This is a genomic window from Psychrobacter sp. NG27, assembly GCF_016106655.1.
Lineage (GTDB): Bacteria > Pseudomonadota > Gammaproteobacteria > Pseudomonadales > Moraxellaceae > Psychrobacter.
Genome location: NZ_JADGIN010000002.1, coordinates 346,028 through 403,698, shown reverse-complemented (window position 1 = coordinate 403,698; position 57,671 = coordinate 346,028). Strand labels below are relative to the sequence as shown.

General features: G+C 45.1%; 53 protein-coding genes and 3 tRNA genes (1 of these 56 cut by a window edge). 31 read left to right on the top strand and 25 right to left on the bottom strand.

Annotation, left to right across the window (positions count from 1 at the left end; translation table 11 throughout):
- Positions 1-129: 129 nt before the first annotated feature.
- The 5 genes from IP485_RS05180 to IP485_RS05160 all read right to left on the bottom strand — a co-directional run bounded on the left by IP485_RS05180 (position 130) and on the right by IP485_RS05160 (position 3,796).
- Positions 130-205, bottom strand: a tRNA-His gene (locus tag IP485_RS05180).
- A 41-nt stretch (positions 206-246) separates the two neighbouring features.
- Positions 247-323 (bottom strand) — tRNA-Arg (locus IP485_RS05175).
- Positions 324-430: 107 nt separating this feature from the next.
- Positions 431-507: transfer RNA gene (locus tag IP485_RS05170), tRNA-Pro, on the bottom strand.
- A 231-nt stretch (positions 508-738) separates the two neighbouring features.
- On the bottom strand, positions 739-2,280 hold the full coding sequence (locus IP485_RS05165; protein ID WP_320159115.1) for a 5-methylcytosine restriction system specificity protein McrC: 1,542 nt from the start codon (positions 2,278-2,280) through the stop codon (positions 739-741).
- A gap of 13 nt (positions 2,281-2,293) precedes the next feature.
- Positions 2,294-3,796: an McrB family protein gene (locus IP485_RS05160; RefSeq protein WP_198326308.1), complete on the bottom strand. Its 1,503-nt coding sequence runs from the start codon at positions 3,794-3,796 to the stop codon at positions 2,294-2,296.
- 262 nt (positions 3,797-4,058) lie between these two features.
- Between IP485_RS05160 and IP485_RS05155 the strand changes: the two genes are divergently transcribed.
- The gene (locus IP485_RS05155) at positions 4,059-4,841 is read left to right on the top strand and encodes a DUF4442 domain-containing protein (RefSeq protein ID WP_198326307.1); all 783 of its coding nucleotides are present in this window, start codon (positions 4,059-4,061) and stop codon (positions 4,839-4,841) included.
- Between the two features lie 142 nt (positions 4,842-4,983).
- Positions 4,984-5,448 (top strand): RidA family protein, encoded by a 465-nt coding sequence (locus tag IP485_RS05150; RefSeq protein WP_198326306.1) that lies wholly within the window; start codon positions 4,984-4,986, stop codon positions 5,446-5,448.
- Positions 5,449-5,494: 46 nt separating this feature from the next.
- Here IP485_RS05150 and gspE read toward each other — a convergent pair whose 3' ends face one another.
- The gene (gene gspE / locus IP485_RS05145) at positions 5,495-7,045 is read right to left on the bottom strand and encodes a type II secretion system ATPase GspE (protein WP_198326305.1); all 1,551 of its coding nucleotides are present in this window, start codon (positions 7,043-7,045) and stop codon (positions 5,495-5,497) included.
- A gap of 417 nt (positions 7,046-7,462) precedes the next feature.
- Between gspE and IP485_RS05140 the strand changes: the two genes are divergently transcribed.
- The gene (locus IP485_RS05140) at positions 7,463-8,284 is read left to right on the top strand and encodes a thiazole synthase (protein ID WP_198326304.1); all 822 of its coding nucleotides are present in this window, start codon (positions 7,463-7,465) and stop codon (positions 8,282-8,284) included.
- Positions 8,285-8,423: 139 nt separating this feature from the next.
- Positions 8,424-9,863, top strand: a complete 1,440-nt coding sequence (locus IP485_RS05135) for a WS/DGAT/MGAT family O-acyltransferase (RefSeq protein WP_198326303.1) — start codon at positions 8,424-8,426, stop codon at positions 9,861-9,863.
- Between the two features lie 70 nt (positions 9,864-9,933).
- On the opposite strand, the gene IP485_RS05130 is transcribed toward IP485_RS05135, so the two are convergent.
- Both IP485_RS05130 and dxs read right to left on the bottom strand, forming a co-directional pair.
- Positions 9,934-10,761 carry an inositol monophosphatase family protein gene (locus IP485_RS05130; protein WP_197174685.1) on the bottom strand — a complete coding sequence of 276 codons (828 nt, stop codon included), beginning with the start codon at positions 10,759-10,761 and terminating at the stop codon, positions 9,934-9,936.
- 364 nt (positions 10,762-11,125) lie between these two features.
- Positions 11,126-13,198 carry a 1-deoxy-D-xylulose-5-phosphate synthase gene (dxs, locus tag IP485_RS05125; RefSeq protein ID WP_198326302.1) on the bottom strand — a complete coding sequence of 691 codons (2,073 nt, stop codon included), beginning with the start codon at positions 13,196-13,198 and terminating at the stop codon, positions 11,126-11,128.
- 712 nt (positions 13,199-13,910) lie between these two features.
- Between dxs and ribA the strand changes: the two genes are divergently transcribed.
- From ribA to IP485_RS05110, 3 genes are all read left to right on the top strand, one after another.
- Complete coding sequence (ribA, locus tag IP485_RS05120; RefSeq protein WP_198326301.1) at positions 13,911-14,642, top strand: GTP cyclohydrolase II; 732 nt, start codon at positions 13,911-13,913, stop codon at positions 14,640-14,642.
- A 7-nt stretch (positions 14,643-14,649) separates the two neighbouring features.
- Entirely contained in the window at positions 14,650-15,657 is a 1,008-nt protein-coding gene (gene hemF, locus IP485_RS05115; protein WP_198326300.1) for an oxygen-dependent coproporphyrinogen oxidase, read from the top strand.
- Positions 15,658-16,022: 365 nt separating this feature from the next.
- A complete protein-coding gene (locus IP485_RS05110; RefSeq protein ID WP_198326299.1) occupies positions 16,023-16,505 on the top strand; it encodes a c-type cytochrome in 483 nt (160 codons plus the stop codon).
- Positions 16,506-16,628: 123 nt separating this feature from the next.
- Here the strand turns inward: IP485_RS05110 and IP485_RS05105 are convergent, their stop codons facing one another.
- From IP485_RS05105 to IP485_RS05095, 3 genes are all read right to left on the bottom strand, one after another.
- Positions 16,629-17,585 (bottom strand): mechanosensitive ion channel family protein, encoded by a 957-nt coding sequence (locus IP485_RS05105; RefSeq protein ID WP_194363559.1) that lies wholly within the window; start codon positions 17,583-17,585, stop codon positions 16,629-16,631.
- 94 nt (positions 17,586-17,679) lie between these two features.
- Positions 17,680-18,249: a lactoylglutathione lyase gene (gloA, locus tag IP485_RS05100; RefSeq protein ID WP_198326298.1), complete on the bottom strand. Its 570-nt coding sequence runs from the start codon at positions 18,247-18,249 to the stop codon at positions 17,680-17,682.
- 221 nt (positions 18,250-18,470) lie between these two features.
- Positions 18,471-19,109 (bottom strand): carbonic anhydrase, encoded by a 639-nt coding sequence (locus IP485_RS05095; RefSeq protein WP_198326297.1) that lies wholly within the window; start codon positions 19,107-19,109, stop codon positions 18,471-18,473.
- 407 nt (positions 19,110-19,516) lie between these two features.
- Between IP485_RS05095 and potA the strand changes: the two genes are divergently transcribed.
- From potA to IP485_RS05075, 4 genes are all read left to right on the top strand, one after another.
- Complete coding sequence (gene potA / locus IP485_RS05090) at positions 19,517-20,758, top strand: spermidine/putrescine ABC transporter ATP-binding protein PotA (RefSeq protein ID WP_198326296.1); 1,242 nt, start codon at positions 19,517-19,519, stop codon at positions 20,756-20,758.
- On the top strand, positions 20,758-21,636 hold the full coding sequence (gene potB, locus IP485_RS05085) for a spermidine/putrescine ABC transporter permease PotB (protein ID WP_198326295.1): 879 nt from the start codon (positions 20,758-20,760) through the stop codon (positions 21,634-21,636). Before potA ends, potB begins: the two co-directional genes overlap by 1 nt.
- The gene (potC, locus tag IP485_RS05080; protein WP_134292363.1) at positions 21,636-22,442 is read left to right on the top strand and encodes a spermidine/putrescine ABC transporter permease PotC; all 807 of its coding nucleotides are present in this window, start codon (positions 21,636-21,638) and stop codon (positions 22,440-22,442) included. Before potB ends, potC begins: the two co-directional genes overlap by 1 nt.
- 103 nt (positions 22,443-22,545) lie before the next feature.
- Positions 22,546-23,436: a LysR family transcriptional regulator gene (locus IP485_RS05075; RefSeq protein WP_198326294.1), complete on the top strand. Its 891-nt coding sequence runs from the start codon at positions 22,546-22,548 to the stop codon at positions 23,434-23,436.
- Positions 23,437-23,474: 38 nt separating this feature from the next.
- On the opposite strand, the gene crcB is transcribed toward IP485_RS05075, so the two are convergent.
- The 4 genes from crcB to IP485_RS05055 all read right to left on the bottom strand — a co-directional run bounded on the left by crcB (position 23,475) and on the right by IP485_RS05055 (position 26,017).
- Entirely contained in the window at positions 23,475-23,846 is a 372-nt protein-coding gene (crcB, locus tag IP485_RS05070) for a fluoride efflux transporter CrcB (RefSeq protein WP_198326293.1), read from the bottom strand.
- Between the two features lie 56 nt (positions 23,847-23,902).
- On the bottom strand, positions 23,903-24,961 hold the full coding sequence (gene tsaD, locus IP485_RS05065; RefSeq protein WP_198326292.1) for a tRNA (adenosine(37)-N6)-threonylcarbamoyltransferase complex transferase subunit TsaD: 1,059 nt from the start codon (positions 24,959-24,961) through the stop codon (positions 23,903-23,905).
- A 168-nt stretch (positions 24,962-25,129) separates the two neighbouring features.
- On the bottom strand, positions 25,130-25,633 hold the full coding sequence (locus tag IP485_RS05060) for a c-type cytochrome (protein WP_198326291.1): 504 nt from the start codon (positions 25,631-25,633) through the stop codon (positions 25,130-25,132).
- Between the two features lie 21 nt (positions 25,634-25,654).
- Positions 25,655-26,017: a hypothetical protein gene (locus tag IP485_RS05055; protein ID WP_198326290.1), complete on the bottom strand. Its 363-nt coding sequence runs from the start codon at positions 26,015-26,017 to the stop codon at positions 25,655-25,657.
- A gap of 639 nt (positions 26,018-26,656) precedes the next feature.
- Here IP485_RS05055 and rpsU point away from each other — a divergent pair.
- Together rpsU and IP485_RS05045 are read left to right on the top strand one after the other, a co-directional pair.
- Positions 26,657-26,872 (top strand): 30S ribosomal protein S21, encoded by a 216-nt coding sequence (gene rpsU, locus IP485_RS05050; protein ID WP_010195908.1) that lies wholly within the window; start codon positions 26,657-26,659, stop codon positions 26,870-26,872.
- Between the two features lie 148 nt (positions 26,873-27,020).
- A complete protein-coding gene (locus IP485_RS05045) occupies positions 27,021-27,473 on the top strand; it encodes a GatB/YqeY domain-containing protein (protein WP_194363546.1) in 453 nt (150 codons plus the stop codon).
- 101 nt (positions 27,474-27,574) lie between these two features.
- Here IP485_RS05045 and IP485_RS05040 read toward each other — a convergent pair whose 3' ends face one another.
- Positions 27,575-29,272, bottom strand: a complete 1,698-nt coding sequence (locus IP485_RS05040; RefSeq protein ID WP_227686418.1) for a M48 family metalloprotease — start codon at positions 29,270-29,272, stop codon at positions 27,575-27,577.
- A 371-nt stretch (positions 29,273-29,643) separates the two neighbouring features.
- On the opposite strand from IP485_RS05040, the gene IP485_RS05035 reads away from it, so the two are divergent.
- From IP485_RS05035 to thiS, 4 genes are all read left to right on the top strand, one after another.
- Positions 29,644-30,105 carry a sulfurtransferase TusA family protein gene (locus IP485_RS05035; RefSeq protein WP_198326289.1) on the top strand — a complete coding sequence of 154 codons (462 nt, stop codon included), beginning with the start codon at positions 29,644-29,646 and terminating at the stop codon, positions 30,103-30,105.
- 241 nt (positions 30,106-30,346) lie between these two features.
- Positions 30,347-31,210, top strand: coding sequence for an RNA polymerase sigma factor RpoH (gene rpoH, locus IP485_RS05030; protein WP_197175000.1), 864 nt, complete (start codon positions 30,347-30,349; stop codon positions 31,208-31,210).
- A 45-nt stretch (positions 31,211-31,255) separates the two neighbouring features.
- Positions 31,256-31,630 carry a DUF423 domain-containing protein gene (locus IP485_RS05025; protein WP_198326288.1) on the top strand — a complete coding sequence of 125 codons (375 nt, stop codon included), beginning with the start codon at positions 31,256-31,258 and terminating at the stop codon, positions 31,628-31,630.
- Positions 31,631-31,723: 93 nt separating this feature from the next.
- The gene (gene thiS, locus IP485_RS05020; protein ID WP_194363542.1) at positions 31,724-31,924 is read left to right on the top strand and encodes a sulfur carrier protein ThiS; all 201 of its coding nucleotides are present in this window, start codon (positions 31,724-31,726) and stop codon (positions 31,922-31,924) included.
- A 224-nt stretch (positions 31,925-32,148) separates the two neighbouring features.
- Here the strand turns inward: thiS and hpf are convergent, their stop codons facing one another.
- The gene (gene hpf / locus IP485_RS05015) at positions 32,149-32,529 is read right to left on the bottom strand and encodes a ribosome hibernation-promoting factor, HPF/YfiA family (protein ID WP_194363541.1); all 381 of its coding nucleotides are present in this window, start codon (positions 32,527-32,529) and stop codon (positions 32,149-32,151) included.
- Positions 32,530-32,913: 384 nt separating this feature from the next.
- The gene (gene rpoN, locus IP485_RS05010) at positions 32,914-34,581 is read right to left on the bottom strand and encodes an RNA polymerase factor sigma-54 (protein ID WP_198326287.1); all 1,668 of its coding nucleotides are present in this window, start codon (positions 34,579-34,581) and stop codon (positions 32,914-32,916) included.
- 287 nt (positions 34,582-34,868) lie between these two features.
- Between rpoN and IP485_RS05005 the strand changes: the two genes are divergently transcribed.
- Positions 34,869-35,768: a carbon-nitrogen hydrolase family protein gene (locus tag IP485_RS05005; protein ID WP_198326286.1), complete on the top strand. Its 900-nt coding sequence runs from the start codon at positions 34,869-34,871 to the stop codon at positions 35,766-35,768.
- A gap of 37 nt (positions 35,769-35,805) precedes the next feature.
- Here IP485_RS05005 and IP485_RS05000 read toward each other — a convergent pair whose 3' ends face one another.
- The 4 genes from IP485_RS05000 to lptM all read right to left on the bottom strand — a co-directional run bounded on the left by IP485_RS05000 (position 35,806) and on the right by lptM (position 39,835).
- Positions 35,806-36,831, bottom strand: a complete 1,026-nt coding sequence (locus tag IP485_RS05000) for a tyrosine recombinase XerC (RefSeq protein WP_198326285.1) — start codon at positions 36,829-36,831, stop codon at positions 35,806-35,808.
- A 54-nt stretch (positions 36,832-36,885) separates the two neighbouring features.
- Positions 36,886-37,773: a diaminopimelate epimerase gene (gene dapF, locus IP485_RS04995; protein WP_198326284.1), complete on the bottom strand. Its 888-nt coding sequence runs from the start codon at positions 37,771-37,773 to the stop codon at positions 36,886-36,888.
- A gap of 198 nt (positions 37,774-37,971) precedes the next feature.
- Positions 37,972-39,348, bottom strand: a complete 1,377-nt coding sequence (lysA, locus tag IP485_RS04990; RefSeq protein ID WP_198326283.1) for a diaminopimelate decarboxylase — start codon at positions 39,346-39,348, stop codon at positions 37,972-37,974.
- Positions 39,349-39,535: 187 nt separating this feature from the next.
- Positions 39,536-39,835: an LPS translocon maturation chaperone LptM gene (gene lptM, locus IP485_RS04985; protein ID WP_198326282.1), complete on the bottom strand. Its 300-nt coding sequence runs from the start codon at positions 39,833-39,835 to the stop codon at positions 39,536-39,538.
- 685 nt (positions 39,836-40,520) lie between these two features.
- Between lptM and IP485_RS04980 the strand changes: the two genes are divergently transcribed.
- The 13 genes from IP485_RS04980 to IP485_RS04920 all read left to right on the top strand — a co-directional run bounded on the left by IP485_RS04980 (position 40,521) and on the right by IP485_RS04920 (position 53,455).
- Positions 40,521-41,753 carry an acetate/propionate family kinase gene (locus IP485_RS04980; RefSeq protein ID WP_198326281.1) on the top strand — a complete coding sequence of 411 codons (1,233 nt, stop codon included), beginning with the start codon at positions 40,521-40,523 and terminating at the stop codon, positions 41,751-41,753.
- Between the two features lie 132 nt (positions 41,754-41,885).
- Entirely contained in the window at positions 41,886-44,033 is a 2,148-nt protein-coding gene (gene pta / locus IP485_RS04975; RefSeq protein ID WP_197174709.1) for a phosphate acetyltransferase, read from the top strand.
- A 98-nt stretch (positions 44,034-44,131) separates the two neighbouring features.
- Positions 44,132-45,175: a nicotinate-nicotinamide nucleotide adenylyltransferase gene (locus IP485_RS04970; RefSeq protein WP_227686440.1), complete on the top strand. Its 1,044-nt coding sequence runs from the start codon at positions 44,132-44,134 to the stop codon at positions 45,173-45,175.
- 131 nt (positions 45,176-45,306) lie between these two features.
- On the top strand, positions 45,307-45,720 hold the full coding sequence (gene rsfS / locus IP485_RS04965) for a ribosome silencing factor (protein ID WP_194363532.1): 414 nt from the start codon (positions 45,307-45,309) through the stop codon (positions 45,718-45,720).
- A 165-nt stretch (positions 45,721-45,885) separates the two neighbouring features.
- Entirely contained in the window at positions 45,886-46,638 is a 753-nt protein-coding gene (locus IP485_RS04960) for an MOSC domain-containing protein (RefSeq protein WP_198326280.1), read from the top strand.
- 28 nt (positions 46,639-46,666) lie between these two features.
- Positions 46,667-46,891 carry a hypothetical protein gene (locus IP485_RS04955; RefSeq protein WP_198326279.1) on the top strand — a complete coding sequence of 75 codons (225 nt, stop codon included), beginning with the start codon at positions 46,667-46,669 and terminating at the stop codon, positions 46,889-46,891.
- Positions 46,879-47,166, top strand: a complete 288-nt coding sequence (locus tag IP485_RS13960; RefSeq protein ID WP_198326466.1) for a DUF2247 family protein — start codon at positions 46,879-46,881, stop codon at positions 47,164-47,166. The genes IP485_RS04955 and IP485_RS13960 overlap by 13 nt, the downstream gene beginning before the upstream one ends.
- A gap of 56 nt (positions 47,167-47,222) precedes the next feature.
- The gene (locus IP485_RS04945) at positions 47,223-48,098 is read left to right on the top strand and encodes an N-acetylmuramoyl-L-alanine amidase (RefSeq protein WP_198326278.1); all 876 of its coding nucleotides are present in this window, start codon (positions 47,223-47,225) and stop codon (positions 48,096-48,098) included.
- A 44-nt stretch (positions 48,099-48,142) separates the two neighbouring features.
- Positions 48,143-48,889 (top strand): pyridoxine 5'-phosphate synthase, encoded by a 747-nt coding sequence (locus IP485_RS04940; RefSeq protein WP_198326277.1) that lies wholly within the window; start codon positions 48,143-48,145, stop codon positions 48,887-48,889.
- 234 nt (positions 48,890-49,123) lie between these two features.
- Positions 49,124-50,314, top strand: coding sequence for a glycine C-acetyltransferase (gene kbl / locus IP485_RS04935; protein WP_198326276.1), 1,191 nt, complete (start codon positions 49,124-49,126; stop codon positions 50,312-50,314).
- Between the two features lie 77 nt (positions 50,315-50,391).
- Positions 50,392-51,417: an L-threonine 3-dehydrogenase gene (tdh, locus tag IP485_RS04930; protein ID WP_198326275.1), complete on the top strand. Its 1,026-nt coding sequence runs from the start codon at positions 50,392-50,394 to the stop codon at positions 51,415-51,417.
- A 118-nt stretch (positions 51,418-51,535) separates the two neighbouring features.
- Positions 51,536-51,703 (top strand): hypothetical protein, encoded by a 168-nt coding sequence (locus IP485_RS04925; protein ID WP_198326274.1) that lies wholly within the window; start codon positions 51,536-51,538, stop codon positions 51,701-51,703.
- Positions 51,704-52,009: 306 nt separating this feature from the next.
- Positions 52,010-53,455 (top strand): caspase family protein, encoded by a 1,446-nt coding sequence (locus IP485_RS04920; RefSeq protein ID WP_198326273.1) that lies wholly within the window; start codon positions 52,010-52,012, stop codon positions 53,453-53,455.
- A gap of 179 nt (positions 53,456-53,634) precedes the next feature.
- On the opposite strand, the gene IP485_RS04915 is transcribed toward IP485_RS04920, so the two are convergent.
- From IP485_RS04915 to purL, 3 genes are all read right to left on the bottom strand, one after another.
- On the bottom strand, positions 53,635-53,784 hold the full coding sequence (locus IP485_RS04915) for a hypothetical protein (protein WP_198326272.1): 150 nt from the start codon (positions 53,782-53,784) through the stop codon (positions 53,635-53,637).
- A gap of 16 nt (positions 53,785-53,800) precedes the next feature.
- Positions 53,801-54,199, bottom strand: coding sequence for an ACT domain-containing protein (locus tag IP485_RS04910; RefSeq protein WP_198326271.1), 399 nt, complete (start codon positions 54,197-54,199; stop codon positions 53,801-53,803).
- A 197-nt stretch (positions 54,200-54,396) separates the two neighbouring features.
- Positions 54,397-57,671: the 3' portion of a phosphoribosylformylglycinamidine synthase gene (gene purL, locus IP485_RS04905; protein ID WP_198326270.1), read on the bottom strand. 736 nt of this gene lie beyond the right edge of the window; the window shows 3,275 of its 4,011 coding nt (coding positions 737-4,011); its start codon lies off the right edge, out of view; its stop codon occupies positions 54,397-54,399.

Genomic DNA, 57,671 nt, shown 5'->3' with positions numbered 1-57,671 from the left:
GATAAAGCGTCATAACACAGAAGAATACAAAACAAGCAGGCACAAAAAAACGCCAATGTTGGCGAATACAGTTACTTAAATAGTTTGGGTAGTACAGGATAATAAGGAGAGATACTGCAGAATAAAATATGGGGCGACTGATGGGACTCGAACCCACGACAACCGAGATCACAACCCGGGGCTCTACCAACTGAGCTACAACCGCCATAACTATTGCCAATGAAAAGGCAAGATCTTCAGGCTAAATGGTGCGCCTGGCAGGATTCGAACCTGCGGCCACCTCCTTAGAAGGGAGATGCTCTATCCAGCTGAGCTACAGGCGCTCTTAGAGGACTTTTATATACCAAATCCAGCTTATAATATAATGTTCACTATATCAAAAACTAAATCATTATACATAAAAAAAAGCCTGTAAGGCTCTTAAAATAGATGGTCGGAGTGATAGGATTCGAACCTACGACCCTCTGGTCCCAAACCAGATGCGCTACCAAACTGCGCCACACTCCGAAATTCTCTATTATCTCGATAATTTGTTGATTAACTCGTCGTTGGCAATGCCTCTAACTTGTTAATGTTCCTCGCTATCGAGGTGCACATATTAAGGGGAAACGGCGATGGTGTCAACACCTATTTTCAATTAATTTAAAATAATTGCGATTTTTTTTAAATTAACGTCAGTTTTGCAAAAATAGCGACATCGAAACCCTTTATTAGTAACAGCTACTGCCACTACCGACATCATTGTGCGTTGTTTAACGGTGATATCCATTCACCGTTGATCGTACCTGTCAGCACATTAAACGGCATCAACCATAAATGTGCAGGGCTTGAATCATCTCTGTTAGTTGCGCTATAAGCATCGATATCAGCATCAGGATGGATTTGCTGCTTCAGTGCAACGGGTTGTCGCTCAACTCCTAGCACTGGATAGACGAGCCAGACCTGCCCTGCTCGATACGCTTGTGCATAGCTGGTCAACTGATACGCGTCGCTTGCACTGATAGACGCAGCACTCGGTAAATGCTTCCATTTCATATCAATGACATGACTGTAGCGCCCGACTCTTTTTGCTCTCATGTTTGCTTCAATATTTACACCAGCATCTGTTTCGACAGGCTCTCTATTATTGCTCTGATTGTGAGCACTATCATCACAGTCAGTGTCATATATCAGCAAATCTGGCCGTATAGACAAGCAGGCCTGCCCTGTATCATCGTTTAGCCACACGCTTTTGGTTTGATACAGAGGACGATAAGTGTCACTGACCTGCTGAAACATCGCGGTGATACGCCAGCTTGCCCATTGCTCAAACGCTTGATTCATATCAATCAATAAACACAAGCGCGGCTTAGATAGGCTTTTCTGAATAGGGTCAATCCCATTGCCTGGCGCTGTGTTTGATTGCTTTAATATCCAGTATGCCAAATCCAATAACTCTTGAGCGGCTTGTAGTTGTTTTCGTTGCAACGGCTGAATGCTCAATTGTCGCTTTGCTTGATGATATGTCGAGTCTAGTTGCAGCATCTCACGTTGATTCAGCGTAGGCAGTCGTTGCCACGGCTGCAAGCGTGTAAACATAGGTGGAGGCAATAAAGGTATCAGGTGCATCAATGCGCTTTTGATTAATCGATTGGCCAATATATCTGGACTCAGTACGCTACTCTCGCAGACAAACTTGTGCGGCTGCATAGTGTTGTAGCGCAGCTGCTCTTTGATGAGTAAGCGGCCCTGTAATGAGGAGCGGTTATTGATGTGTGTTTGATACTGTTTGGTTGGTTGATAGCCTGCTACGCGTTGCAAAAACTGCGCGACCAGCCAATCTGACAATGGTAGTGCTTCTATCGGCAGTGGCACGATTTGATGGCTGAATTGATTGAAGTTTTTTGTGCTTGGCAGCTTGCGATTCTTATGCGTATCAAGACGGGTCAAGTCAGATAGCATGCTCTGTACCCAGTGACGCGTCTGTACGATATCGTCGTTTTGGGTAGACTGGTTCAGCTTTGGTAGAATTTCTAAGGTCATGCCACTGGGCAATAAAATAATTCCAATATAGTGCCCGACTTTGAATTGCCACTGTCCTTGCTGACGCTTGATAGTAAATACATCGAATTCTTTTGCCATTAGCCAATGAAAATCTGACACCTGCAAAAAATCATGGACCGTGAGACGCTGATGCTCAAACACAGTGATAACACGCTGACTAGATGGGTGTATGAACCCATTATCTACACGGCTGTGTGAATCGTTAACGTCATACTGTTGTCGTTGATTGTTTATCACCTCAGTTACCCTGCTAATACAAACGCTGATAGACAGCGGCAGTACTAAACGCGCCTGTCTTATCTACTAGGTCTGCATTCACGTTATAGCCAGCCATATTGACAGTTTGACCCATCAAAAAGCCCGGCTCTGCAAACATTTGATGGTGCGCATTCGGATTATGATGGTTGCTAGCTGAGCCATGTGTGTCTTGATTAGCCATCATCTGGCTGTCCTGAATAAACTGCAAGCTTGTCGGCTGCGACTCATCCTTAAATATATACTGTAGGACGCTCACTTGATTACCCGCTGCTTGCGCCAACTGTGGAATGATTTGCTCGATTAGACTCGTTTGCAATTGCTCTAGACTATCCACTGACAGCAAAAAGGCGTGACCCAATTGCGCCTCTGATCCTAGCGTCTGTACGATACGAGTGTTCAATCCTATTAGCAGTTTGCCCAAGTCTACTGTGTCACTGTCATTAGTACTAAAATCATCAGTGCCGACATTATTAGTGCCTAACTGTTTTGGTAAGCCCATAGCGCTGCCAATAACGGGTAATAGTTCAGGCTGCGGTGGACAATCAATGAATCGAAAACGTCGACGTAGTGCCATATCTAATGGTGCTAGAGAATGGTCTTGAGTGTTCATGGTCGCATAGATATCGACATTATCAGGGACACTAAAAGCCCGTCCAGAATAGGCCAGATGGATCGTCATCGCGTTTGGCATGCCCGCGCGCTTATCTGACTCAATCAAACTGAGTAATTCACCAAATACTCGTGACACATTAGCGCGGTTGATCTCATCAATCAGCATGGCATAGCGATGCTGAGGGTCGCGTGCGGCGCGCTGACATAGCTTCAAAAATGCGCCATCTTGCACAGCGTAACTCATTTGAGCGTGGTTAGAATGGCTCTGGTTGGTCTGAGTAGCGCCGTTCATCACAGGGCGAATGCCTTCGACGAACTCCTCGTAACCATAGGCCTGGTGAAAGCTCACCATGCTAAAGCGCTGCTGTGCAATATTCTGATTTTGATCAGTTTTGCACTCATGCTGTGCCTGCTGAAACTCTGCCAACTGCTGCGACAATTCTGACAGAAGCGCCATACTCTCAGGCAATAAGTACCACCCGCCACTATCATCTTTATCAAAATAAGCTTGGCTGGCTCTGTTTTTATAACTGACGGTATCTGAGGTGGCTGGACTGTGCATTTGCAGTACCGACCAAGCTGTATTGCTTAAATTTTTCTCTCGGGCATTTTGTGTCGCTTTGGCCGTAAAGAAGTTATGATTGACCAGTTCAGGGACTTTGACCAAGTCTTTCTTATTTCGTTTAAAGTCTAAGAATATGAGACATACCACTTCTCGCCAGCTTAATTCCTGCAACAGTTGTCCAAGCAGATCTTCTTCATTGGCAGTAGGAAGGAATTCGGTATATTGCTTAGCGATTTGTAGCAATCGATAAGTTTTACCCGTACCCGCGACGCCGGTATAAATCATGTTGATAGGCTTGTGGGTCGTCGTATCAGGCATAGCGTCATCCAGCATTAAGATTCATAAAATAGGTCGTGCTAAGGCGTGTCATCATACTATGATAACGCGGCTGTTTTGTAATCGCAGCAGTTCATGCTAATAATAGTCGTAGAATCATGGTTGATGTAACATAGTGATGATAGTAGTCATCATGGCTTTGGTCATCACTACTCTCATGCTCAACTTATATAGCGGTTATAGCAACCACTATAAAAATCATGCTAAAAATGCCATTCAACACATTTATGTTAAGGAATTTTGTATGTCAGGACTATTAAAAAAACTGCCCGCCAAGCTGACCAAAAAACGACCAGCCAAAGCATCTGACAGCACAAGAGCACCTACCGAAAAACCCAGTAGTACTCTAAAACCAATCAGCAATCAATTTACCAAACTGCTATCAGTGACCAAATACTTGCCTGCCGGTGCGCGCTCCAGTATTTTGTCCAAAGCCTTTGGCAAAGTCGTACCCTATGTAGGTACCACAGGTATCTATTATGAAATGGTCGAACCCAATCAAGTGGTCGTCAGTTTAAACAATAATAAAGCTGTCCAAAACCACATTGGCTCTATCCATGCTGTCGCCATCACCTTGCTAGCAGAAACAGCAACAGGTTTTATTTTAGGTCTAAACTTGCCGTCTGATCGTATTCTGCTAATCAAGTCTTACTCCGTTAATTTTTATCGTCCAATCAAAAAAGGCCAGATTGCTGCCGTATCCAGCCTATCTGATGAGCAGCGCCTACACATCTTAAACACGCCAAAAGGTGAGATGGTTATCCCCTGCATCATTGAAGATCGTGAGTCGGACAGTGACCGCGACCCCATCGTGGTCGAGATGACATGGGCTTGGATTCCAAAGTCTGAGCTAGAAGCTCGTCGCCAAGGCAAAGCCAACGACAAACCAGTAGATGGCAACCTTATAGATGACCGTACTGGTGCAGAGGAAGCTGGCGCAAACGATGTCACTTCAGATAACGATACCCATGCAGATACTAATGCAGATGATACGAATATAGACAATTCTAAGAGCACAGCCGAATAAATCGCTGCATCTCTTAGCTCCTCAATCTGTTCCTAAAAGCACGAAGCGCAAATTATTGATTGAATTTAAATAGGACACGCCATTTCTTTTTTATAGCGTGTGCCGTATATTTGCGCTCAATAAAATCAATGAGGAAATAGTGATGTCCAAACTTAGCAGCTACGTACTTATAGCATCCCTAACGGCCATAGGCTCGTTGGGTTTTGCGATAAATGCTGGTGCTAGTGTAGCCACCACCACAAACTCGGGCCCTGTGTTTTTGGGTGATGCTGGCAATTATCCGTTTTCAGAGGCAGTGCAAGTTGGCAATACGCTATATATGTCAGGGCAAATTGGTTTTAAAGACGGCAAACTGGTCAAAGGCGGTATTAAAGCTGAGACTAAGCAAGCGCTAGATAATATCCACAACACCTTACGAAAATACGGCTATCAAAAATCTGATATCGTTAAATGTCTAGCGATGCTCACGGACATGGATGATTTTGATGATTTTAATAAAATCTATAAAACAGAGCTGACCAAGCCCTACCCCGCACGCTCCGCTTTTGGCGTAGCAGAACTGGTAGCAGGTGCGAGCGTTGAGATTGAGTGCATCGCGGCAAAGTAATAGCGTTATAAAGCGCTGTATCCACTCCAGGCTTAGACTCCAGCGATTAGATTGGTATCGCATCGCCCGTGAGTGCGCTTTCTTTGGTGACTCGCAGCACCTCTTCTAACGTGGTGCGTCCTGCTATCACTTTACGTAAGCCATCTGCACGAATTGACGGTGTCTGCTGACGTGCATACTCTTCTAGCTCGTACTCAGCGGTATTACTGTGAATCATACGGCGCAAGGTGTCATCGACTGGCACAACTTCATATATTGCCGTACGCCCTTTGAACCCTGACTGATTGCATTTATCACAGCCAATAGGCTTAGGCAGATGAATCACATCGTTTGTTATGCTTTCCGCATCTCCAGAAACTGGCTCGATACCGATTTCGGTAAAGAGCTTGGCTTGCTCTGTGTCTGCATCTTGCCAGCTATGACAATGTGAGCATAACGTACGTACCAATCGCTGCGCCACCACACCGATCAGTGAAGACGATAATAAAAAGGGCTCAACACCCATGTCCTGCAAGCGCGTGACTGCGCCAATCGCTGTATTGGTATGCAGTGTTGATAATACCAAATGCCCTGTCAAAGAGGCCTGTACCGCAATCTCTGCTGTCTCCAAGTCGCGAATTTCACCCACCATCACTACGTCTGGATCTTGACGCAACATCGCGCGCAGACTCTTGGCAAAGGTCATATCGACTTTATTATTGACCTGCGTTTGTCCGATACCATCGAGCTGAAACTCAATCGGATCTTCAGCAGTTAAGATATTACGGGTTTGATCATTTAGATCAGTCAGCGCTGAGTATAGTGTGGTAGTTTTACCCGAGCCAGTCGGCCCTGTCACCAAAATGATGCCATGCGGACGATGAATCAGACGTTTTAGCTCAGTATAGTCATTATCAGACAGCCCCAAATACGTCATATTAAGGTGACCTGCCTGCTTGTCTAATAGACGCATCACGACACGCTCACCAAAGCTCGATGGCAGTGTTGACACACGTACATCCACTTCACGGCCTGCCAGTCTGAGACTGATACGGCCATCTTGTGGTACCCGCTTTTCAGCGATATCCAATTTGGCCATTACTTTAATACGTGACACCAATAATGGCGCCAATTGGCGTTTGGGTGTGATAATTTCTTTTAGCTCTCCATCGACCCGAAAACGGACGACCAAACGCTTTTCAAAGGTCTCAATATGAATATCTGAGGCACTCAAACGAATGGCTTCGGACAACAAGGCGTTGATCAAGCGAATGATAGGCGCATCGTCTTGCTGGTCCATTAAGTCTTCTGTTTCAGGTACGCTATCGGCGAGACTGTCAAGATCAGGATGATCCTCTAGCCCAGCTGCGATGTGCTGTGACTCGCCTGTGTTGCCCGCATAAGCAGCATTCATGCGTTTTTCAAAATCGTCTGAGCTGACACTATCATAAGTGGGTATGCTACGAATGCCTTGCTGCTGCAGAAATCTCACGGCTTCATTAATCGCTGACAGTGGCGTGGCTTTGGTCAGCACCAATGTCGGCGGTAACTCAGGATCAATCGCAAGTATGACCAAAATCTGATGGCGTTTTGCAAAACTGTACGGCAACTGTATCATAAGAGCGACCTGATAAGTAAAGAGTGTGACAGAAAAGGGAATGATAGCCAAACGTGCTGCATGCCCTAAGCTAATTGCCTAACTGGCTAAGCCAAAAAAGAGTACAAGTAAGCGGGCATGAGTTTGTTATAATAGCATTTTGTTTTAAACACGTATTATTTTATGCAGTTGGCCGCTCATACCTATTGCTACTCGCTGAGTTTTATTGCATAAATAGTCAGTCTATAATTAAGTCATTATGAAGAATAACAACGTTGACGCTTTTTTAAATAGAACCAGTTATATCAGACTATTTTCTATTTTTTTGTTTGGTTGACAGCACGTTATTATTACTCTCGTCGCTCATTTTTATACTGTTCAAACGACACATTATATTTTGTTTGTTCCCTCGCTCATTTGCTATTAGGATTTTCAGTTATGTCAGATAACGCTAGCACTACTAACCCGTCACTACTTTTGCAAGATACCTTTACTGTCGGTAGCCGTACGTTTTCTTCTCGCCTATTGGTCGGCACTGGTAAATATAAAGACATGACCGAAACTGGCACGGCCATTGCCGCATCAGCTGCAGAAATTGTCACTGTCGCTATTCGCCGAGTCAATATCGGTCAAAACCGTGATGAGCCTAACCTGCTTGATGTCATCTCTCCTGATAAATATACGATATTGCCTAACACCGCTGGCTGCTTCGATGCCGAATCTGCCATTCGTACTTGTAAGCTCGCTCGTGAGTTATTGGGTGGTCATAATTTGGTTAAGCTTGAGGTGCTGGGTGACGAAAAAACCCTTTATCCTAATGTGATTGAGACCTTAAAAGCAGCTAAAGTATTAATCGATGATGGCTTTGAAGTCATGGTCTATAGCTCAGATGATCCTATCGTCGCACAAGAATTAGAAAGCATGGGCTGTGTCGCCATTATGCCACTTGGTAGCTTAATCGGCTCTGGATTGGGCGTGCTCAATCGCCATACGCTAAGCCTTATTATCGAAAACGCTAAAGTACCCGTATTGGTCGATGCAGGCGTCGGTACCGCTTCTGATGCAGCGATTGCGATGGAGCTTGGCTGTGATGGTGTACTCATGAATTCAGCGATTGCCAACGCACAAAATCCAGTGATGATGGCTCATGCGATGAAGCACGCTGTTTGGGCAGGTCGCGAGGCGTTTTTGGCAGGTCGTATGCCGATGCGTAAGATCGCCACTGCCAGTTCACCGCAAACAGGATACTTTTTTCAGTAACCTGCTAAACTGATAACGTCCAACAATGCGCCACTTATAAAATAATAAAATAAAGCATTGCTCAGGGTGTGTTTGATACTCAAGCATGACCCTGACTATCGCTTTTGACTCACTACTTATCGTCATAAAAGGATTTATTATGCGACTTCTCACCGCAGTCGACCAGTTGTTTTTACTTCTTGAGTCGCGTAAGCAGCCGATGCATGTGGGCGGCATGTTCTTATTTGAATTGCCAGAGAACGCGGATAGTGACTTTGTCTACCAATTGGTAAAGCAGATGCAAGACTCCGATGTCCCGCCAAGCTTTCCTTTTAATCAGGTTTTGGAACATCTAGTATTTTGGAAAAAAGACAAAGACTTCGATGTTGAGCATCACTTTCATCATGTGGCACTGCCAAGCCCTGGACGTATTCGTGAGCTCCTCATGTACGTGTCAAGAGAGCATGGTCGTCTACTTGATCGCGCCATGCCACTATGGGAATGTCATGTGATTGAAGGCATCCAACCAGAAGTCGAAGGCGGTCCTGAACGGTTTGCGTGGTATTTCAAAATCCATCATTCTTTGGTGGATGGCATCGCCGCAATGCGCTTAGTACAAAAGTCATTGTCACAATCAGAGACAGAGCCCGTCACGCTGCCTGTCTGGTCACTCATGGCTCGCCATCGTAATCCGGTCGACGCTATATTGCCTGCGGAAAAATCCATCAGACGTCTGTTAAAAGAGCAGTTTTCTACCATAAAACCTGTGGTGACAGAATTGCTGGACAATATAAAAAACCATGGCGACGAGGGCTATGTCGGCACATTTGATGCGCCGATGAGTATTTTGAACAAACGTATCTCAGCATCACGGCGGATAGCGGCGCAATCTTATGACATACAGCGATTCAATGATATCGCCGATAGGCTCAAAATCAGCAAAAATGATGTGGTATTGGCGGTCTGTGCAGGTGCTATCCGTCGTTATTTAATATCAATGGATGCATTACCTAGCAAGCCTTTGATTGCGTTTGTACCGATGTCGCTGCGTACAGATGAGAGCATATCGGGCAATCAGCTGTCGTTTGTACTGGCGAACTTGGGCACGCATTTGGACAATCCATTACGCAGAATAGAATTGATTCATCGCAGTATGAATAATGGCAAGCGTCGTTTTCGCCGTATGAATCAAGCTCAAGTCATCAATTACAGCGTTATCGCCTATGCATGGCAAGGCATCAACTTGGCAACTGGATTGTTTCCTAAAAAACAAGCCTTTAACCTGATTATCTCTCACGTGCCAGGGTCTGAAAAACCTTTATACTGGAATGGGGCGCGTTTGCAGTCGTTATATCCTGCGTCAATCGTGTTTAATGGGCAGGCCATGAACATCACCTTAGCCAGTTATTTGGACAAGATTGAGTTTGGCATTACCGCTTGTGGCAAAGCCTTGCCGCGTGTGCAAGACATGCTAATGCTCATAGAAGAAGAGCTGCAACTGTTAGAGACTGTCAGTAAAGAGTTGGCATTCAAAGGCATTACCGTCGAAGATAAAGGCAGCAATAAGGGTAATGATAAAACAAAAAAGCTGGCTCCTTAACGGAACCAGCTTTTTGATATTGATGAGTCTCATCAATAATAGCGACAGTCAATCAATGACAGCGTATTAATTAGAGCGCGTCGCCCCATGCTGGGACAACCATTTGCATCAATGGCTTTAACAATTTCACATTACAAGCAAAGATAGAGCCTGACGTCGCTGAGTTGTGCGCGCCAGTATGATCAACCACCACACCACGTGCTTCGGTCACGATAAGCTCGCCCGCTGCGATATCCCAAGGCTTGATAGACATCTCAAAATAACCGTCAAAACGACCAGCGGCCACATAGCATAAATCAAGCGCTGCTGAACCCATACGACGGACTTGACCACCAGCTTCAGAGACCTTTTGTAAGCTCTCAAAATGCTCTTTGGCATAAGAGATGACTTCGCCATTACGCTTGCGCTCAAGTGGATGACCTGTTGTAAAAAACCCACCATCAATCGTTTTGCGTTCGCTCACTTGCATACGGCGATTGTTCAAGCGCGCGCCTTTACCGCGGCTAGCAGAGAACATCTCGTCACGGACTGGATCATAGACCACACCATGTTGCGTGACACCTTTATGCTGTACAGCGATAGACACACAGAACTGCGGTACACCATGGACAAAGTTTTTGGTGCCATCTAGTGGGTCGATAATCCAGCACCAGTCAGCGTCTTCGCCGCGACCTTCTTGCATACCAAACTCTTCACCCAAAAACGAATGATTCGGATAGCTGGCTTTTAGCGTCTCAATCGTGAGCTCTTCGCTAAAACGATCGATACGAGTGACCAGACCATCTAGCCCTTTAGACTCGATATCTAGCTCAATTTTGTGACGGTTTTGATGCGCATATAAAATCTCTTTACCAACTTTTTCAGCAGTACGCGCTGCGATGACGACCATGGGTTCCATAAATAACCTATTTGCTTGATGAATGAATGTAACATTTACTTGATAAATAAATACCAAAAATAAGACCAACTCTGTGCCCACAACATGCCAATCAGCCGCCGCATCACACCACATCTATGCGATTTAAAAAACGTGTCGTTTATAAACGAAAACTTATAAATGACAACCGCATTATACTAAAATTGTTCGATAAAAACGAAAAAACCGTCACGCTGACCCAACCAATATATTGGTGATCGAAAACACTGCGCAAGTTGTAAAAAAGTAAGCACCTACGGCTAGCAGGTGTTTGCTCTACGTAGAGAGCTAATATCTATTATAAATAAGCGGTTCAGAGTAATAGCAAAAATCTGAGAAGCATAAACTATGACCAGAGTGACTTAATTTGTCTGATCACACCATCGACATCTAAGCCACAATCCGCTAGCTGCTCTGCTTGTGAACCATGCGCAATAAAGCGATCTGTAATACCAATATTGCGAATAACCGGACGATGCTGCTGATAAGTCTTAGATTCATTGAGCAAATACTCATTTACTGCACTACCCGCGCCGCCCATAATCATGTGCTCCTCTAGAGTCACGACATGCGTCACGCCTTGTGCTAACAGGCTGTCAAGCATTGCAGTATCTAGTGGCTTCACCCAGCGCATATTGACTACATGCATTTGACAATCCAAACCTGTCTCTTGAGTGATATGCTCTGCAGCGCGCTGCGCGATGGCAACCATCGTACCAAATGCCAGTAACGCTATCTTGTTAGGAGTATCTGCGTTACCCAATACCGACTCTATGACGGCTTCGCCAACTTTATAATTTTGAGCGGGCTGTTCTACAACTGCCCCCGTACCAAGGCCGCGCGGATAACGAACTGCGGTGCATCCTTGGTATTCATAACAGGTATTGAGCAAGTGGTAGCATTCATTTTCGTCTTTGGGCGCGGCAATCACCATATTCGGTACGCAACGTAAAAAACCAAAATCAAATACGCCCGCATGGGTTGCACCGTCTTCACCGACAAGGCCCGCTCGGTCAATGGCAAACATGACATCGAGATTCTGCAAAGCCACATCGTGAATCAGCTGATCATAACCACGCTGCAAAAACGTCGAGTAAATCGCCACAATCGGCTTGACGCCTTGTGTTGCCATACCAGCTGCTAGTGTGACAGCGTGTTGCTCAGCGATAGCCACATCAAAAAAGCGTTCAGGAAAATGACGAGCAAACTCAATCATTCCCGAGCCTTCTTCCATGGCAGGAGTAATGGCGAGTAACTGATCATCTTCGGCCGCTTTGTCACACAAAAACTGTCCAAACACTTGCGAGTATTTTAACGCAGTCTTCTTAACTGGTTCTTTGATAACAGGCTTTGATTCTGTTGTGGTGGCACTCTGAGAGTCGCTATGACTACTGTCAGCAGGTAGTTTGCTGATTGCATGATAGCCGACTGGGTCTAATTCTGCTGGCGCAAAGCCTTTACCTTTAGTCGTATAGATGTGTACTAGTACTGGGCCTTTTGCCTGTTTTGCCAGTGATAACACGCGCAGTAGCTCAGGGATATTGTGCCCATCAAACGGACCAAAGTAGGTAAAACCAATGGCCTTAAATAAGTTGTCTTCTAGCTGCGGGACGTCACGCATCTCTTTGTGACGTTTGCGTCGATCAAACGCTTGCATGTCAGGACGTTGGCAAAGAATAGGCTCGCCTGACTCAGAGATATCCACCTGATAGCCCAATTCCCACAGCATCGCTAAATGACGCGAAAAGCCGCCGATAGAGCATGATATTGACATATCATTGTCGTTTAGGATGACCAACAGATCCGCATCCTGCTGTACTGCGTCATTCATGGCCTCAAATGCCATACCGCCTGTCATTGCGCCATCGCCGATGATACAAGCAACGGTTTGCTCGCGGCGCTGATAGCGCAGGGCTAAACTCATACCCAGACCGGCTGAGATTGAGGTTGATGAATGTCCAACCCCAAAAGTATCGTAGACAGATTCGGCACGCTCTGGGAATGCCGTCAGACCATCTTTAGACCGGATGGTGCTCAACTGATCACGGCGTCCTGTCAATACTTTATGGGCGTAGGCTTGATGACCCACGTCCCATACGATCTGATCGTTTGGTGTGTCTAACAGATAATGCAGTACGATAGTTAGTTCAACCACACCTAAGTTGGCACCGAAATGCCCGCCACTCTGACCGGCTGAATACAATAAAAAAAGACGCAGCTCATCAGCCAATGTAATCAGCTGATCTTTGCTCAATGTGCTCAGGTTAGAGGGCGTATCGATTGCATCCAGCAATGGCGTATCAGGACGCACGCGTGGAATCTCAGTGTAGGTCTGCTGTAAGCTCGATAGCTGGGCAGCAGAATCAAGCACTGATGCAGATAGAGACTGAGACTGTAAAGAATGAGGTGACTGCTGCATAAACCGTACGATACCTACCAATCTGCTGACAAGACATATCCTCAGCGTATAGTGGTCACTATAGCCAAGGGATGTCAATAATATCTACATCATTATTGATGTAATCGACCATATAATTATTCATGCAACTTTTGCAGTATGTAGCTATGTAATGTTGCTACATACCATAGCAGCGACACTGTCTGGATAACCGACGCGCCAATACTACGCTGAAACGCTAAGGGGTAACATTATGCCCTATTATTTTGCATCAATATCAGATGTTAATGACGACATAGTAGTGCAAGGATAAAGACTTGTCACTGTATCCATCAAAATAGTATGGCATAATAGCATTTTTTTTTAATTGTCGCTTTAATCATCGTGCATCGTCTGTGAACTTTGTGTGTTTTTATAACAAATGCGATAAATACGCGGTACTGGTAAACAGGTTATACTGCTGCCATTCTTTTTTTGGCAATAGGCTGTGATGACATAACACTTCGATGGTGTATCGTCATTTAGAATCTTATGCTGAATATAAAAGAAGCGGCCGAAAAACAAAGAATAGATCGTCACAAATATGAAACTAGTGAAAAGTCTCTAATGACCATTAGTCAAGTTGAGCCCTTTTGAAATCATTAAATGTAGGTGCGTGTTGTCTGATAACACGCTCTCAATTCGTTATAACAAACCCTCTACCGCCACAACTGTAGGCTTCTGTAGGACAGTAATGTCATATCAATTTATCACCAGTGCCAAATTACCCACTCGTCACGGCGAGTTCGATATTCATGTGTTTGAAAACGACGAAGGCCAAGAGCATGTCATGCTGACTGTAGGTCTCTCTGCAGTCGAACAGCATAGTACAGCTGAATTTCAACCAGACTTAACTAGCACAGCAGTGAGCCCATCAAGTGATACCTTATCTCAGCGTCCAATGCCATTGATTCGTATTCATTCTGAGTGCCTAACAGGTGACTCGTTCAGCTCATTAAAATGTGACTGTGGACCGCAGCTAAATGCCGCGATGCAAGCCATACAAGAATCAGGCTGCGGTGCGATTTTGTATCTACGCCAAGAAGGTCGCGGTATCGGACTGACCAATAAGATTCGCGCTTATGCCCTCCAAGATCAGGGGCATGATACGTTAGATGCCAATCTTATGCTGGGCTTGCCCGCCGATGCCCGTATCTATGACATGTGTGGCCCGATGCTTGCCCATATTGGTGTCGATGCTGTCAGACTCATTACTAATAATCCAAACAAAGTCGCTTATTTGACTGAGCATGGTATTGACGTTGTCGAACGTGTCCCCTTGTTGGTCGGTGTCAATGATATGAATGCTGAATATCTAGCGACCAAACGTGACCGCATGGGGCACTTGTTTGATAAAAATATCGCGCTTGATACAGAACTCCATCTCGATACAGACCTTAATACCGCCATACACCTGAATAAATAGATATCTTATGAGTATTTCAAATACAGATAACCAGACAAACCCGTTAGATTCAACGACCATACCAGCCCATAGCGACATCATGCGTGTACGTGAGTTTTTGGTTGATTTGCAAGCACGTATCTGTGAGGCTTTGGAAGCACAAGAGCGTGATGGCGGCGGCACTAATAACAACGAGCATGTAACCTTCGCTCCTGATGATTGGGAGCGTCCTGAAGGCGGCGGTGGTCGCTCATGTGTATTGGCAGGTGGCAAGGTCATCGAAAAAGCAGGCGTGATGTTCAGCCATATCGAAGTACATAATCTACCTGCCTCTGCTACGGCACGCCACCCTAATATCGCTGGGCGCAAAGCTCAGGCAATGGGCGTGTCTCTAGTTGTCCATCCGAAAAACCCCAATGTTCCTACCAGCCATGCCAATGTGCGTTTATTCGTCGCAGAAGCAGAAGGCGAAGCGCCTATTTGGTGGTTTGGTGGTGGTTTTGATTTGACGCCTTTTTATCCAGTATTAGAGGATTGCGTACACTGGCATCAGGTTTGTCATGACCTGTGTGCGCCTTTCGGTGACAATATTTACGCTGACTTTAAACAGTGGTGTGATGAGTATTTCCATCTACGCCATCGTGATGAGCAGCGCGGTATTGGCGGCTTGTTCTATGATGATGTAAATACTGAGAGTCGCGGCTGGGACTTTGAGACCTGCTTTAACTTTATGAAAGCTGTCGGTAACGGCTATCTTGACGGTATATTGCCGATTTTTGAGCAGCGTAAAAACACGCCTTATACTGAAGCGCAGCGTGAGTTTCAGCTGTATCGTCGTGGGCGCTACGTCGAGTACAACCTCGTTTACGATCGCGGGACTTTATTTGGCCTACAGAGCAACGGACGTATCGAGTCTATCTTAGTCAGTATGCCGCCGCTTGCCAGTTGGCATTATCGTTTAGAGCCGGCTGAAGGTACGCCTGAATTTGAGTTGACCGATTTCTATCTAAAACCACGTGACTGGTTGACTCTATAGCTTATCTGCATATAATAAAATTGGGTGGTTGATTCTAGACAATAATCTAGAAAATTCAAATAAGGTCAGCTGCTATCGCTGGCCTTATTCATATAAGCCCATTGAAAGGACGATCGGTTGAATTGCGGCCACGTCTAAGTTCAACATTATGTTTTGAATTGTCATTTAACAATATTACGATGATATAACAACTATCTTAACTATAACTACGTAAATAGTGGTTACAATAGAAATTATATTTTTGAAAAATTATTTAGAAGCGAATACGTTTCTAGATAGTATGAGTAAATTGCTCTATTTATATCTTGTTCAAAGCCAGCGTTTGCATGCGCATACTATTAGTAAATTTTAAAGGAATAATCTATATGACAAAGGCTCATTCTAACAAATTTTTAAAATCCTTCTTCAGTGTCACCTTGATGGCAGCAGCGCTAGGTCTGACGGCTTGTAGTACTGCCAATGATGCCGACTCAAACCCTGATGTACAAGCCCGTCAAGACAGTATGAAAAACTGGGGCGATTCAATGGGCGTGATGGGCGATATGGCAAAAGCGCCTGATACGTTTGATGCAGCGGTGTTCAAAGAACAAGCAGCGTTTATGGCAGAAGATGCCTCTACACCATGGAGTCATTTCGAAGATGCAGAAGCCAAAGGCAATGCAACCGAAGCGGTATGGTCTAATGCTGACGGCTTCAGTGCAGAAGCCGAAAACTTCCAAAAAGTCACTGCTGAACTGAATGCTGCTGCACAAACCGCTACTAGCATGGACGATGTTAAACCTGCATTTGGTCAAGTGGGTGCAAGCTGTAAATCATGCCATACCGACTTTAGAGCAAAAGATGAATAAAACCTTGTACTTATGGTAAGTCGACAAGTAAAAAAAACCGCCAAATCAAATAAAATGGCGGTTTTTTATTGCTTAAAAAATATCACGTTAAAAGCAGCCCTTCAAAACAATGCACTGAGCAAATCACTCTGTCGCAGCTTTATTAACATCAATCACTTGTTGCTCATTTATCTTATTGACGATGGATTTTACCGAAGGATCACTCAAATCTATCGTGCGTATCGGGAATGGAATATTGATCTCTGCTGCATCAAGCGCATTTTTAATCTCTACAATAACTTGATGAATTGAGGCGACTTTATTGGCCTGCGTACCATCTTCAATAAACCAGCGCACCATCAGATCCATAGACGAGCCGCCAAACCCAGTGGCAATCACGCTTGGTGTCGCTTTTTTGGATACGCTATCGACTTTGTCTAGCGCTCGTAGAATCTCAGCTTTTGCCGCTTCGATGTCATCTTCATAACCGATACCGACCGCAACTTGCAAACGGCGCTGCTTATAAGCAGTATTGACCGTCAGTGCTGAGGTATATAAGTCTGAGTTTGGAATCACCACTTGCCGACCGTCATAAGTCCTGATGGTGGTCGCACGAATTTTAATGTCTTCGACCGTGCCTTCATATTCACCAGACACGATCTGATCACCGATACGAAACGGCTCTGAGATCAATAGCAAGATACCGGACAGCAAATTTTGAAAGATATCTTTAAAAGCAAAACCAATCGCGACCGAACCTATCCCGAGTGCACCAATAAGCTTAGCTGGTGTGAATCCCGGAACAGCAACAACCATCGCTATCATAAAACCAATAAACAGAATGAGTGCCCCACCTATCCGCTGAAACACCTTGACCAAGTTTTGATGACGTACGCGCGATCCTAAGATTTTATGCACCGCTTTTTTGAAAAAAATAGACAATAGCCAAAAAATACCCAAAACAATGAGCGCCGCCACAAAATATGGAATGCGCTCAATAAAGCCATTTGCCAAATCTTGGGTGGTATAGACCACTTGCTGATAGATGGTCATACCATCAGCGACTGTGTTCGATAGGCGGCTCACATCAGGGGTGGGCATAAAGGGATTGCTCCTATTGCTATGTTAGCGCATCATTATAGATAACGGGTTTAGTGCCAAAGCGACTCACTGCGGCTCATTGAGAGTATGCCAACTAAGACATCAAGTTTGCTTGGACAATTTCGATCCAGTAGCCATCTGCGTCCTTGATAAAGGCGATATGTTTCATACTGCCCTCTTCTGGACGTTTCTTAAATTCGACATCGTTTTTATCAAACCAAGCAACGGCTTCTTCTAAATTCGGTACGCTAAAGCAAATATGACCAAAACCTTGTGGCTCTTGATTGCCATCATGATAGCTAAAATCAGCCTTGGTTTCGGTACCGTAGTTGTGGGTCAGCTCTAAAATACCGCGTTGGCGGAAGGCAAAGATTTCTAAATCATCGCCTGTAGGCAGGTTATCGTGCTCGCTCTCAGTCAACTGTGCCAAGAAGTACAGATCAAACCCCATGTCAGGGAATTTTTTGACCGCCAATAACGTCATACCCAAAACACCAGTATAAAATGCCAGTGATTTGATTGGGTCTTTGACACGGAGCATGGTGTGGTTAAAAGTAAAACCTGTCGTCTGAGCGGCGATGGGCTGCACACCATCGGTATGCACACTGCTGATAGGCTGAGCTATCACTGAATCATTTTTATTATCGGTAGATACGTTAGACATAATTATCCTAATAGGGTTCATAAGATAGGCTGATAGGCGCGCAAACCACCTTGTCGTGATTTGCGCCGTTTACTTATCATAATAAAAAATGGCGAGGTAATTGATAGGGTTTTGTAAGAAGCTGAATAGGAGTTGTTAAGCTATCGATAACCATAAAGTCTGTCAAAAATTTAACAAATGGCTCAACGCTGCCTTAAATATCGCTTAATTGAGGACATATCCTAACTGTCTAAGAAACGCACTTTTCCTGTCTCAAGATCATACTCAGCACCGACTACTAGCAGCTGACCACTATTGGTTAAGTCCTCTAATGCACGTGAGCCATGCTTTAGCTGACTAACTGACATACGTACGTTAGCGCGGATAGAGCGATCGACCAGTTCGTCTGCATCGACGTCTTGACCATTGGCAGTTGCCAATTCGTGCAAGTTATAAACGCTTGGACGAATACGATCTACGATGGACTGCAAGTTAGGTGAATAGTTCTGTTCAGGATTAATCAATGTCTCAACGCAGGCCGTGACAGCACCGCATTTTGAGTGTCCAAGTACGACCACCAATTGCGTACCAAAGGCTTCAGCTGCAAACTCGATTGAACCAATCTGCGATGGTGCAACCACATTACCTGCGACTCGTATAACGAACAAATCTCCCAAACCTTGATCAAAGACAATCTCAACGGGTACTCGTGCATCCGAACATCCCAAAATAATGGCCAATGGGTTTTGATCTTTGACCAACTCTGGACGACGCTGCATATATTGATCGGTACTGGTGAGGCTATCAACGTAACGCGCATTACCTGCTTTTAAAAGCTCAAGCGCTTCTTGACCTGTTGTTGGACGTGTATCGGTAGACATGAGAGATCCTTTATCATCAATAATATGAGAGTTATAAATGGCATTACATTAGGTATGCAAACATAGATTGGCTAGTGGCTACCAACCTATCAGGCTCGTGATATTTGTCAGCCATATCGTGATTGTATAGGAATAAAGGCCAAAAATCGGTAAAAAAATTTGTCTAAATGTCGTGAGGTAAATATAGTCGATACCAAAAATACAGCCGTACCCATCACGACCATGACCATGACCGTATGAATCGCATACCTTATAACGAACTTGCACTGACTTATATCAAGGGTTTGTTATAATACGCAGCATTCAGGCAGCAATCAGATCATGCTTACGCTCATGCCAATCTCTTTGATGACAGTGATTTACCTCGATAACTGTATTGATATATTGGACGCTTAGGAACAGATATTATGGCCAATCCCTCTCCAAATACGCATAACACCTCTGCGTCACCTCATGATGATCAGGTGCTACTAAAGCTGACTGGTCTCAAAAAAACCTATGATCAAACCGAGGTCTTAAAAGACATCAATCTTGATATCAAACACGGTGAGTTTTTGACGCTACTTGGGCCATCGGGCTGCGGTAAGACAACCTTGCTACGCTTGATTGCAGGCTTTGAGCAGCCAAACGCTGGGGCGATATATTTGGATGGTGTACAGATGGCAGGCTTGCCCGCTGATAAACGTCCGGTCAATACCGTATTTCAGCAGTATGCGTTGTTTCCTCACATGAGCGTCGCCCAAAATGTGGCTTATGGTCTTAAGCTAAAAAAAGTCCCGAAAGATGAAATCCAAAGACGCGTCAGCGAAATGCTAGCGATGGTACAGCTAGAGCATTTGGCCAACCGTAAACCGCAAGATTTGTCTGGTGGCCAGCAGCAGCGAGTTGCGATTGCACGCGCGGTGATAAACCGTCCTAAACTGCTACTGCTTGATGAACCGTTATCTGCACTCGATCATAAACTGCGCCTGCAAATGCAGTCTGAGCTAAAGCGTCTGCAACGTGAGCTTGGCATTACCTTTGTCTTTGTCACTCATGACCAAGAAGAAGCGCTGTCGATGTCAGACCGTATTGCCGTAATGAAAGACGGTACGTTTCAGCAAATTGGTACGCCTATTGAGATTTATGAAACCCCTGCCAACCTATTTACTGCCAAATTTATCGGCGAGACCAATTTGTTTAGAGCTGAGGTCAAAGGTGTCTATCCCGATCACCCAGATCGTGATGGTAAAGTGACCAACGGACGCATCGAGGTCGAAGTCTGTGAAGCGCAGGTGCAAGAAGGGCCAACCACATTACGTAACTTACGTCGTCCTAATTTTGCCAATGACGTGCAGGTAGGTGATATCGTTAATTTACTACTTCGCCCCGAAGACCTACGAATATATGATCCAAAAGATAACGAGCATAGCGGACTGTTAGGCCGTGTCATCGAGAGTAACTATAAAGGCAGCACCTTAGACTCGATTATCGAATTGGCAAATGGTCATATCATCAAAGCCTCTGAGTTTTTTGATGAGGATGATCCGAGCTTTGATTACAAACTAAACGAAGGCGTCAAAGTTTCGTGGGTGGATGGCTGGGAGTGGGTATTGCCAGAAGACTCTGAAACTATGCCAGACATAACTGCACAAAAGGATGGTAGCTGATGGCTCGCAACCACTTAGGCAGTAAAAGTCCATTTCGTACCGCCACACTTTGGCTAATCTGGGGTTGGCTACTGATATTTGCACTATTACCAAATATCCTAGTCATCGCTGTCAGTTTCCTGACCCGTGATAGTAGTGCGTTTATTAGCTTACCTGTTAGCATCGACAGCTATGTGCGGATGATTGACCCGTTGTATTTTGAGGTCTTTGTCCACTCATTATGGATGGCAGGTATCACAACGGTTATCTGTTTACTGCTTGGCTATCCTTTTGCATGGCTGGTTTCCAAAGCAAAAGTGCGCTGGCAGCCACTGCTCATGATGTTACTGATACTGCCGTTTTGGACCAACTCTCTGGTGCGGACTTATGCATTAAAGCTGCTCTTTGCTAACAATGGCTTGATTAACAAGTTGCTCTTGGCTATAGGCATCATCGATACCCCTATCGATATTTTATATACGCAAGGTGCGGTGATTGCAGGTTTAACCTACTTGTTATTTCCGTTTATGGTACTGCCGCTATATGCGGTATTTACTGACTTACGCAATGACATGCTATTGGCCTCACAAGATTTGGGTGCATCAAGAACACAGACCTTTTGGCATGTGGTATTGCCATTAACGACACCAGGGATTATCTCTGGGGTACTGCTCGTGCTATTGCCTGCGATGGGCATGTTTTACGTGGCGGATATCTTGGGTGGTTCTCGCAATTTACTGGTTGGTAATATCATCAAAAACCAATTTTTGGATGCGCGTGACTGGCCCTTTGGTGCTGCGGCCAGCGTCTTATTGACACTAGCGATGGCGGTATTATTACTTGCCTACCGTGCCAGTAGCCGCCGCATTGGAAAAACCGACTTCAACGAGGTGGCCTAATGTCTTACAGCTCACCGAATAAAAAAACTCGTCCGCTCAAGATTGGCAGTATCGCCGCCAAGGGTTATCTCGGACTGATTTATACTCTGCTATATCTCCCCATCATTGTCTTGGTGGTGATGTCATTTAACAAATCAAAAATTGGCTATAACTGGGGCGGCTTTAGCTTAAAGTGGTACGAATCGCTATTTAACAACCAAGCGATGCTCGATGCATTTTGGCACTCTATTGTCTTAGGATTGGTCGCCGCCACTGTTTCGACTTTGATAGGCACGCTCACTGCTCTAGCGCTACACCGTTATAATTTTCGCGGTAAAGGCTTGCTAAACGGGCTATTGTTTGTCCTCATGATGTCTCCTGAAATTGTATTGGCTATTTCATTGCTAGCACTGTTCTTACTGATTGGTTTGCAATTGGGCTTTGTCTCGCTACTATTAGCACACATTACTTTTTGCCTGCCCTTTGTGGTCATTACCGTCTTTGCACGATTGAGCAGTTTAGATGAGCGATTGATGGAAGCGGCACGCGACTTGGGTGCCAATGAATCAACCATGGTACGTACAGTACTCATTCCCGTTATCTTGCCAGCCGTCATGGCAGGTTGGTTGCTGGCCTTTACCTTGTCGCTCGATGATGTAGTGGTGTCGACCTTTGTCACAGGGCCTAGCTATGAGATTTTACCGCTGCGCATTTATTCTATGGTGCGTGTAGGACTCAAACCAGAAGTCAATGCCATTGGTACGTTATTACTGGTTGCTTCACTAGTACTGGTCGTTATCTCACAGTTACTGTTACGCAAGCGCTAGATGTTGATTGCTGACTAACTACTCATTAAAATGGACTATGAGTGAAAGTCAGCGCTATATTGACTATAATGAATTTTTCTCACCTTAGCGGTTAGGTTATATTATGCTTGAGCTACGTCATCTTAATACGTTAACCGCGCTACGAGCGCATGGTTCACTCGCTGCTGCTGCCGATGAGCTGCATGTCACGGCTTCTGCGGTCTCGCATCAATTAAAAGAGCTTGAGAACTATTACGACATCAGCTTGGTCAATCGCCGCACTCGCCCGCTTAGTTTTACACCAGCAGGTAAAGCAGTATTGGCATTGGCAGACAATATCCTACCGCAAGTTACTCGCACCAAATCTAACCTTAAACGCTTAGCGCATGGTCAAGCAGGCAGGTTGCGCCTAGCATCAGAGTGCCACAGCTGCTTTGATTGGCTTATGCCGATACTGAACCACTATCGCCGTGAATGGTCGGATGTTGAGCTAGATTTTGCCACAGGGTTTGAGCCTGAGCCGCATCATCTACTCATGGAAGGTGATATTGACTTGCTTATCACTACCAGTGATTTGCCGATAGACGGTATCAGCTATCAGCCATTGTTTGAATATGAGAGTCGTTTGGTGCTGTCACCCACGCATGATCTGGCAGCACAGACATTTATTGAGCCAACAGATTTGGTCAATGAAACGCTGATTGCCTATCCAGTAGAAGCCAAACGTCTCGATATCATTGCTAACTTTATGACGCCAGCGCAAGTGAGTTTTGAGAGTGTTCGTACGACAGAACTGACCGCGATGCTGATTCAGCTGGTGGCTAGTGAACGCGGTGTGGCAGCATTGCCTGATTGGGTGGTTGCTGAATATGAGAAAAAAGGCTGGGTCGTCTCACGGCCACTTGGCGATGGCGTTCGCTGTCAGCTATACGCCGCGACGCGTACCTCAAGTCGAGATACAGCGTATATGCAGGGATTTGCCAGCCTGCTCGACGGTATCCTCAAACCAATATAAAAGATGTGACTGTGAAAAATATAACTATAAATATTTATCTATAACATGAGTTTAAAGAAATAGAATCCGATAGCAGTTGCCAATAACGTCAGTCCTACATGCAAACCGATGAGCGCTAAGCCTGCCAATAGCCGACCATCGTGGATAAAGCCAAACACCTCCGCACTAAATGTACTAAAGGTCGTTAGCCCGCCCAAAAATCCTGTAATCACAAACACGCGTACATGATCGGATAAATTGCTTCCCATGCGCTCAAACCACACTAGCGCGAGCCCTATCAGCAGTCCGCCTAGGATATTAGCACTCAGAGTACCGAGTGGCACCCAACCGTGCAAAGCATTAAAACGCGATAGCCATGCCCGCAAGCAAGCACCAAATGCTGCGCCCAAACCAATAGCAAGCCACTGCATAGACTGTCCTTAATTCGTATAAACTTGATGGGCATGAGGCCCAATCAATAGCACGGTCATACGGCTGGCAACTCTGTCATCGGCCAACGCGGAACGCAGCTCACGGCCAGATCATCGGACTGCCCTGCTTGCAAACGTTCAAAACCTGCATAAGCAATCATCGCGCCATTGTCCGTACATAGCGCAGGCGGTGCATAATGAACGGTTGCATTTATCTTAGCCAGCTCGCTCTCTAACGTCTCGCGCAGATGAGTATTGGCGCTGACTCCGCCCGCAATCACTAAGCGGCTCATATCTGCTTGCTTGAGTGCTTTGACGCATTTCTTCACTAGCGTATCGACCACTGCATGCTGAAAACTGGCAGCGATATCTGCGCGAACTTGTGGATCACTATCAGATTTATGACCAGAACCGCCTGACAGTGGCGTATCTTTAATCAGATTATGTACGGCAGTTTTCATACCACTAAACGAGAAGTCTAAACCACGATGTAGCATCGGTCTTGGCAGCGAATACGCGTTAGGATTGCCAGTTTCTGCCAGCTTGGCAATATTAGGGCCGCCAGGATAAGGCAGGCCTAGCATTTTGGCGGCTTTATCAAAGCACTCACCCGCTGCATCATCTATCGACTCACCCAATATCTCATACCGACCAACACCGTGTGCAGCTATTAATAATGTATGCCCACCAGATACCAGTAGCGAGACAAAAGGGAAAGCTGGTGGGTTGGCACCCATGAGCGGCGCCAATAGATGCCCTTCCATATGATGAATACCAATTGCTGGAATATCTAAACCATATGCCAAGCTGCGCCCAAACAGTGCACCCGTCATCAGAGCACCGATGAGTCCTGGCCCTTTAGTATAGGCAATCGCATCGATCTCGCTTTTTTTCATGTCGCACTGATCTAAAAGCTCATTGAGTAATGGTACAAGCTTACGAATATGATCTCGGCTGGCAAGTTCAGGGACAACGCCGCCATAGAGCGCATGTAGCTCAATCTGTGAGTACAACACCTGACCGACCAAACCTTGATTGTCGCTATTTATTTGCTCACTATCAAAAATCGCTAGTCCCGTCTCATCACAAGAGGTCTCTAAACCCAATACTTTCATATTTTTGCCTTTATACCTTTATTTTCATACTGTTTTCGTGCTGTCTTTTCAACCATATTATTCGGGCGTGCGCTGATAAAAATCATGCATAAAAAAGCCGCCATTGTCAGTCACAATGACGGTCAGTTTAACAAATTTCAATGGTCAATATACGCTATATATACCGTATCAGCTTACCGACGCCAGCATATAATCGACAGCGGCTTTAACCTGTGCTTCAGTGACGTCATTTACCGCCTGTGCTGGCATTTTGTTAAAGCCTTTAGCCGAGTGCATATATAGTGTTTCTTTGTCTTTAATCAGTCGCGCTGACCAAGCAGCCGTATCACCATATTTTGGTGCGTCTAGCAAACCAGCCGCATGACAAACCTTACAGTTTGACTCATAAAGCTTAGCACCTGCATCTACGGCCAATACTTCAGGCTCGCTAGCTACTTCAGGCACTATTGCTTCTTCAGCAGCAGACTCTGACTGGCTAACAGCCTCAGGCATAGCAGTGGCAGGTTCTGCTACTGGTGCAGCTTCTGTCACTGTGGCTACATCGGTAGACTCATCAATATCTACCACCTTTTCGGTGGGCGTGTTATCACTACAAGCACTCAATGTGAATAATATACTCAGACTAAGTATAGACAAGCTCAACTTACACATATGCTGCGGTATACCAATCATCTCTCACCTCTAGCGGATAGATTATTCAGCGGCTGGAGCATCTGCAGTCGCCATGTCAGCGCTGTCAGTGGCAGCAGGAGCGGCAGCTGTGTCCGTACTATCGGTCGTTGCTGCCATATCAGCATCAGCCGTACCTGCTTCAGCAGTGGCCGTACCGTCAGCATCTGTAGCGGTTGCATCAGCTGCTGGCATTGGTGCCGCTTCTGGAAACTTCATCTCTTCAGCTGGTGGGCCATTTTTGATGGCCAGTGCTGCGGCTTCATCAACGCGATCGATTGCCATTACTTCTTCATGCTCTTCGCCGCCACTACAAGCGCTCACGCTCACACCCAACGCCATGATAAGTGCTGTGCTCAATACCGCGTTAAATACTGTTTTTTTCATTCCAACATCCTCAATAAAATACACACAAACCGGTTCATATGCTTACTAGGGTCTATTTGATATTCAAATGTGGTGCTGGCAGTCACTATTTTTTAGACAATATGCAGTGAAATTTTTGAAGCCTAGTCATTCTAGGTTAAATCATTTCGCCATATATTGGTAAAAAAGAGTACTGCCCTACAAGGCTGATGCTAAAACCACCCCAACCGTTGTTGAAAACCTAGCTAAGGTCTCGACATTATCGTCGATTTTCGCCTAGTTTGGTGTAACTTTAGCCGTCAGCAGCCCTAATATTTGAATATCAAACAGACCCTATAATATGGAAATTATCATAGCATAAACTCCTGCTATAACGTTATAGACCGTAGGGACTTTTTATTCACGATGATTTTTCTCTTTTTACTCGCTCTAAAACAGCACAGCTAAGCTCAACTGTTATGATAAACAGATGATAAATAGACAATAAACACCTAAAATCATTGACTTTGTTGATATTTTTTATTAAAATACCTGCCCTTGTGCTAGTGCGCAAGATTATCCTAGTTTGAGCTGATGCCTGTGATCTTGAGATATCGCGGCTAAATACTAATACACAGCCAAACTAATGCCCTTATATCTCATCCTAATCGAGGAGTCTTCATGCCTGCAGTTAAGGTTAAAGAAAACGAACCAGTTGATATCGCTATCCGTCGTTTCAAACGTGCTTGTGAAAAAGCTGGTGTATTATCAGACGTACGTAAGCGTGAGTTTTATGAAAAACCAACGCAAGTACGTAAGCGTAAAAAAGCTGCTGCCGTAAAGCGTTATAAAAAGAAATTACAACGCGAAACTATTCGTACCACTCGTATGTACTAATCAGTAATCTGATTTAGTTACGTACAAGCGCTACACTAACGCCACTGTTATCCATTGATATCAGTGGCGTTTTTTATGCTACAATTTTTATTATTAGGTTCTGTTGAACATTTGAATAAATAACTATTAACAAATAAGGATAATAACAGTGAGCCAACTTAAACAGACTTTATTAGACAATATCAAAGTGTCCATGAAAGCGCGTGAGCTTGAGCGAGTTAAGGTACTGCGCAACGTGCAAGCGGTCGTCAAACAAATCGAGATTGACCGCCGGATAGAGCTAGATGATGCGCAAGTATTAGAAGTTTTACAAAAGCAGCTTAAGCAGCGTCAAGAATCACTCACTATTTTTACTGAAAATAACCGTGATGACTTAGCGACCAAAGAGCAGTTTGAGATTGATATTATCAATGAATTTATGCCAAAGCAGATGGATGACGACGAGATCATCGCATTGGTGAACGCTGAAATCAGTGAGCAAGGCGCTACTTCTATGCGTGATATGGGCAGCGTCATGGGTATACTAAAAAATAAAACCGCAGGTCGTGCTGATCCTGCTCTTATCTCTAAATTGGTCAAAGACGCCTTACAAGGTAAGTAGCTTGTAAGGTGAATAATATGTTTGCTATTGAGTAGCGCCTCTTACTTAGAAACGATACCCTGCTGTCATAGCAAGCAAAGCTAATGCTATAAAAGTCCCGCCTAAGGCTTAAAGTCTTGGGCGGTTTTTATTGCTTTAATTTCAGCATCGATATTGGCCAATAACGGACGCGCACTACTGGCCTGAGCCGTGGTTTGCAGATTTTCGGCGAGTTGCTTGGCCTGCGTTAAGGATGTCAGCGCATGCTCATAACGTCCATTCCATAACTGATCTTGACTTCGATAACGCAGAGCATTGATGGTTGCGATATTGGCCAATTGCGGTGATGCTGTGGTTTTAGCCATTTTTTCATTCGCCAATTGCAGGCTTTGCCACGCATAGCGATCGCTTGGCTGCTGTTCAGTCAACGGTTTTAGCAGTGCTTGTGCAGCTGCTGGTTGATTACTGTTGGTGAGCGCTTCTGCCAAATAGAGACACAAATCACGACGCTCAGGGTACAAACGCTGCTGGTTCGCTAAAATCTCTGCTGCTGGTTGCCACATTTGCTGTTCGCTTAGCAGCTCACTGTGCGTAATCCCAAGCAGCGGCTCTAAGTTTTGACGTTGCGTGACGGGTAAGGCGTTCATCTGAGTCAATATATCATTGGCATCCTTAAAACGCTGCTGCTCTGTGTACCAGCGTACGAGAGCCAGTTTGGCACCCAGACTGTTTTTGGCTGCTGCTGTCAGCACCGTCTCAGACGCGTGTTTACCCATAATCTGTACTCGCCAATAGAGCAAATCAAATAGCGCTTGATGACGCTGCTGCTGACTCAGGGACAGTACTGGATAACGCTGCGCACGGCTTTGCGACTCACTTAGACGCTCATTACTCAGCGGATGCGAGCGCACAAAACTGGGTAAAAATTGATTTTTCACCTGATTAAGCTGGCTTTTTTGATTCATCGTGGCAAAAAACCGTGGCATCGCTCGAGGGTCGTAGCCTGCTTGGGTCATGATTTGCATCCCCACCCGATCGGCTTCACGCTCGTTGCTGCGGCTAAAAGCCATACTACTGTTCATAAATGCGGTTTGGCTACCCATCATCACTGCTGCTGCCGCATCACCATCCACTGCTGAGGCTGCGATCGCAGCCAACATACCGCCCAGTTGCATCAGTAGCGCCTTTTTACTCTCCTCTGCACTATGCTCGTAGTGATGCTGACTGATATGCGCCACTTCATGGGCGATGACGCTTGCCAACTCATCCATACTACTGGCGGCCAGTATGGTACCTGTATTGATGCCAATCACCCCGCCGGGTGCAGCGAACGCATTGATACTAGCATTATCAATGATAACCAAGCCCAGTGGGGCTTGCTGACGCACTTGGGCATTGAGTCGCCATGTCATGTTTTTGATGGTTTCTTGTACCCAAGGGTCGTGCTCCATTTTGACGCGACCATTGATGTTTTGTAGCGACCATTCCCCCAGCATCTTGTTTTGATACTGCTCAGCAAAGCTCAGCCCTTGACCGCGCAGGTTCGGCAACTCTAGCGTTTGCGCAGCTGAGTCTTGCCACGAGCTATTGGCAAATCCAGCGTCTTGGTTATCACTGCCATAAGCACTGGTCACTGCTGCCAATAGCATGACTGACACCCCCAGCTTAGCGGCTCTCAGTAGAGACAGCTTGGAGCATTTGTGATAGATTTTTGGCTGCGATATTGGCTGTGATAAAAATGGCGTTGCCTTGATGGACAATGGGGTTGTCTGGCGCGGCTCATAGTTATTCAGTCGTGATGGTCTAGTAAAGTGAGACAAGTGCGTATCCTATCGTATTGTTTACCCTGTATTTTTGACTATACGGGCTTGCAGGCATGTGGTCAATTTTACTATGCCTCTGACTACCAATCACGCAGCCATCCGTCATTATTGTGCAACATGGTTGTGTGATTCTAGTGAACCGAACACAACGTTGACTATATTCAACTGCAATTATACATCGGCTATTTGGTATAATGACGGATAGCAAGGGTACGCTGACGTTAAGATGGCAGTAACTATCAGATAAATCTGCTCCTCTCAAATGCCAATGCTTAGATCGAACATGCCTGATTACAGATACTCTTTGCATAAAAAATATTTGCTTAAAAATAGCATCAAACCATATATTGATATCTACAAGGTTTTTTATGTCTGCTGATACACCGTCAATCATAAACCGTATGTCTCATGCTATCAGCTTATCAGCCAACTTATCTGATACAGAGCAGCACAATGTAGGCAGTTTGATTGAATTGCTGCCAGCCGAATGTGCTGATTCAAAGAGTGGCACAGAACAGACTGTATTAGATATCAAAGCCTTCGTTGATGGTTGTGGTCTTGCTTGTCCCATGCCATTGTTAAAAACCAAGGTTGCGCTACGAGGGGTATCTGTTGGGGAGTCGCTATATGTGGTCGCAACAGACCCCAACTCGCGAGCAGACATTACTGCTTTCTGTCGACAAAGTCAGCAAGCATCCGCATCGAGCCATTTAAACTTAATCGTTAATGCAGCGACTGAGATTACCGAATTATCAGCCGTAAATAGCACATCATCACAGCGTTTCGATACAATATATCACTTCATCATTACCAAAACTGATAGCAACTAAACGGCGCTATCCTTTACAATTACAATCATAAAGCGTTTTATCTGACTATTTGCTCAACCATTTAATCAAGGTCAAGAATATGGCTAATACTACTACTGACGCTGCAGATACAAATAAAAAAGACAGCGTAACTCCTATAAGAAACGATGCACGTGATGCGGCACTCAAAGCTGCTGCACAGCGTCCGCCTTATGATGCAAGTGCATTAGGTGATACCAGTACACGTGATTTAGTACCGGCCATGCCAACGCATTTATCTGCACCAGGGGTCAACTTAGGCGCTTATATCAATACTGTGCACCAAATCCCTATTTTGACGCCAGTGCAAGAGCAAGAGCTTGCGCATCGTTATCATGATGAAGGCGATGTTGAAGCGGCGCGGCTACTCGTGATGTCACATCTGCGTTTTGTGATTCACATTGCCCGCAGCTATTCAGGGTATGGATTGCCGCAGGCCGATCTCATTCAAGAGGGTAATCTGGGGCTAATGAAAGCCGTCAAACGCTTCGATCCCAATAAAGGCGTACGCTTGGTCTCCTTTGCCGTGCATTGGATCAAAGCTGAAATTCATGAGTTCGTAATTCGTAACTGGCGTATTGTCAAAGTCGCTACTACCAAAGCCCATCGTAAGTTGTTCTTTAATCTGCGTAGTCTAAAGAAAACCAACAATCAGTTAACGCTAGAAGAAGCAGATGCGATTGCCAAGGACTTAAATGTCACGCGCAAGCAAGTGCTAGAGATGGAATCTCGTCTGACCTCTTATGATGCCTCATTTGAAGCACAGTCGAGCGACGATGATGATGGTCGCTATGCACCGCAATTGTTTTTAGAAGATGGCATCGATCCTGCTGAGCAGTTAGAAGAAGCAGACTGGGAAGAAAACAACTCATCAGCTCTGATTGCTGCTATGGGTACCTTGGATGATCGTTCACGCGATATCGTCGAGCAGCGCTGGCTCTCTGAGCAAAAATCCACCTTGCATGAATTGGCAGCGGTCTACTCTATCTCAGCCGAGCGTGTGCGTCAGATCGAAAAAAATGCGATGGACAAAATTCGTGACGCCATGACCATTGATAGTGTGATTTTGCCAGATGATATTCAGTAATATCTATCACGTTATTAGCGCCCATAAGCCATTGCGAGTTTTATCATGTTGAATTGGATTGGTATTGCTGCACTCAATATGGCAATCGCCGTTGCCCTAGGGGCATTTGGTGCTCATGGCTTAGAGGCTATTGTCAGTCCTCAGCAACTTGAATGGTGGCATACCGCAACTTTATATCTGTTTATACATGCGCTTGGGCTGCTGCTAGTGGGTTTACTGATTCGATTGAAATACACCACTCAAACCACCGCTTGGCTACTACAAATCGGTATCGTGATTTTTGCTGGTAGTTTGTATGCGATGACACTTGGTGCACCGCGCTGGTTTGGGGCGATTACTCCTATCGGCGGTATCTTAATGATTGCAGGTTGGCTATGGCTGGCAGTATCGACATTTAGATCAAAAGACTCGATCAACTAATCAAAACCCAGTTAATCAATCTAGAGGATGTCATCTACTCAAGCATTCATATTTTTGAGTACAAGGAAATCTAAATTATTAAGGAGCGCAATTATGAGCAATATTAGTGTCAATGGCAAAACCTTACAAACCACCCATCAGACAGTGCAACTAGTCATCAATGAACTTGGTCTGAGTCAAGGTCGTTATGCTGTCGAAGTCGATGGGGATCTGATACCCAAAAGTGAATTGGCTCAATTGCGCATTGCAGAAGGTATGAATATTGAAGTGGTACAAGCAGTTGGCGGCGGTTAAGAATTGTTTCGCTGTAAATGGTTTATCGCTTTATTCGGCTTTAAACCTGTATACGATTTTTATCTGCCTATTAAAAAAGACCTCAACATAGGATATGTTTGAGGTCTTTTTTCTTTTGTTAGTCATGGCTTGGTAGATTGACTGTTTGTTGTCTTTTTGGTTTTTAATATATCTATCAATCCAGATGACTGCTGTTGCTTATTTAGCACCGTGTGGCGTTATTACTAAGCTGCTGGCACTGCTTCAGCGGGCGTCAAATCTTGATAGCGTCCTTCGCGTCCAGCACCCTGAGTCTTTTTACGCTCTTGGCGGGTTTTATACTTACGCACTTGTCTATCAAGTTTGTCTGCCATCTCGTTAATGGCTTTGTACATATCATCTTCAAGGGCTTGGACAAACATTTCTTGACCTGAGACGCGCATAATTGCTTCAGCCTTATGGCTCTTTTTGCCGCCGTCACTGGCACCGCTATTGTCTAGCGATAATATCACTTGAATACTCTGTATCTGATCAAAGTGACGTTCTACTTTTTCAAGCTTTTCACGAACCGCTGTGTCCATAGCTTCAGTAACGCTGATATGATGACCACTGATAGAAACATTCATATTATTGTCCTTTTATTTATAACTTACAATCAACAGATGAGGTCGCATTCCTGCTCTTGTCATCCTGCCTTACCAATCATCTATCCAATGCCGCTAGTAACATGTCGACGTATCCTTTTATCGTCTCCTTTATCAGTTATGAATAAATACTATAAATCGGCATTAAGATTTTGTGGTTGGTATGGCTCTAATTTGTCATGAAAACCAAATAGTAGCAAGCCATTAAATTGTAATTAAGTGTAACAATACCTATTATTTCTACTAAGTTTCTATATAATCAAAAAATTTTATTTTTATAACTGTATAGAAACATAGGCTAATTATCCAGCAGCCTCTCAGTTCTCACTCAGATAAATAGCTACTTAAATTTCTGCGGTTAAATCACTAGTATTTTTGTTTGCGCTGGGTAGATGAGCCAATATTCATCGCTTCACGGTATTTTGCGACCGTTCGACGAGCAATATCGATACCATCAGCCAATAGCTCGTTCTTTAGACGGCTATCCGATAATGGTTTTTTGGGATCTTCATCAGCAATGAGCTTTTTAATCATGGCGCTGATGGCAGTCGATGAGATGTCCCCATCGTTGCTGCTGACGTGTGACGAAAAGAAATGCTTTAGCGAAAACATCCCTTGCGGTGTCAAGATGGTTTTACTGGTGGTCAGTCGCGAAACCGTTGACTCATGTAAATCAACTTCTTCTGCAATGGCTTTTAAGATCAGCGGCTGCATAGCCGTCGCACCATGTAGCAGAAACTCTTGCTGATAACGTACGATACTGGTCGCGACTTTTAACAGGTTTTGATTGCGCTCTTCGATGCTACGGATGAACAGTCGCGCATCGGTGAGATTTTCTCGCAGATATTGATTGTCAGGACTGTCATCACCGCGTTTGACTAGATTGGCGTATTCTTGATTGACTCGCAGTTTTGGCAACGTGTCAGGATTGAGACGTACATGCCAGCCTTCATCTGCAGCATTGGTCGTCCCGTCATGGTGCCTGATGGGCGAGACTAACACATCTGGTATGTCGTAACTGTTAGGCTGCTGAGTGTAGTCAGGTTGACTGATTTGAAACAACAATCCTGGTGACGGGTTGAGTGTGCGCAGCAAAGTGATCGCAGGCGTAATGTATTCAGGGGCAAGACCCGTTAGTTCCGTCAGCGCTTTGATGTTATTGCTGACCAAATGCTCACTGGCTGATAGTAGCGCTTTTGCTTCTTGTAGGTAAGCTGTGCGAGCATCGAGCTTGGAAAGTTGAATCGCTAAGCACTCACTCAAGTGCCGTGCACCCACACCAACGGGATCACAAGATTGAATCATGCGTAGTACCGCTGTAATCTCATCATGCTCAACGCGCTCATCCCACTGATAAAAGCTGGCCATGGTATCAAAGCTCTGTAGCAGCTCATCTATATCCAGCCGAATAAACCCCATGTCATCCATGGAGTCTATGAGGTATTCTGCGATCAGCGTGTCTGTCTCCGACAAGCGTTTAAAATTAAGCTGCCAGCGCACATGATCTTGAATGGTCGAAGAAGTACCGCCTTGATAGCTATCAAAGTCTTCGTTATTATTACTAGAGCCACTCGACGCAGAGGCATGGTTACTATAATCAAAGTGCTCCGTATCACTACTGGCATCAAAATTATCAGTACTACTGTCCATCGCGCCATCATCGATACTGGTCTGCTGCAACTTATCCAAGCTATCGATTGCCTCATCACCGTAGTCTGTGTTGCCCTCAGTTCCCGTACTAGACCCTGCTGTATTAGAAAAATCACTGCTGCTTTGGTTCCAACTATCCAAGGTCAATGGCTCGTTTGATGCATCACTTTTATCATCAGAGTTTTCATAGTCGCTATCATCACTATAGTCATCATCGCCATCGTCTTCGATACGTTCAAGCAGCGGATTACTGTCCAGCTTGGCCTGAACCTCTTGCGCGAGCTCAAGACTAGAGAGCTGCAGCAGTTTGATTGCTTGCTGCATTTGCGGGGTTAGTTTTTGCGAGTTGCTCAGCGTGGTCGCCAATCCGAACGACATACTCATGGTCGGCTTATTACACTCCATTCTTGATGCTATTATATTTATACTGCCAATTGAGGCCGTGATTTATCCTTATCAGGACATGACGATAGCATTTTTTGCCACAATTTTGCTATGATAATTTATACCCTGTCCAGATATGATGGTGATAAATACTGGACACCTTTATCGTTTGACCCGTCATAGCCTGCCCACAAATATGAATAGTAGGTTCATAACTATAAGAATTTTATAATAAAGAAAATCTAGTAAACCACCAATACGTCTTAACATTTAATGAGAATACTGACATGAATAACCAACTGAACAATCTTGGATTTGGCATTGCTGCCATCCAAATGAATAGCCAGCAAGATATCGAAAATAATTTGGCCACTATAAAAGCAGCCGTTATTGACGCAGCCTCGCAGGGTGCTAAGCTCGTGGTCATACCTGAAAACTGCTGTAGTATGGGACAGCAGTTTGCCACTGCAGAACGTTTTGATGCGCTCTCAGCGACGATGGCAGAGTATGCCCGTACCTATGGTATTTATCTGCTAGTAGGCTCACTGCCCTGCCCTTATCGCCCTGATGGGGTTATCGTACCAGATGGTAGACTGCGCCAAGTCAGCCAGCTGTTTGCTCCAGATGGCACGCTGGTAGCGCGCTACGATAAGATTCATCTGTTTACCGCGACTGTGGCCGACAAACAAGGCAGTTATAATGAAGCGGCGACTTTCGAGCCAGGCACACAAACTGTCGTCACCTCACTTGAGATAGAAGATGCGGTGTATAAACTGGGTATGATGGTTTGTTTTGACTTGCGTTTTCCAGCGTTGGCACAGCGCCTACGTCAAGCAGGCGCTGACCTGCTAAGTGCGCCTGCTGCCTTTACCTATCTGACCGGACAAGCGCACTGGTCACTGTTGCTACAGGCACGGGCATTAGACAGTCAGTGTATGGTCATTGGCGCAGCGCAAGGCGGCGATCATGCGTATAAAGACGGCAATACTCGCCAGACATGGGGACATACTACCATTACTGATTTTAATGGCAGTATTATTGCAAGCCACGATAGTAGTGAGCTGAACACCTCTGCCACAGCCGAACCAGATAAAGGATACGCCATTGTCATGGCATCATTAGACAAGCAGGCACAAATACAAGGTCGACAAAAAATGCCGATCTTTGATTGCCATCGTTTGGCATAAATCAAATTGCCTTGTTATTAAGTCGCTTTATCAAATGCTAGGTAGAATTGCTATCATTCTGAGCATGAGTCGCTCGTGGATGGGCGCGATCATAGACCTGTGTTAACTTAGCAAAATCGACATGGGTGTAAATCTGCGTGGTACTGATATCACTATGGCCCAGCATTTCTTGCACGGCGCGTAGGTCTCCACTACCTGAGAGCATGTGTGAGGCAAAACAGTGACGCAGTAAATGCGGATACATGTTTTGCGCGATGCCTGCACGAGTCGCCGCGACTTTGAGACGCTGCTGCACTGCTCGCGTTGATAGTCTGGTGCCGAGTTTTTCACTGATGAACAAGGCACTATCCATCTGCTCAACCCATAGATTGCGATGTGGCACATAACGTGCTATCGCTTCTGCTGCCTTTACACCTAACGGTACTATACGCGTTTTGTTGCCTTTGCCCGTGACTCGCACCCGCAAATCAGACAAGTCCATATCTGCCATATCGAGCGCCACCAATTCCCCAACACGTAGACCGCTGCTGTAAAGCAACTCAAACATGGCCTTATCCCGTAACCATAAGCGGGCTTGCTCTGGGGTGTCCGGAATTGCTTGGTCGAGCAATTGAGTGAGTAAATCCACATCGGCAATAGACGGCAGTGGTCTAGGACTGCGCTTGAGCTGATAGCCCGTCGTTGGATTAATACGTGCCAGCTCCTCCTCTATCAGCCACCCATAAAAATGACGAATGGCTGACAGCTCTTGCTGGACACTCGCCAATGCAAGCTTGTCTTCATCAAGGCGCTGACTGATATGCTGGGCCAATTGCCGTTTATCGCAGCGCGTCCATGTCAAACGCTTGCCGCGCAAATACAGCGCCAACTGATTGACACCCGCAAAATAAGCGGTCAAGGTATGCGGCGAGTGGTTACGCACAGACAGAATATTAAGCCAACGGTGAACAGGTGCTAATAACGCTTGTAATGCAGTGTCTGCCTCTATATTTGCCGCCAGCTCAACTGATAGCCAAGGCGTCATCTGTGCAGATTGACTGCTTTTGTCCGTGGACATCACCATATGAGAAGCACCTGTGCCGTTTATGTCATTTGCCTAATGTCAGAATGTCAGGTCTTAGCTTTCCGTATTAGGCTTGATACCGGCTTGTGCCATCAAACCATCTGGACTAAAGACACCTTCATAAACAAAGGCGGTCGGACCCGTCATCATAACTGAGTAGCCAGGCTGCCACTTGATAATCATGCTGCCACCATAGAGCTGCGCGCGAATTTCTTCGCCCTCATCCAACCAGCCCTCGCGTATACCGACCGCAACAGCAGCACAAGCGCCAGTACCACAAGCTTGCGTCTCACCCACACCGCGCTCATAGACACGCAGTCTAATATGACGCTGATTCATCACCTGCATAAAACCTACATTGACGCGAGCTGGAAACGCGGGATGCGATTCGATTGCCTTGCCTAATTTTTCGACCTCAGCATCGAGTACGTCATCGACTTTGATGACAGCATGCGGGTTGCCCATATTGGCAACATACAGCTGTACAGGCGTACCATTCACATCGAGGTGATAGGTGTTTTGGATTTTGGTCGTGGCTCTTGGGCTAAATGGAATCTCATCTGGCTCAAACTTGGGTTTGCCCATATCAACCTCAACCCAGCCATAACGATCAGTCGTCAATGAAATAATACCACTGGCCGTCTCTACACGTAGGCGCTGCTTAAATGACAGTTTGCGCGCTTGCACAAAACGGGCAAAACAACGTGCGCCATTGCCGCACTGCTCGACTTCTGTACCATCGGTATTGAAGATACGGTAACTGAAATCCACATCAGGGCGCATGGGCGGCTCTACCACCAGCAATTGATCAAAGCCAATGCCCAAATGACGATTGCCCAATAACGCGACTAGTTCCTTGGTCAACTCTAAGCGCTGGGTCACTAAATCAATGACCATAAAATCATTGCCCAAACCATGCATTTTAGTAAATTCTATTAGCATATTTTTGATGTCCTATCCTATTTTTATATATGTCTTATATTAGCACGCTGTCAGATACAATCATAATTATCACCGCTATCAAATACCAAGTTATCGTCATAACTCAAAACCGCTGCATTCAGTCAGCATTTGCCATAAAAAAACCCACTGTTATCATCACAGTGGGTTTTTTATGCATCAAGTACCGCTCTGACCTTTCTATTTATCCTGCCACAGTGTTTCATGGGCATATAAGGCTTCAACCGTTTCGCGCTTACGAATGAGCTGATGATGCTCACCTGCCACCATCACTTCGCTGGCACGCGGGCGCGAATTATAGTTACTGCTCATGGTAAAGCCGTAAGCACCCGCACCAGTGATTGCTAGCACATCACCTGTGGCCAATGACAATAGACGGTCTTTTGCCAAAAAGTCACCCGTCTCACAAATCGCACCAACGATATCCCATGGCTGCGTACCATCCGTATTGATACCATCGCTAGGCAGTGTGCTTGGAATAACAGCCATTTCAGCCTGATATAACGCAGGGCGAATCAAGTCATTCATAGCCGCATCGACGATGGCAAAGTTCTTGTGCTCAGTCGGTTTGAGTACATCGACTTGGGTCAATAACACGCCAGCATTGGCCACAATACTACGACCCGGCTCAAAAAATACTTTTAAGCCAAGCTCGCTAAGTTTTGGTAACAAGGCTTGGGCAAACTCATCGATAGTCACAGGCGTCTCATCGATATAACGCACGCCTAAGCCGCCACCCAAATCAATATGACGTAGCTCAATACCGTTATCACGCAGACTATGTATTAGCTCAATGACTTTATCTAACGCTGCAACAAAGGGCTCTACCTCAGTCAACTGCGAGCCAATGTGACAATCAATACCAACGATATCGATATGCGATAGCGCCGCCGCTTGCTGATAAACAGCTAGGGCATCCTCATGAGTGATGCCGAACTTGTTGTCTTTGAGACCAGTCGAGATGTACGGATGAGTTTTTGCATCGACATTTGGATTGACACGTAATGATATCGGCGCAGGCTTATCAAGTGACTTTGCGACGTCATTGATTAAGGTCAGCTCGCTAATCGACTCGACATTGAAGCAGCCAATACCTTGGGTCAGTGCGTACTCGATGTCGCCATAAGTTTTGCCAACACCTGAGAATACGACACGCGATGCAGCGCCACCAGCAGCCAGTACACGCATCAGCTCACCGCGAGAAACGATATCAAACCCAGCGCCTGCCTCTGCCAAAACACCAAGCACTGCAAGGTTAGAGTTTGCCTTTACGGCGTAGCATACTTGATGATTTAGACTGGCGAAGCTGTCCGTGTATGCTTGGTAAACGTCCAATATCGCCTGCTTTGAGTAGACATAGCAGGGCGTGCCATATTGTTTTGCCAGCACATTGATACTGACCTGCTCCATATATAACGCATCGTCGCGATAATTTAGCGCAGGTAAATGAGCAGTCAAAGCTGCAGGGTCAATATACAACCCTTGCTCATTTTGGGTGGTGACTGATTCGCCAGTGGCTAATTCAGTGACGTCAGTAGCTAATTCAGAAGAACTCATATAAAAATCTCTAATCTAATCAGGTTATAAAAGGTAATAATAAATATGGTTGTCGATCCAAGCAGTTTAATCAAGCCCACTAGGATATCGCCATCGACTCTGAACGCGGCTTAACTCAAGCATCAGTATTTGAGCCAGTTAAGCGTTAATAGTTAGTCATTCGTAGCCAAGTGCTAAGTGCTAAGTGCTAATAATCGTTCGGGTCTTCACTAGGCTCTGGCAAAACCATCACGTCTGTATCTTGGTCATTACCATCAAGACCAGCAAAAGCGGCGTCTTGTGGATGGCTAGTGCTGTCGAGCATAGACGAGCTACCCTCAATCGTTTGGCTAGCGGAATCTACCAAGTATAAATCACCTTTTTGACCGCAACCTGACAACCCTGCCATAAGGGCACTACCAATAATGAACGCGCCGATAGTACGGCAATGGCTGCCAACCAATAAAGAGCTATCGTCGGTTTTTGGAGAGCGGTATATAGTAGACATAGAATGGGCAACCTGTGTGCATATAGCCATGTAAGGGCAATAATAATTGTGATAAATAAACAGCTAAAAAGGCAGTCAAAACGCTGCTGAGATAAGCATTTCAATCATAGCATTATTACACAAAGCTGTACGCATACTGAATATGATTGACTCATAAACTTGATTATTATTCAGCATTTTATTGTATTTCGATTGAGTTATTATCATGATAACGAGGAATATCTCGACTGCGAAACGCGATTTATGGGTATTTGGACAACATTTCTTACAATTTGTGCCACTGATAATTCGCTGTCACCATACGCCTTAATTCTATGCCAACTTATTTAAAAATTGCTGATGGTTATTAGCCTATTTTGGGCCAATCGCTTGCTACATCACATTCTCAAATATTTGGGCTATTGCAGTACAGATATATGAATAGACAGCAATATCTTGGCAATTCGCTCTCATCATAGGGTTTTGGCCCGTGATTCATAGACATTCGCCGATAATAATAGTATAAAAGTACCGGCTTAAATATAAATAGAATCGGCCACATACCTGCGTGGCACATGAGATATCAGCCATCCAAAAGGATTTGTACTGACAACGCGCTAGTATAAAAGACATATTACTAAAAACATTTTCTATATTTCACAAACGATTTGATTCACCTCCATAAAAACCAATCTAAGGATAGAGTATGAGCGCCACCCTAAGCACCACTTTTGATGATAAGAACAGTGAAACATCAACCCTGACCAGTCCGACTTTAGTGCTAAACTGCGGCTCGTCTTCCATCAAATACGCGTTGATTAGTGATGACAACTCTACTCGTATCACCGGTCTTGCCGAAAACTTAGGCCTCGATACTGCCCGTATCAAACACACCACCTTAAATGGTGAGAAGCTTGAAATATCTATCCCTGGTGGTCGCCATAAACTGGCATTACAAAAAATCCTTGAGCTGCTAGAGCAGTATCACTTCATCGCAGTCGGTCATCGCGTAGTACATGGTGGCCGTGAATACTCTGAGGCGGTACGAGTCGACGATCACGCACTCGCCGAAGTCAAACGCCTCAAGATACTGGCGCCACTACACAACCCTGCCAATGCGTTGGGTATCGAAGCGGTACAAGCCATTTATCCTGATATGCCGCAAGTCGTGGTGTTTGATACCGCATTTCACCAAACGATGCCGCCCGTTGCGTTTCGTTATGCCCTGCCAAAGTACCTGTATGAAGAACACAAAATCCGTCGTTATGGTTTTCATGGTACCTCTCATGCCTATGTCTCAGAGCGTACCAGCCAAATCACGGAGGCCAAAGGGCCACATGGTTGGCTAACAGCACATCTCGGTAATGGCTGCTCGGTGGCTGCCGTATACGATGGCAAGAGTCTCGATACCAGTATGGGTCTGACCCCACTCGAAGGTCTGATGATGGGTACGCGTAGTGGTGATGTCGATCCTAGCTTGCACATGCATCTAAAGCGTCATCTCGGTATCAGCCTAGAAGAGACGGACAAAATGCTCAATAGTGAAAGTGGTCTGCTGGGCATATCAGGCTTGTCTAACGATCTGCGCACCATTGAACAAGCCGCTAGTGAAGGTCATAAAGACGCACAGCTGGCGATTGAGATGTTCTGCTACCGCGCTGGTAAATACCTTGCCAGCCTAAGCTGTGCATTACCTGAATTTACCGGCATTGTTTTCACTGGTGGTATCGGTGAAAACTCAGTGACCACACGTGCCAGCATTCTGGCAGTGATGCGTCATTTTGGTATCAAAATAGATGCGGAAAAAAACGCCAACTTAGCTCGTGGCAAAGAAGGCAGCTTTCATGCAGATGACAGTAGTATTGAGCTGTGGGTCGTACCAACGGATGAAGAATACCGTATCGCGCAAGAGACGCGTCAGGCCTTGAATTTGGTATAAGCCTATTTAGATATTATACTCAGCGTTTATCATTCTTGATGGTTATAAAAAACATAGAATAAAACGCTCGGTATTTTTTATGCTGCCAATAATAAATCGAAGTCTAAAACAAAATAAATCGTAGGAAACCTTATGCAAACCATTTTACTTGTTCCCATCAGCCGCGGTATTGGTGTGACGTCAGCGGCGCTCGGTCTGATTCGCGCGTTTGATTATAACGGTATAAAAGCCGGCTTTATGAAGCCGTTTTTGCAAGACGACACGCTCGATAAACAGCACAGCTTAGACAGCTCGAATGCGCTCACCATGCATGCGTTTGGTCTAAAGCCGCCCAAATCTATCAGCCGTCAGCACGTCGAGCGCATGCTGGGCGATGGCAATCTTGATGACTTAATGGAAGAAGTGATCGCCAACTATCATACGATCGATGAGGGTCATGAGGTCATCATCTGCGAAGGTCTAGTGCCGACTACTGAAACCTCTTATGCCTCACAAATCAACCGCGCGCTTGCCCATGCGCTAGATGCCAAGATTATATTTGTCAGTACCGCTGATATCAATCAGCCTGCCTATTTAGCAGATAAGCTCGATGTCCATGCACGTGAGTTCGGCGGCGTCATTGATGCACGTACGCTCGGTGTGATATTGATGCGCGTACAAGACGTGCCCAACACCTTTGAAAACCAACCAGTTGCCCCTGGTGAAGCGGTTGTCAGCTTAGATCAGAACTTTATGCAGGCAGTTCAACGTCTATCGCCTTCATTTAATACCGACGCGTTTCGCCTCATCGGTGTGGTGCCCTTTAGTGACTCGTTATCAGTACCTCGCACGTGGGATATCGCGACCGAGCTGGACGCGACTTGGCTCAATGTTGGCGAAGCAAAAACACGTCGTATCAACCGTATCAGCCTAACTGCCCGTTCAGTAGCGCGTGTCAATGAAGTCTTTAAGCGCGGTACGTTGATGGTAGTACCGGGGGATCGTGATGACTTATTACTCGCTGCTGGCTTGGCTTGTATCAATGGTATTCCACTCGCCGGACTGGTATTGACGGGCGGTATCATGCCAAGTGCAACCGTGGCTGAGCTGTGGCAGTCAGCGCTCAAAACAGGCATCCCTGTCATGAGTGTCGAAAGCGACAGCTATGAGACCGTGCAGAGCCTAATGCACATGAGCTCTGAGATTCCAAACGACGACACCGAACGAGCGGAAGAAGTGGCTCGCTATGTGGCCGCGCATTTGGATCTGAGCTGGATTAAAGAATACTTCAGCCGCAATCACGAGCCACGTTTGTCGCCGTCAGCATTCCGCCATCAGTTAGTCAAAAAATCACAGCAAGCCAAAAAACGCATCGTACTGCCAGAAGGCGCTGAGCCACGTACCGTGGAAGCGGCTTGTATCTGTCAAAGCCGCGGTATTGCCAACTGCGTATTACTTGCTAAGCGTAGTGATGTTGAACAAGTCGCTAAAAACCGTGATTTGACGTTGCCTGAAGGTCTAGAAATCATCGACCCTGACAGCCTCGATATGAGCAAATATATCAAAGCGGTCGTTGAGCGCCGTAAGGGTAAAACCAACGAAGATGTCGCCGCTGAATATCTAAAAGACACTGTGTACCTCGGCACCATCATGCTACAGATGGATGAAGTCGATGGTCTGGTCTCAGGTGCGATTCATACGACTGCCAATACCGTACGCCCAGCATTTCAGTTGATCAAGACCGCGCCGCAATACTCTCTCGTGTCGTCAGTATTCTTTATGCTGTTGCCTGAGCAAGTGGTCGTCTATGGTGACTGCGCCATCAACCCTGATCCTAATGCTGAAGAGCTGGCAGAGATTGCCATTCAATCAGCCCAGTCTGCGGCGGCCTTCGGTATCGATCCAAAAGTCGCGATGATCAGCTATTCTACTGGCTCATCAGGGGCTGGCGCGGATGTCGAAAAAGTCGCCCGTGCGACCCAAATCGTTCGTGAGCGTGCACCAGACCTCAAAGTCGATGGCCCACTACAGTATGATGCGGCATCCGTCATGAGCGTGGGCAAACAAAAAGCGCCTGACTCGCCTGTCGCTGGACAAGCCAATGTCTTTATCTTCCCTGATTTGAATACTGGTAATACGACTTATAAAGCGGTACAGCGTAGCGCCAACGTCGTCAGTGTCGGCCCAATGCTACAAGGACTAAACAAACCAGTGAATGATTTATCACGTGGTGCGTTGGTTGATGATATCGTCTATACCATCGCCTTGACCGCCATTCAAGCGCACAGCGACCTGATTTAATTATCTTCACGTTTGCATACTGCACACTTATAGATAGCCGACTGTCATGATGATGGTCGGTTTTCTATTGGTGTTTTGATGACATTTGATGTCACTTGATGACATTTAATGACAGAGGCGCGCTTGCCCTCTACAATGGCGCTATCTTCTCTAGAATCAACCAACGTATTATTAATCCTTTTACACATTTATTTATGCCAAATACGAGCACTAGCCCTCAAGAAAAAACACCTGCGCCTGCCATCCGCGCTTATCTTGGTGGCTCGTTTGATCCCGTACATAACGGTCATTTAGAAGTAGCGATGTCGGTCTATCAGCATCTACTCCCAATCGCCAAGCAACAACAGCGTCCACTGCATGTTTCATTACTACCCAATGCACGCTCGCCATTTAAAATACAAAGTACAGATCCTAGCCATCGATTGGCCATGTTGAAGCTCGCGACACAAGAGACACCGATACAAATCAATGAGCTGGAGCTATGGCAAGCACCGCCTGTTTATACGATCGACAGTGTACGTACATTGAGGCAGCAATATCCTCATGACAGTTTGATATTTATCATGGGTATGGATAGCGCGCATAGTTTGGATAAATGGAAAGAGGGATTACAACTCACTGACCATGTCAACCTATGGGTGTTTAATCGTGAGAGTATTACTGATACTGATGATGAAATGTCTGACAGCACTATATCTGCTGAAAAAAATATAGCGACTGCACAAGATGTTGCTTTTTTAAAATCGCAGCTGCCGTTGTCATTGCAGCCCTATATGACGGACTCACCGATTGCGCTATTGACCCTAACTACTCAGCAACTAACAGATAGCTCGAACTCAAATATCACTGATCCGAATAGTATTGATTTGAAAGCTGACTTGAAAAGCACCAATCAAGGACGCATTTATATAGATCCGCGACCCATTACTGCCGTATCAAGCACACAAATACGTGAGCAACTACAGAGAATAGACAATCAAACAAATAAAATGCCAGTCGCCCAAAGGCAAATCACATCTATAGCACCAATAAATGATATCATTAGCAATACTGAATCCAATCCATTAGCTAAATGGCTAAATCCTGCTGTTTATCAATATATTATCGCCCATCAGCTATATTCTGCTGCTCAATTCCGTTAAAATCGCCTTATCTGTGTCATTTTGCCTATCCTGTCTCTATGCGTGACTGACGACATATGATGAGTCGGATAAGACAAATTGACGTTTTACCCCTTTATTTTATATATTTACGATTCAAGAGATTAAAATTTATGACCAACACCATGACTGAAGAACGCCTAACAGAATGTTTGACCATTGTACAAAGCGCTCTAGATGATATGAAAGCAAAGAACATCACTGTAATGAATGTAGAAGCATTGACTGACGTAACCGAACGCATCATCATCGCTGATGGTACGTCTAAGCGCCATGTGCGTGCGATGGCTGATAGCGTCGGCGCTGAAGCTAAGCAAGCGGGCTTTATGCCACTTGGCCGTGAAGGCGGTATCGACTCTGACTGGACGTTGATCGATTTGGGCGCAGTTGTCGTCCACATGATGACGCCACAAGCTCGTGAGTTCTATGACTTAGAAGGCCTATGGTCATCACCTGAGCAGTTGGCTGAGCTGGTCGCTGTGCCACGTGAAAAGAAAACTGCTGGTCGTCGTAACAAAAACAAATAAGACTGTTGATTACGACAATCATTCAACATTGAAAAACGTATTACCAAAAAGACCAGATGATTATTCTGGTCTTTTTTTATGTGACCTATGAGGTGGCAAACCCGTATAATAAAATGGATATCAGACAGTCCTCGCCTGCTAATTCTTTGTATATTAGGAAACCTTATGAGCGCAGCATCAGTCACGCCAACAGTTGAGCAAACCCCAAAAGACTTTAACCAAGACCTGCCGCTACATATTGCTACCCTAGCCTGTGTGCGTGCTGGCAAGTCCATGCCATTCACCCGTGAGCAACTGAGTGCCATTGACAAGGCGCCAATTAAAGCGCCTGTCGCGGTCAACTTCATGGGCCTCGCCACTGATGAGCAAGCCGATCGCAAACATCATGGTGGCCCGCTAAAAGCGGTGCATCAACTAGCACCTGCGACTTATGAGAGAATCAATACAGAGTTTGGCCTAAACGTGCGTGTCGGTACATTGGGCGAAAACCTCACGACCGAAGCCGTCAATGGTCTGCCTGAAATGACCGAATCTGCCGTATGTATTGGCGACGTTTTTCAGTATGGTGATACTGATACTAGCGATAGTGTCCAGCTACGCATCGTCCAGCCGCGACGCCCCTGCTACAAGATCAATGATCAGATCGGACAGTTTACCAAAGTGCCAAATATCGCAGCATGGGTCAGCAAACAAGGTATCTCTGGCTGGTACTTCCAAGTCGTGCATGATGGTCTAATTGATGCGGATTTGCCAGTTTATTTAATCGAGCGTCCCTATCCGTTTGCGACACTTGAGACACTGTGGCAACTGGCCAATTCTAAAGAGAAATACGATGCTAATGTGATTGAGCCATGGCTCGCGATTGAGTGTTTGGAAGAGAGTTGGAAAAAGGTCTTGGCTAAGAAGGTTAAGAGTTAATCAATACTAACTAGAGATTAGAATCATCATGAAACACCTTAGTATTCCCTTCTCTTTCTTACAAGAACATAGCATTATTTTATCTGCAGAAGAAATCAGATTTGCTATAGGGTATGAGCTAATCGATTTAAGAGAGTTAGCTGACATTGTTGATACGTCATTAATTAAGCACCCTAATGATGAGAGCTTATTAGAATTGGCTCTTAATCTGTTGTTAGACAGTTTTTATATAGATACTACATCAAACCTATAAGTTTAATATCTAGTGAGGCAGACTGTGAGCTGAAATCAGTCAGCAGTAAATGGAGATACATTCTCTTACTTTGGCTCTATGAAAATAGAGAAAATAGTAGTGCTGATTACGATAGAATCAATAAAGTTTATGCTGACTTTAGTTACCCTGTAGATATGGAAAGATTCATAAGTTATATGCCTGCTCATGGTAATACTGAAAAGCTAGGCTATGACCATATCTTGCATAACTGGAAGGACTATTTAAATGCTTATAAACATTTAATAGCATCTTAAAACACTTCAATCTGAACTACCCTTTGGAAAGACATCATTCCCACACAGAGCATTTCATGGTAAAAAACATCTTCTTAGCATTTGGCCTAACCCTGCCCCTGATTGGCTGCGTGACTACGACATCTCCAGTAGCGACCACCGAAAGCTACATCGTGGATAGTAAAACCTATCAAGCCACTGGCAAAAGCGAACGTATCAAAACCATTGTGCTGCACTATACGGTGTCAGACAATGACAGATCTATCAACACACTGACCACAGGCAAGGTCAGCGCCCACTATCTAGTGTTAGATAATGACGATGATAAAATTTATAACCTCGTACCAGAAAACGAGCGCGCTTGGCATGCGGGTGACGGCGGCTTTGCAGGACGGACAATCTTGAACGATACTTCTATCGGCATAGAAATCGTCAATACAGGGATTGCGCCTGAGTATCAAAATGCCCTAAAAGACGGCCAGCTGGCGTATCATCCTTATGAGCATTATGTGGCTTTTGATGAGTTACAGATTAAAAAAGTCGCGGAGCTGGTGCAAGATATCACCGCCAGATATGACATCTCACCAAAGAATATCATCGGTCATTCTGATATGGCACCCTCACGTAAGATAGACCCCGGTGCAAAGTTCCCTTGGCAGCAGCTGTATAAGCAATATGGCATCGGCGCTTGGTATGATGACGCTGATAAGCTTGCTTTTATGGATGCAGACACGTTTGCAGCGGCAACGATACCTGAGATCAAACAGCAGTTTCGTGACTATGGCTATCAGATTAATAGCAGTGAAAAATGGGACAAAGCCAGTCGTGATGTCGTCTATGCGTTTCAGCTACACTTCAGACCCCGTAATCCAACAGGCGAAGTAGATTTAAAGACTTATGCTATTTTAAAGGCATTGAATAAGAAGTATGCTGATACCAACGATTTTTATTAACCCTTTCATGTCATCAATAATAAACGAGCTGTACAAGGAATTTTATGAGCACATTGTTTAGCGTAAATTTGAATAAATTGGCTTTGATCCGTAACTCTCGCGGTACTGACTACCCTAACCTGTTGTACTTCGTGAAAAAGCTGATTGATCTAGGGGTTAAGGGCTTTACCGTACACCCGAGACCCGATGAGCGTCATATCAGATACCAAGATGTCTATGATATCAGTGCATTCTTAAAGGACTATCCAGAGATTGAGTTCAATATCGAAGGTAATCCAAACGAGCAGTTCTTGAAGATTATCCGTGAGGTAAAACCGCATCAATGCACGCTCGTGCCAGATAGCGAAGATCAGCTGACCTCTGATCATGGCTTTGACATCATCACACATCACGAATTTTTATCAACATTGAGCAAAGAGCTAGAAGCGTTCGGTACGCGCTGTGCAGTGTTTATCGACCCTGATATCGAACAAATCAAAGCGGTAATCGAGAGCGATGTACAGACGATCGAGATGTATACCGAAGAATGGGCGCGTGCTTACAGCAATGGTAAGAGCGATGACAATATTGATTTCGATGAGGTCAAGCAACGATTTAGCGACTGTATCAACCTAGCCAATCAAAACGGTATCCGCGTCAATGCGGGTCATGATTTGAATTTGGATAATTTGGCTGACTTGCTCGCGCTTAGTGATATCGCTGAAGTGTCGATTGGTCATGCATTTACGATTGAATCACTGGAGCAAGGCATGGATAATGTCGTGCGTCAGTATTTAGCAATTTGTGGTTAGTTCATATTAATGAGTAAATAGTCTATTCACTTTACACTCGATGCGGTGGTGCTGGAATATATTTTATGCAGCCTCTGTCAGCGTAGACACAGCAAGCAAGTAAAATTTATACCAGTAGCACGGTAATATTGGCGTATCAATTTTATTTTAAAATGACTACAGTTTGGTTCTATCAGCAGTCCTAATGTCTGCATTATCAATACGAACGCCAATAATATTAAAAAAGGAATCTTTATGTATCAAGACTTTCAGAAGCACTTACAACAAGAAATCAGTGACATACGCGCGGCAGGACTATATAAAAACGAGCGCGTGATCACCTCTCCGCAAGATGCGCTCATCAAGATCGCCGATGGCCGTGAGATGCTTAACTTCTGTGCCAATAATTATCTTGGATTGTCTGACCATCCTGAGATTAAAAAGGCGGCGATCAAAGCCATCGAAAACTCAGGCTATGGCATGTCATCGGTGCGTTTTATTTGTGGTACGCAAGATTTGCATAAGCAATTAGAAGCGGCAATTTCTAAGTTTTTTAATACCGAAGATACGATTCTTTATGCGGCCTGTTTCGATGCCAATGGTGGTGCCTTTGAGCCACTACTGACCAGCGATGATGCCATTATTTCTGATTCATTAAATCATGCCTCAATCATCGATGGTGTGCGCCTGTGCAAAGCGGCTCGTTATCGTTATGCAAATGCAGATATGCAGGATTTGGAGACGCAATTACAAGCGGCGCAAGCACAGCGTTTTCGCTTAATTGTCACCGATGGTGTGTTTTCGATGGATGGTAATGTGGCGCCAATGGATGAGATCTATGCGTTGGCACAAAAATATGATGCCATGGTGATGATTGACGAGTCGCATTCAGCAGGCGTGGTCGGTCACACTGGTGGCGGCGTAACTGAATTGTTTAATCTACGTGGTGATATTGAGCTGATCACTGGTACTTTGGGCAAGGCATTTGGCGGTGCTATTGGCGGCTTTACCACGGGTAAAAAAGAAATCGTTGAGATGCTGCGTCAACGCTCACGCCCGTATTTATTTTCAAACTCTATTCCTCCTATGGTGGCTGCCGCTGGGGTAAAAGCGTTTGAAATGCTATCGCAAGACAATACCCTACAAGATAAATTGCATGAAAATACCGCCTATTTTGTGAAGAAAATGCAAGATGCAGGCTTCGATATCAAGCCCACCGCCTCGGCAATTTGTGCAGTCATGCTTTATGATGCAAGCGTCTCACAGCAAATGGCAGATGCGCTGCTTAGCGAGGGCATTTATGTGATTGGCTTCTTCTACCCTGTCGTACCCAAAGACGAGGCTCGAATTCGCGTCCAGCTCTCTGCTGCCCATACTCGTGAGCAGCTAGACCAGTGTATCACCGCATTTATCAAAGTCGCCAAGCAAATGAAAGTGATTGATTAAGCGTCATTCGGTATTTGTTCGGTATTCACTCGCTAGATTCAACCATTAAGCACAACACCGTTAAATAAGAGAAAAGTATGAAAGCACTGGTTAAAGCCCATGCCAAAAAAGGCATCTGGATGCAAGACATGCCAGAACCTACGGTAGGCATCAATGACGTCAAAATTAAAATTAAAAAAACCGCCATTTGTGGTACAGATTTGCACATTTATAAATGGGATGAGTGGTCAGAAAGAACCATCAAGACGCCGATGATCATCGGACACGAATACGTCGGTATCATTAGTGAAATGGGCGATGGCGTGAAGCACTTTGAAATAGGCGACCGAGTCACAGGCGAAGGACACATCGCTTGCGGGCATTGCCGTAACTGCCGCCGTGGCAAGCTGCATGTGTGTGAAAACACCATCGGCGTGGGCGTCGACCGCGATGGCGCGTTTGCTGAATATTTGGTGATACCTGCCGATAATGTCATCAAGCTCGATGAGCGTATCAGCGATGAGATGGCAGCCATCATGGATCCCTTTGGCAATGCCACGCATACTGCCCTTTCATTTCCTGTCCTTGGTGAGGATGTACTGATTACGGGTGCGGGACTGATTGGTTCTATGGCGACAGCGATTTGCCGCTTCGCAGGGGCACGTAATATTGTGGTCAGTGATATTAGTGATTATCGCCTAGAGCTTGCCAAAAAAATGGGCGCGACGATGACCATCAACCCAGCCAAGGGTGAAACCATCGAAGGCGCCATTGCTGAGTTAAAAATGCACGGCTTTGATATTGGGCTTGAGATGTCAGGCTCGCCTCAGGCCTTTGATTCGATGATTAGTAATATGTATAACGGCTCTAAAATTGCGCTCTTGGGTATTTTACCTAACACCACCACGGTGGATTGGAGCAAGATTATCTTTAAGGCGTTAACCCTAAAAGGTATTTATGGCCGTGAGATGTGGGAGACATGGTATCAGATGGAGCAAATGCTGATTAGCGGTATTGATCTATCGCCCATCGTTACCCATCGCATGCACATTGATGACTTCCAAGAAGGCTTTGATATCATGGAAAGTGGACAATGCGGTAAGGTGATTTTAAGCTGGGATTGATAACGTGGTGCTTCAGTATTTGAGGAGTCATGGTTAGAGTTTAAATTCTCACGACTGATAAAACGGCACTGATTTCAGTGCCGTTTTTTATAGGGTAAAAATTATATAGAGGTAAACTATGAGCGATTCCGAAGCTGATAAACTTGCAAAGTATTTAGCAGAAAAAGCCAAGCAAGATCAGGAAAGTGAACAGAAATCTGAGCCGCTCTCTGCTTATGATGCCTGTGTGCTAAAGGAAAGTGCTAAGATTCATGAGTTGATTGCTGAGGCTAAAAAAGGTAAATAGTTAGTTAAATGAAAACATATCATAATTAAAAAATAGTTAAGAAAGCTTTATGATAGTAACTAATCTTGTCGAAAAAATGTCGTAGATTAGTGTTGAGGAACAAGACCTAACATAATATTAGTTCAAACTATTAACTTAAACTTGCTGAGTACCATAACCTCTAAGATAACATATATACTTTATTAGATTAACGCATGGTTCTTGATAGAATACTATAGTCGAACATATTTTCTTCTATATTTAAAACTCAACAACGGACAAAGTGTTTAACTACTCATAATTTTTAAAATAATCGGATATTAAGATATGAATATAGGTATTGTTGTTGGAGTCAGTGATTATCAAAATGTACAAAGCTTGCCAGGTTGTGCACATGATGCCCGTGCTATAAAACAGCTTCTACAAATGGCAGATAAGTGCGAAGATATACTATATTTAACAGAATCTACTTCTACAACTAGTAAGTCTGTAAAATCAAAGCTTACTAGTTTCGTTCAAAAGTATACTAATGAAGAGATTGAAGAAGTAATTTTCTATTTCACTGGTCATGGTTTGTTTGAAGAAAATCAGTTCTACTATGTCTTATCCGACTATGAAGAATCTAAAAAACGTCAAACTTGTCTCTCTAATGACGAACTAGATAATCTGCTAAGAAGTCTGTCAGCAAATCTTACAGTAAAAATTGTAGATGCTTGTCAATCTGGAATAAGGTATGTGAAAGACCCAGACGTTTTTCGAAAGTATCTTCAAGAGTCAGAAAAGAACTTTGATAAATGCTATTTCTACTACTCTTCTCAGAATAATCAAAGCTCTTATCAAAATGATGAAATAAGCGATTTTACGTTAGCCTTTTTAAATTCATTCGCTAATAGAGAAAATCAAGAGATCAGATATAAAGATATAATGGATAGTTTAGCAGACGCTTTTTCTTCTAATTCTAAACAAACACCGTTTTTCGTGATGCAAGGAAATTACACAGAAGTTTTTGGTTTTATATCAGAGGATATTTCCAAAGCAATCTATGATGTAATAACTGTGGAACATATACCCGAACATAAGCAAAATTCCGAACCAAAGTCACTTATTCAACGTATTGAAGAACAAGCTTCTCTATATTGTAATCAAGAGCAAGCCTTAAACTGCTTACAGATATTAAGCCAAAACATAAGTGAATATGAATTTGATAACGAAATTGGCCAAATATTTGACCATAAAACTGAATTTCAAAATGATGTTGCTGCTCAAATAAATACAGAATACCTTGGAAATTATTTTTCAAATGTTGAAACTAATTACTTTGTAAATATTCATAAAGAAACACGGACACGAGAAGTTACGAATCACAATATATTCACTGGCTCAGTGGTTTCTAGGATGTTAAGTGGTGAAGATCTACCTAAAATAAAACAAGATTACGTAGCCATTACTGGTGCTAGCTCTTCTGTAGAGTTACCGTTCGAACAAGTCTATATCAAATTAGAGTCTAAGTATCCTAATATAAATGATACTGGGTGCTTGATGTTTCCCTATTTATCACAAACAAAAATGGCTGTTTTAGTTTGCTATTTTATGTATGAGACTAAGGAATGGGATGTTAAAAAGATAATTAAATCAACTTGTGAGTGGTCTGATTTTGAAATTCTAATTAAAGATGGAACTGAAGTTACAAATATGGTTAAAGAAGCTTTAGACAATTATACTAGATATACTTTAGATCCTATATTAGAACAGTTTGGCAATCAAAATGACTGAACATTATAAAGTAATTTAGTTTTTTCAATTTTTTGTAGAGAGTCAAGGTAAAAAATAGCCCACAAATCATATCAGTTTGCCATATCGACGGTAGATTACACTCTTACTAACCGACTCTACCAGCTTTTAATTTATCAGCTGAAACTGAGAAGAATGTTTGCAAGAACGAGATGTCACCGCTAGCCCCGACTGTAGCGGTATCCTGCTGGTTTGGGCAAGTTGCGATGGCTAGGTTTTGGGGTGGCGACGCAAAGCAAGCGACGACCCAAACCGTAGCCAGCGCCGCGCTCAGACTGGCAGATACAAGCGGAAGGCGGGAAATAGCTCACTTACTTATAAAAAAATTTATATATTACTCAGCTCTTTTAACGCAGATAACGCCTGCTCCGCCTTATCGTTCGACACAAATATATGGTCATGATAATAGGCAGCGATCACATTGGCACTGATACCTTTTGAGGTCAGTTTGGTTGACACGGCTGCGGTTAGACCTACCGCTTCTAGACTTGAATGCACCATTAAAGTGATTTGCCGAAACACACCTTCGTAATGCAAACCTGCCTCATCAGCATTGTCTTTTGTCAAAACCAAAGTCAACCCTTCTCTCTCCATAAACGTTGCCAGTGGCGCTAAGTTTACGTATTTTGCTAGCGGCCCTGTTACGGTACAAAACACAAATAACTCATCAACCAATGCTGGCTGCATCGAACTCAATAGCTCATTGATATCTGTAATTCCTGACATGTTCTTATTCCTTATTTTGCTTATTTTTAGTCTTTGTTAACTACAATTTTAGCATGGGTGTCACCACCTATACTCGTGAAAACACGATATAAGCGCTAACCTTTACTTCCAAAAACCCAAATCTTAAACACAAAAAAAGGTGAGCCTAAGCCCACCTTTTTTATTATCTAAAACAATTCAAACTGTTTTGGCAAATATTAACGCAACCAAGCTCGGGCATTGCGGAACATACGCATCCACGCACCGTCTTCGTCCCACTCTTCTGGTTTCCAGCTATGGTTATAGGCTTTTAGGTTACGCTCAGGATGCGGCATCATGATAGTGACGCGACCATCAGTGCTACACAGACCCGTGACACCGCCGACCGAACCGTTTGGATTGAGCGGATACGTCTCAGTTGGATGACCTTGGCTATCGACATAACGCATCGCAAGCTGACCGTGTTTTGCCATACCGTCGATTTCGTTGTTGTCTAGCGTGGCATAGCCTTCACCATGCGCCACAGCGATAGGTAAGATGCTGTCTTGCATGCCTTTGAACAGGATAGACTTGGTACGCTCGACTTTCACATTGACCGTACGCGCTTCAAAACGAGCCGATTGGTTGGCGATGAAGCGTGGGAAGTTATCTGCACCTGGGATGAGGTCCTTTAACTGAGCCATCATCTGACAACCGTTACAGACACCTAGTGAGAAGGTATCAGGACGGGCAAAGAAGCGGACAAACTGCATGCGTAGCTCGTCATGGAACAAGATAGAGTTCGCCCAACCAGAGCCTGCGCCCAATACATCACCATAGCTAAAACCACCACAAGCGACCAGTCCGTCGAAGTCACGTAGGTTGATACGGCCACTGAGTAGATCGCTCATGTGTACATCGACCGCTTCAAAGCCAGCTTGGGTAAAGCCTGCTGCCATTTCTGTCTGACCGTTTACGCCTTGCTCACGCAAGATAGCAACTCTTGGTTTATTTTCACGGCTAGCCAAGTACGGCTCTTCAACTTTTTGATTAAGATCAAAGTTTGGCGCAGCGATCAGGCCTTGATGGCTCGCATCAGCGATTAAGTCATACTCTTGCTGTACGCACGCTGGGTTATCACGGCGACGAGCGATTTGATAGCTGACCTGAGTCCACGCTTGCTGTAATTCAGTACGGCTAAAGCGTAAAGTTTCATTAATACCATCGGCACCCATTAGCGTTGGCGTTTGGATAAGTAGGCTGTCTTCTTCAGAGCTTTGACCAACGAGGCTAAGCATATCAGCAACGTTAAACTCTTCTGCCAATTGCATTAGCGCCGCGACGTTTTCTGGCAATACTTGGATGACGGCACCCAGCTCTTCACTGAACAGTTGACCGAGTAAGTTATCATCGGTCAATGACAGCTTGATACCTTGACGGCTGGTGAACTGCATCTCAGCGATGGTCGCTAGTAGACCGCCATCACCGATATCGTGATAGGCACTGATGACGCCTTGCGCGTTGCCCGCTTGGATAAAGTTAAAGAAATCGACCAAGTCGCTCGGCTGGGCTAAATCTGGGCAATCATTACCCAATTGGCTCAGCGTTTGCGCAAGGATTGAACCGCCTAGACGTAGCTTGCCTTTAGACAAGTCAATACGGTAGAACGCGCTATCGCCATTGATTAGCTCAGGGGTTAGCGTTTTTGCGACGTCAACCACAGGAGCAAAGGCAGTAATTACCAAGCTCATTGGTGATACGACTGATTTATCCGTCTCACCTGCTTCACTGCTGTCTGTCCAATTGGCACGCATCGATAGCGAGTCTTTACCGACTGGAATCGCGATACCCAATGCTGGGCACAGCTCTTCACCGACTGTATAGACCGCATCAAACAATGCTGCATCTTCTGCATCATCACCACAGGCTGCCATCCAGTTCGCTGACATCGTAATATCAGACAACTGAGCAATACGCGCACCAGCGATGTTGGTAATCGCTTCACCAATTGCAAGTCGTGCTGAGGCTTGAGGGCTGATTAGCGCAACTGGCGTACGCTCACCGATACTCATCGCTTCACCGCTCATCACCTGACCATCGAGCGCAATCAAACCTGACGCTGTCACCGCACAATCCGATACTGGCACTTGATAGCGACCCACATACTGATCGCGCACGACCATACCAGTGATAGAGCGATCACCAATGCTAATCAAGAATGATTTGCTAGCGACGGTTGGGTGACGCAACACGTCTTTGATAGACTCAGCTAAATTGACGTCGCCTAACTCTAATGCAGGTAAGCTGGTGTCATGACGCTCAAAGCTACGCTTCATCTTCGGCGTGCCACCGAGCAACACTTGCATCGGCATATCAACAGGCTGCTCAGCGAGCAATGTATCATCAACGACTAGCTGACGCACATCCGTGGCTGTTCCCAAGATGGCATACGGGCAACGCTCACGCGCACAGATCGCATCGAATTGGGCTTCGCTTTCTGGACGAATCGCGAGGACATAACGCTCTTGCGCTTCGTTTGACCAGATGGCCATTGGTGACATGCCAGCTTCTAACGATGGGATTTTACGCAGGTTTAGTACCGCGCCCATCTCGTGGTCATTGACCAGTTCTGGCATTGCATTAGAGATACCGCCCGCGCCCACATCATGCAATGACACGATAGGGTTGCCGTCTTTGCCATTATTGCTGGCATCGACATCACTACCGGCTAGTGCCCAGCAGCGATCCATTACTTCTTGGCAACGACGCTCCATCTCAGCATTGTCACGCTGAACTGAGGCAAAGTCCAAGCCTTCATCAAGTGAACCACTATCAACAGAAGACGCTGCACCACCGCCTAGACCGATCTGCATGGCAGGGCCACCAAGGACGATTAATAAATCACCTTGTTGAATGGCGTTTTTTTCAATGAGGTTGCGTTTGATATTGCCGTAACCACCTGCCAGCATGATTGGCTTATGATAGCCGCGCATTTCGCTGCCGTCTTTTGCCGCTGACGTATCCAACTGAAAACTACGGAAATAACCGCATAGATTAGGACGACCAAATTCGTTTGAGAAGTTGGCTGAACCGAGTGGTGCTTCCGTCATAATCTCAAGACTGGTTGCCATACGATCTGGCGTGCCATAAGCCTGAGTACTCAACTGACCTGACTGCTCCCATTTTTCAGCGAGCTCTGGGATATGCAAGTGTGATACGTGAAAGCCTGTTAGACCTGCTTTTGGCTTACCGCCACGACCTGTTGCGCCTTCATCACGAATCTCACCACCAGCACCTGTCGCAGCACCTGCATACGGGGCGATAGCCGTTGGATGGTTATGCGTTTCGACTTTCATCAAAATGTCGATTGCTTCTTGATGGAAGTCATAAGGATGGGCAGAGTTTACGTCCATCGCATCAGTCGGAATCGGGTAAAAACGCATACCGTCAGACCCTGCCATCACCGCAGCGTTGTCTTTATAGGCAGACAAGATACCTTGTGGATTAGACTGGT

Bases quoted from the DNA above. Each gene is read 5' to 3' on its own strand.
- IP485_RS05160 (WP_198326308.1), bottom strand. From the start codon at position 3,796: ATGCCTGATACGACGACCCACAAGCCTATCAACATGATTTATACCGGC.
- IP485_RS05155 (WP_198326307.1), top strand. From the start codon at position 4,059: ATGTCAGGACTATTAAAAAAACTGCCCGCCAAGCTGACCAAAAAACGA.
- IP485_RS05150 (WP_198326306.1), top strand. From the start codon at position 4,984: ATGTCCAAACTTAGCAGCTACGTACTTATAGCATCCCTAACGGCCATA.
- gspE (WP_198326305.1), bottom strand. From the start codon at position 7,045: ATGATACAGTTGCCGTACAGTTTTGCAAAACGCCATCAGATTTTGGTC.
- IP485_RS05140 (WP_198326304.1), top strand. From the start codon at position 7,463: ATGTCAGATAACGCTAGCACTACTAACCCGTCACTACTTTTGCAAGAT.
- IP485_RS05135 (WP_198326303.1), top strand. From the start codon at position 8,424: ATGCGACTTCTCACCGCAGTCGACCAGTTGTTTTTACTTCTTGAGTCG.
- IP485_RS05130 (WP_197174685.1), bottom strand. From the start codon at position 10,761: ATGGAACCCATGGTCGTCATCGCAGCGCGTACTGCTGAAAAAGTTGGT.
- dxs (WP_198326302.1), bottom strand. From the start codon at position 13,198: ATGCAGCAGTCACCTCATTCTTTACAGTCTCAGTCTCTATCTGCATCA.
- ribA (WP_198326301.1), top strand. From the start codon at position 13,911: ATGTCATATCAATTTATCACCAGTGCCAAATTACCCACTCGTCACGGC.
- hemF (WP_198326300.1), top strand. From the start codon at position 14,650: ATGAGTATTTCAAATACAGATAACCAGACAAACCCGTTAGATTCAACG.
- IP485_RS05110 (WP_198326299.1), top strand. From the start codon at position 16,023: ATGACAAAGGCTCATTCTAACAAATTTTTAAAATCCTTCTTCAGTGTC.
- IP485_RS05105 (WP_194363559.1), bottom strand. From the start codon at position 17,585: ATGCCCACCCCTGATGTGAGCCGCCTATCGAACACAGTCGCTGATGGT.
- gloA (WP_198326298.1), bottom strand. From the start codon at position 18,249: ATGTCTAACGTATCTACCGATAATAAAAATGATTCAGTGATAGCTCAG.
- IP485_RS05095 (WP_198326297.1), bottom strand. From the start codon at position 19,109: ATGTCTACCGATACACGTCCAACAACAGGTCAAGAAGCGCTTGAGCTT.
- potA (WP_198326296.1), top strand. From the start codon at position 19,517: ATGGCCAATCCCTCTCCAAATACGCATAACACCTCTGCGTCACCTCAT.
- potB (WP_198326295.1), top strand. From the start codon at position 20,758: ATGGCTCGCAACCACTTAGGCAGTAAAAGTCCATTTCGTACCGCCACA.
- potC (WP_134292363.1), top strand. From the start codon at position 21,636: ATGTCTTACAGCTCACCGAATAAAAAAACTCGTCCGCTCAAGATTGGC.
- IP485_RS05075 (WP_198326294.1), top strand. From the start codon at position 22,546: ATGCTTGAGCTACGTCATCTTAATACGTTAACCGCGCTACGAGCGCAT.
- crcB (WP_198326293.1), bottom strand. From the start codon at position 23,846: ATGCAGTGGCTTGCTATTGGTTTGGGCGCAGCATTTGGTGCTTGCTTG.
- tsaD (WP_198326292.1), bottom strand. From the start codon at position 24,961: ATGAAAGTATTGGGTTTAGAGACCTCTTGTGATGAGACGGGACTAGCG.
- IP485_RS05060 (WP_198326291.1), bottom strand. From the start codon at position 25,633: ATGATTGGTATACCGCAGCATATGTGTAAGTTGAGCTTGTCTATACTT.
- IP485_RS05055 (WP_198326290.1), bottom strand. From the start codon at position 26,017: ATGAAAAAAACAGTATTTAACGCGGTATTGAGCACAGCACTTATCATG.
- rpsU (WP_010195908.1), top strand. From the start codon at position 26,657: ATGCCTGCAGTTAAGGTTAAAGAAAACGAACCAGTTGATATCGCTATC.
- IP485_RS05035 (WP_198326289.1), top strand. From the start codon at position 29,644: ATGTCTGCTGATACACCGTCAATCATAAACCGTATGTCTCATGCTATC.
- rpoH (WP_197175000.1), top strand. From the start codon at position 30,347: ATGCCAACGCATTTATCTGCACCAGGGGTCAACTTAGGCGCTTATATC.
- IP485_RS05025 (WP_198326288.1), top strand. From the start codon at position 31,256: ATGTTGAATTGGATTGGTATTGCTGCACTCAATATGGCAATCGCCGTT.
- thiS (WP_194363542.1), top strand. From the start codon at position 31,724: ATGAGCAATATTAGTGTCAATGGCAAAACCTTACAAACCACCCATCAG.
- hpf (WP_194363541.1), bottom strand. From the start codon at position 32,529: ATGAATGTTTCTATCAGTGGTCATCATATCAGCGTTACTGAAGCTATG.
- rpoN (WP_198326287.1), bottom strand. From the start codon at position 34,581: ATGAGTATGTCGTTCGGATTGGCGACCACGCTGAGCAACTCGCAAAAA.
- IP485_RS05005 (WP_198326286.1), top strand. From the start codon at position 34,869: ATGAATAACCAACTGAACAATCTTGGATTTGGCATTGCTGCCATCCAA.
- IP485_RS05000 (WP_198326285.1), bottom strand. From the start codon at position 36,831: ATGGTGATGTCCACGGACAAAAGCAGTCAATCTGCACAGATGACGCCT.
- dapF (WP_198326284.1), bottom strand. From the start codon at position 37,773: ATGCTAATAGAATTTACTAAAATGCATGGTTTGGGCAATGATTTTATG.
- lysA (WP_198326283.1), bottom strand. From the start codon at position 39,348: ATGAGTTCTTCTGAATTAGCTACTGACGTCACTGAATTAGCCACTGGC.
- lptM (WP_198326282.1), bottom strand. From the start codon at position 39,835: ATGTCTACTATATACCGCTCTCCAAAAACCGACGATAGCTCTTTATTG.
- IP485_RS04980 (WP_198326281.1), top strand. From the start codon at position 40,521: ATGAGCGCCACCCTAAGCACCACTTTTGATGATAAGAACAGTGAAACA.
- pta (WP_197174709.1), top strand. From the start codon at position 41,886: ATGCAAACCATTTTACTTGTTCCCATCAGCCGCGGTATTGGTGTGACG.
- IP485_RS04970 (WP_227686440.1), top strand. From the start codon at position 44,132: ATGACATTTAATGACAGAGGCGCGCTTGCCCTCTACAATGGCGCTATC.
- rsfS (WP_194363532.1), top strand. From the start codon at position 45,307: ATGACCAACACCATGACTGAAGAACGCCTAACAGAATGTTTGACCATT.
- IP485_RS04960 (WP_198326280.1), top strand. From the start codon at position 45,886: ATGAGCGCAGCATCAGTCACGCCAACAGTTGAGCAAACCCCAAAAGAC.
- IP485_RS04955 (WP_198326279.1), top strand. From the start codon at position 46,667: ATGAAACACCTTAGTATTCCCTTCTCTTTCTTACAAGAACATAGCATT.
- IP485_RS04945 (WP_198326278.1), top strand. From the start codon at position 47,223: ATGGTAAAAAACATCTTCTTAGCATTTGGCCTAACCCTGCCCCTGATT.
- IP485_RS04940 (WP_198326277.1), top strand. From the start codon at position 48,143: ATGAGCACATTGTTTAGCGTAAATTTGAATAAATTGGCTTTGATCCGT.
- kbl (WP_198326276.1), top strand. From the start codon at position 49,124: ATGTATCAAGACTTTCAGAAGCACTTACAACAAGAAATCAGTGACATA.
- tdh (WP_198326275.1), top strand. From the start codon at position 50,392: ATGAAAGCACTGGTTAAAGCCCATGCCAAAAAAGGCATCTGGATGCAA.
- IP485_RS04925 (WP_198326274.1), top strand. From the start codon at position 51,536: ATGAGCGATTCCGAAGCTGATAAACTTGCAAAGTATTTAGCAGAAAAA.
- IP485_RS04920 (WP_198326273.1), top strand. From the start codon at position 52,010: ATGAATATAGGTATTGTTGTTGGAGTCAGTGATTATCAAAATGTACAA.
- IP485_RS04910 (WP_198326271.1), bottom strand. From the start codon at position 54,199: ATGTCAGGAATTACAGATATCAATGAGCTATTGAGTTCGATGCAGCCA.